Origin of the sequence: Curtobacterium sp. MCBD17_032 (genome assembly GCF_003234855.1) — a bacterium.
Taxonomy (GTDB): domain Bacteria; phylum Actinomycetota; class Actinomycetes; order Actinomycetales; family Microbacteriaceae; genus Curtobacterium.
This window is the reverse complement of record NZ_QKTO01000017.1, coordinates 1-56,292: the sequence shown is the minus strand read 5'-3', so window position 1 is coordinate 56,292 and position 56,292 is coordinate 1. Positions and strand designations below refer to the sequence as shown.

Sequence of the window (56,292 nt, the reverse complement as noted above, 5' to 3'; positions counted from 1 at the left end):
CGGCCGAGGGGGACGCGGCGGGGGCGGACGGGGCGGCGGGGCCGGCGGTGGTCGCGGTCTTCGTCGCACCGGCGGTGCCCGCGGGGACGCGGAGGGTCTGGCCGGGGTAGATCACACTGCGCTGCGACAGCTCGTTCGCGGTGAGGAGCGCGGCGGTCGAGACGCCGACCTTGGCGGCGATGCCGGAGACGGTGTCACCCTGCTTGACGTGGTAGCTCGCCGTGGCGGACGCCTGCGAGGTCGTGGCGCCGACCGGGGTCGAAGCGAGGCGGAGGGTCTGTCCGGCGTGGATGATGGTGTTCCAGCCGAGGCCGTTGCGGACGAGGATCTCCTGCGCCGACAGCCCGTACCGGGCCGCGATGCCCGAGACGGTGTCGCCCTGCTGCACCGTGTACGTCGTGGGGGTCGCGCTGCGGGTGGCGGCGACGGTGGTCGCGACCGGCGTCGCGGGGCGGGCCACCGCGGTGCCGAACACCGGGCGGGCGCCGAGGTTCCGGTCGACCCGGACGTCGCGGTCCGCGTCGACGTGGCGCTTGCCGGTGTCGTCGTCGTGGCGCTGCTCGGCGTGCGCGATCGGCCCGGTGAGCCCGGCGGTCACGGCGATCGTGCCGGCCAGGACGATCGGCATCGTCGCGAAGCGCGCGGAGCGGATGCGGCGCGCTGCCTCGTCTGCGGTCGTGTCCCTGTCCACGGTCGTTCTCCTGTCTCCGCACGTCGTCGGCACGGGGTGGCTCTGGCGGCCGTGCGCGCACGGCACGCACAGGTGACCACACGCTGACATGCTGTGGATGCCAAGTCAACCAGAGAGTCGGGTGTTGCGGATGTGACTGGTGTGCCCGGACCGGAGCGCGCGGTTCGCCGGGACGACGTCAGCTGGCGTCAGGTGCTGTCCGAGCCCGTCCGGCTCTGGCACGATGGTCCCCGTGAGTGCCATCCTTCCCGGAGACGACGTCCTGTCCGAACGCTGGTTGACCGTGCCCGACCTGGTCGACCTGCTGGGCGTGAGCCCCGGCCGAGTCCACCGTCTGTTCGAGGAGCGCACGCTCCTGCCCGCCCGCGTCGACGGCGTGCTCCGGGTGCCCGTCGAGTTCCTGGACGGGACCGAGCCGCTCCCCGCACTGCGCGGCACGCTCATCGTCCTCGGCGACAACGGACTGACCGACGACGAGGCGGTGCGCTGGATGCTGACGCCCGACGACGCGATGGGGACGACACCAGTCGCAGCCCTCCGGGCGAACCGCAAGGCGGAAGTGCGTCGCGCCGCGCAGGCGCTCCTCTAGACGGGACCGTCCGACCGAGGTGATCGTCCGACCGCCAGGACGATCCGACCGACACGGCCGGTCCGACCGACCCGGCCGGCGGACCGACGCGACCTGTCGGCGCGGCCCGCTGCCCGTTCCGTCAGCGCGTCACACCCGGAGTCGCCGGTGCGTCGCCCCGGACCTGCCGGCGTGCGCCCGCGGACCGTCCGGTGCCGGGCCTCCCGTCGGTCCACCGCGCTCCGCGTGGGGCGCTCAGGCCGAGCGGTTGCTGACCGTGTCGGCGAGGGCCGCGAGCTGGTCGCGTGCCGAGGGGCTGAGCGGTGCGGCGTCGAGGGCGGCCTTGGCGCGCTGGACGTGCCGGTCGATCGACCGTTCCACTGCACCGACCGCGCCCGACTCGGTGAGCGTGGCGCGGAGCATCTGCACCTGGTCGTCGTCGAGGTCCGGGTCGCCGAGCAGCTCGTCGAGCAGTTGCCGTGCACCGACCGGCAGGGCCTTCCGGGCGGTGGCGACGAGGACGGTGCGCTTGCCCTCGCGGAGGTCGTCGCCGGCGGGCTTGCCGGTCACCTCGGGGTCCCCGAAGACACCGAGCATGTCGTCCCGCAGCTGGTAGGCGACGCCGAGGGGGAGGCCGAACGACCGCAGGCCGTCGAGCTGGTTCGCGCTCGCGCCGGCGATGAGCGCACCGATGAGCAGGGGGGCCTCCACCGAGTACTTCGCGGACTTGAAGACGATGACCCGTTGCGCGCGCACGAGCTGTTCGGCGTCGTCCACGGTCGGCCAGGCCGTCTCCTCGTGGATGTCGAGGTACTGCCCGGCGGTGACCTCGAGCCGCATGGCGTGGAACTCCTGGCGGACGATGCGTGCCCGGACCGGGTCGAGGAGGGCGAGGGCCTCGTCGAAGACGGCGTCGCTGAGCGAGAGCAGCAGGTCCCCGAGCAGGAGCGCGGCGTTCGTGCCGTAGAGCGCCCGGTCGCCGACCCAGCCGGACTCGGCGTGCAGTGACTCGTACCGACGGTGCGCTGCCGGACGTCCGCGGCGGGTGTCCGATCGGTCCATGATGTCGTCGTGCACGAGGGCGGCGGCGTGGAAGACCTCGAGCGCGGCAGCGGCGGTGACGACGGCTTCGGCGGTGGTCTGGCGGGACCCCTCGGACAGCGGGTCGAACGACCCACTCCGCCCGGCCACGGACTGCCAGCCCCAGTAGCAGAACAGGGCGCGGAACCGCTTGCCGCCGGCGAGCAGGTCACGCGCGAACGTGTCGAAGGGGAGCAGATCCGGACTGATCGCCGCGAGGCGGTCGCGCTGCTCGTCGAGAGCCCGATCGATCCGCGCCGAGACGAGGTCCACTAATCGCGTACTCTCAGCCACGGTCCTTACCTTAGTGGGTGGCCCGGTCGTAAGATCGATCCACCCCTTCCACCGCGTCGATCCCAAGAACAAGAGGGAACCAAGATGCCACTCTCGGAGCAAGAGCAGCGCCTCCTCGAAGAGATGGAGCGGAGCCTCTACCAGAACGACTCCGACTTCGTGGCGCGCGTCAGCCGCCGCCAGGGACGTCCGACGTACACCGCCATCACGATCGGCGTCCTCATCGGCCTCGCCGGCGTCGGGGTGATCGTGCTGGGCCTGGTCATCAAGCAGCCCCTGATCGGCGTGCTGGGGTTCGTGGTCATGCTCGGCGGGGTCCTCTTCGCCCTGCGCCCCGGCGGTCGTACCCCGACCGCACGCCCCACCCGGAGCGCGACCTCCGGTCCGGCGGCCCGCGGGTCGTCCCGTGCCGCACGCGGATCCTCCGGCGGGTCGTTCATCGACCGGATGAACGAGCGCTGGGACAAGCGCAACCAGCAGGACTAGCTCCTCCACATCCCTCCACGGGGTCGGCCTTCTCAGGCCGGCCCCGTTTTTCGTGCCCCCCGAGCGGCGTCCGGGCACTCGTCCCGTGGATTCCCCTCCACTCCGCTCCACCGGAGGCCGTCACCACCGGATCCGCGCGGATCCGGGGGCGAGGCGTGGGGCGGCGCGCGCCGGACACCCCCAGTAGGGGGTGCCGGGACGCCCGAGTGGGACGTTTGCACAGCGAAGTGGAGGGAAGTGGAGTACCGTGGAGGATGACGACGACGAGTGGAGCTGAGGGGAGGCCCCGACGTGCTGCTCGGTACCCATGCCCCGAAGCTCGACGAGAAGGGTCGCGTGATCCTCCCCGCCAAGTTCCGGGACGAGCTGTCCGGGGGACTCGTCATGACCCGTGGCCAGGAGCGGTGCGTGGTCGTCTTCAGCAGCCGGACGTTCGAGGAGATCCACGAGCGCATCCGGCAGGCCCCGATGACGTCCAAGCGCACCCGTGACTACATGCGCCTGTTCCTCTCCGGAGCGAGCGCGGAGCAGCCCGACAAGCAAAACCGCGTCACGATCCCGCAGAACCTCCGCGAGTACGCGGGGCTCGAGCGGGACCTGACGGTCATCGGCAGCGGTGACCGTGCCGAGATCTGGTCGACCAGCGCATGGGAGGCCTACTACGCCGAGGCCGAGGAGGCCTTCGCCGAGAACGACGAGGAGGTGATCCCGGGCATCTTCTGATCCGCGGATCGGGACTCCCAGCCGTGAAGCCCTGACACACCTTCCCCGGTGTCAGGTCGCATGGATGGGGATCCGGACCCGCGGCCCAGGAGAGCAGGGGCGCACATGAGCACACCCGCACACTTCCCGCACACCCCCGTCATGCTCGAGCGCATCGTCGACCTCTTCACCCCGACGCTCGAGGGGCCGGGCAAGGTCGTCGTCGACGCGACGCTCGGCATGGGCGGGCACTCGGCGGGGCTCCTCGAGCGCTTCCCCGAGCTGACCCTGGTCGGCCTCGACCGCGACACCGACGCGCTCGGCATCGCAGGGGACCGGCTTGCGCGCTTCGGCGACCGGGTGCACCTCGTGCACACGGTGTACGACGACCTGCCCGCGGCGCTCGACGGCCTCGGCATCGCCGAGGTCGACGGCGTCCTGTTCGACCTCGGCGTCTCGTCGCTCCAGCTCGACCGCGCCGAGCGCGGCTTCGCCTACAGCCAGGACGCCCCGCTCGACATGCGGATGGACCGGACGCAGGGCATCACCGCGGCCGAGGTCCTCGCCGAGTACGACGAGCGCGAACTCCGCCGGATCTTCCAGCGTTACGGCGAGGAGAAGCTCGCCGCCCGCTACGCGAAGGCGATCGTCGAACGGCGGGCGACCACGCCCTTCACGATGTCCGGTGACCTCGTCCAGGTGCTCCACGACGCGACTCCGGTCGCGATCCAGCGCCAGGGACACCCTGCGAAGCGGGTGTTCCAGGCGCTGCGGATCGAGGTCAACGCCGAGTTGAGCGTCCTCGAGCGCGCGATCCCCGCAGCGCTCGACCGCATCCGGGTCGGCGGCCGTCTGGTCGTCGAGTCCTACCAGTCGCTCGAGGACCGCATCGTCAAGCGGGCCCTCGTCGAGCGCACGACGTCGAGTGCACCGGCCGACCTGCCGGTGGAACTCCCCGAGCACGCGCCGACCTTCACCCTCGTCGTGAAGGGCGCGGAACAGGCCGACGAGGCCGAGCGCGCCGCCAACCCCCGAGCTACCCCCGTACGTCTGCGTGCGGCCGAGCGGATCCGGAAGTGACATGAGCACGAACCTCGCACTCGTCGACCCTGCCGTCGCCCCGTCGCGTGCCCCGCGCCCCGACCGTGACCGTCGCCCGGAGCTCGTCGAGGTCGCCCCGACCAGGGCGCAGCGGCGAGCCCGCCCGCGGGTCGCGTACGCCGTCGTGGCGATCGCGGCGCTCGGCGTCCTGCTCCTCGCCCAGCTGGGCATCAGCATGGCGCTCAGCCAGGGCGCCTACACGCTCAGCTCCCTGAAGAGCGAGCAGACCGGGCTGACGCGGACGCAGGCGTCGCTGTCCGAGGAGCTCAAGGTGCTCGAGTCGCCACAGAACCTGGCCCGGAACGCGCAGGCCCTCGGGATGATCGCCAACTCGACGCCCGTGTACCTCGACCCGAAGACCGGCACGGTGTACGGCACGCCGAAGCCCGCGACCCCGGAGGAAGCGACGGGGAACACCGCGAACCAGGTCCCGAACTCCCTGCTCGGTGACGTCCCGGTCGTGGCCCGGCCCGGGGACACCACGACGAGCAAGGAGACCGGCGCGTCGGACGCGGCACCGGCAGCCGGTGCCCCGGCAGCACCCGCGCCCGCGACGGACGCTGCGAACACCGACGCTGCGAACACCGGCGGGGCCAGCGCGTCGGACCAGGGTTCCGCGGCGTCGTCCGTAGAGTCCGACCCGAACCAGCTCCAGGCACCGACGACCCGGTGACCCACGGCTCAGCTCCATCCCGGAAAGGCCGCTCGTGACGAAGACCCTCCGCTACCGTCGGCTCCGCTACAGCGTCGTCATGATCGCCGTCATCGCGCTCGTGGCGGTGTTCGTCGTCCGCCTGGTCGACATCCAGGTCGTCCAGGCCGCGGAACTGACGAAGGCCGCCGAGTCGAAGCGCAGCATCCCGGTGACCCTGTACGGCACGCGCGGGTCCATCGTGGACCGGAACGGCACCGCACTGGCCGAGAGCGTCGTCCGGTACAACATCACGACGTCGCCCCGACTGGTGAAGGGGTTCGAGGGCAAGCTCGGCGGGAGCCGCGTCAAGGACGTCACGGTCGAGCAAGCGCTCACCGCGGTCGCACGGGCGTCGGGGGGCGACGTCGCGACGATGCAGAAGGCCATCGCCGCCGATCCGGGGTCGGACTTCGCGTACCTGGTCAAGGGCATCGACGTGAAGCACTACGAGGCAGTCCGGGCTCTGCAGATCCCCTGGCTCTACCCCGAGCAGCAGGCAGCGAGGTCGTACCCGACCGGCGCTGCCACGGGGAACGTCACCGGCTTCATGGGGACGGACGGCGCCCAGGCCGGGCTCGAACTCGCCTACCAGCAGTGCCTCGCCGGGACGAACGGCTCCGAGACGTACGAGCGCGGCGAGGACGGCGTGCAGCTCCCGGGCAGCACCGTCACGAAGAAGCCGGCGCAGGACGGCGGCACGCTCGTCACCACCATCGACAGCGACCTGCAGTACATGGCGTCGCAGGACATCGCCGACGCCGCACAGCAGCTCCGCGCGGAGTCCGCGACCGCGACGGTGGTCAACGCGAAGACGGGCGAGGTGCTCGCCGTCGCGGACTACCCGACGGTCGACCCGAACGACGTCGACGCGACGACCGACCCCGGCGCCTACGGTTCCCGGGCGCTGACCGCGTCGTACGAGCCCGGGTCGACGATCAAGGCCGCGATCGCCGCCGCGCTCATCGACAAGGGGCTCGCCAGCCCGACCACGCAGGTCGTGGTGCCGTACTCGAGGACGTTCCCCTGGGGCGGCACCATCCACGACTCGGAGTTCCACCCGACCGAGAACCTCACCCTCACCGGGATCCTGCGCGACTCCTCGAACGTCGGGATCACGGACCTCGGCGCGAAGATGTCGACCCAGCAGCGGTACGACGTGATGCGTGACTTCGGGCTCTTCGAGCCGGAGCCGGCCATCGACTACCCGGGTCAGCCGACGATGGACTACGGCGCGAGCCCGCAGTGGGACCAGCAGACCGACATCAACTCGATGTTCGGCCAGGGCATCGTCACGACCGCGATGCAGGTGTCGAGCGTCTACCAGACGCTCGCGAACGACGGCGTCCGGATCCCGCTGCACATGGTGAAGGGCTGCGAGACCGCCGACGGGAAGACGATCGACGCGCCCGACGTGCAGAGCAAGCGGGTGGTCTCCGAGCAGGCGGCGTCCCAGACGGTCGACATGCTGCAGAGCGTCGTCACCGGCGGCACGCTCGTCGGCATGAAGCCGATCTCCGGCTACAACATCGCGGCGAAGACCGGCACGGCCGAGGTCGCGGACGGCGCGAAGGGCTACGGCGCGGAGCGCGTGATCTCGGTGGCCGGAATGGCACCCGCCGAGGACCCCCAGTATGTTGTCACGGTGACGTTCACGAAGCCGCAGGCCACCAAGTGGTCCAGCGGAGCGGCTCCGGCGTTCCGCACACTCATGTCCCAGGTGCTCGAGAAGTACCGAGTCGCCCCCTCCACGACCGAGGCGCGGACCTACCCGTCCACCTGGTAGCGCACTGTCCACGTGGTGAGGAAGAAGGAGCACTTGTCAGCACGGATCCCCCCGGTCCTCCGGCCCGAACACCCGACCCCGCGGCCGGTCGCCGAACTCGCGAACGCCTTCGGGCTCCGCGTCGTCGGGTCGCTCGACGGCGTCGAGACGACCGGCGTCACCCTGAGCGCCGCCGAGGTGCAGCCGGGTGACCTGTTCGTCGGCGTGCACGGGGCGAACCGCCACGGTGCCGAGTTCGCCACGGACGCCGCCGCGCGCGGCGCCGTGGCCGTGCTCACCGACGCCGCCGGCGTCGCGACCGCCGAGGCCTCCGGGCTGCCGGTGCTCGAGGTCGAGGACCCCCGGGCCGCGCTCGGCGACGTCTCGGCGTGGGTCTACCGCACCGACCCCGACGAGGCCGAGCTGCCGCAGCTCTTCGCCGTCACCGGGACGAACGGCAAGACGAGCACCTCGTACATCCTCGAGGGCGTCCTCAAGCAGCTCGGCCTCGTCACCGGCCTGAGCTCGACCGCCGAACGGCACATCGGGTCGCTCAGCGTGACGAGCAGGCTCACCACGCCCGAGGCGAGCGAGATGCACGCGCTGCTCGCCCGGATGCGCGAGAGCGAGGTGCGCGCGGTGGCCGTCGAGGTCAGCGCCCAGGCCCTCAGCCGCCACCGGGTCGACGGCATCGTGTTCGACGTCGTCGCCTTCACGAACCTCAGCCACGACCACCTCGACGACTACGCCGACATGGAGGAGTACTTCCAGGCGAAGCTGCCGCTGTTCCAGCCGGAGCACGGCCGACGCGGGGTCGTCTCGCTCGACACCGACTGGGGCCACCGGGTCGTGCAGGACTCCCGCATCCCGGTGACGACCATCACCGTGCACCCGGACGTCGAGGCCGAGTGGCACGTCGACATCGTCGAGGCGCACGCGGCCTACACCGAGTTCCGCCTGACCGGACCGGAGGGTCGCGAGCTCACCACGCGCGTGCCGCTCATCGGCTGGCACATGGCCGCGAACGCCGCTCTGGCGATCGTCATGCTCGTCGAGGGCGGCTTCGAGCTCGGTGCCATCGCGCACGCGCTCGAGGCGAACCACCGCCGGTACCCGGACGAGACCGACGGCGCCGTGGTGAGCGCCATCGAGTGTTACCTGCCCGGCCGGACCGAGCGGGTCTCGGGCGACACCGGTCCGAGCGTCTACGTCGACTTCGGGCACAGCCCCGACGCGTTCCTCAACACGCTGGCGGCCGTCCGGCAGTTCACGCCCGGCAAGGTCGTCATGCTGTTCGGTGCCGACGGGGACCGCGACACCACGAAGCGCGCCGACATGGCCCGCGTCGCCGCGGAGGGGTCCGACATCCTCGTCGTGACCGACCACCACCCGCGCTTCGAGGACGCCGCCTCGATCCGGAAGACCCTGGTCGACGCCGCCCGCGCCGCCTACCCCGACCACGAGATCCACGAGGTGAGCCCGCCCGAGGCCGCGATCCGCGCCGCGGTCGCCCTCGTCGGCGACGGGGACTCGATCCTCTGGGCCGGCCCCGGTCACCAGGACTACCGCGACATCCAGGGCGTCCGGACGCCGTACTCGGCCCGGGACGAAGCCCGTGCCGCGCTCCGCGAAGCCGGCTGGGAACCGAACGCCGGTCCGACGGAGGACGCTCGATGATCGCGCTCACCCTCGCCGAGATCGCCGCCGCGGTCGACGGTGAGCTCGTCCACGGTGCCGCCGACACGACCGTCGACGGATCGGTCGAGACGGACTCGCGCCTCGTCACGGCGGGCAGCGTCTTCTTCGCCCTGCTCGGCGAGGAGACCGACGGGCACCGGTTCGTCCCGGCCGCGGCCGACGCCGGAGCGGCCCTCGTCGTCACCGAACGGGCCGTCGACCTGCCCGCGGGCGCCGCGACCGCACAGATCGTCGTCGCCGACGGCTACGCCGCGCTGGCCGCCCTCGCCCACGAGGTCGTCGCCCGCGTCCGTGCCGCCGGTGCCCTGCGCGTCGTCGGCATCACCGGCTCGAACGGCAAGACGAGCACGAAGAACATGCTCCGCACGATCCTGTCCCGCGTCGGCGAGACGGTCGCGCCCGAGGGCTCGTTCAACAACCACGTCGGCGCACCGGTCTCGATGCTCCGGATCACCGCCGACACCCGGTTCCTCGTGGTGGAGATGGGTGCGAGCGGCATCGGTCACATCGCGAAGCTCGTCCGCATCGCGGAGCCGGACGTCGGGGTCGTCCTCAAGGTCGGCCTCGCGCACGCCGGGGAGTTCGGCGGCATCGAGGCGACCGAGCGCGCGAAGTCGGAGATGGTCACCGACCTGCCGACCACCGCCACGGCCCTCCTCAACGTCGACGACGACCGCGTCGCGCGGATGCGCGGACGCACCGCCGCCCGGGTCGTGGGCTTCGGCACCTCCGCCGGTGCCGACTACCGGATCGGCGGCGTCACGACGGACCGCGACGGCACCCGCTTCACGCTGACCGCGCCTCCCGTCGATCGTGCGGACGCCCGGCCGGGAGGCCCGTCCAGCGACCCCGAGACCGTCGACGTCCGCCTCGCCATCCTCGGCGAGCACCACGCCATGAACGCCGCGGCCGCGCTGTCGGTCGCGCACCTCTGGGGCGTCCCGCTGTCCGAGGGCGCCGCGGCGCTCGCGTCGATGACGCGTGCCGAGCGCTGGCGGATGGAGCTCCTGCAGGGGCCGGACGGCGTCACCGTGATCAACGACGCGTACAACGCGTCGCCCGACTCGACGGCGGCCGCTCTGCGGACGCTCGCACAGGTCGCGCGCCCGGGGGAGCGCACGGTCGCCGTCCTCGGCGAGATGGCCGAGCTCGGCGAGTACTCCGTGGAGGAGCACGACCGGATCGGGCGACTCGTCGTGCGGCTCGGGATCGGACAGCTCGTGGTCGTCGGCCGCGGCGCGATGCCCCTCCACCAGGCCGCCACCCTCGAGGGGTCGTGGGACGGCGAGTCCGTGTTCATCGAGGACGTCGACGACGCCGTCCGTGCCCTCCAGGAGATCGTGCGTCCCGGTGACGTCGTCCTGGTCAAGTCCTCGAAGTCGGCCGGGCTGCGGTTCGTCGGCGACCGCCTCGGAGGTGTCCCCGAATGATCGCGCTCCTCGTCGCCGGCGCCGTGTCGCTGGTGTTCACACTGCTGCTCACGCCGCTGTTCATCAAGCTGTTCCACCGCCTCGGCTGGGGCCAGTTCATCCGTGACGACGGACCGCAGTCGCACCACACCAAGCGCGGCACCGCGACCATGGGCGGCATCGTCCTCATCCTCGGTGCGGTCATCGGGTACTTCGTCGGGCACCTGGCCGGGCGCGACCCCGTGACGCTGTCCGGCCTGCTCGTGCTCTTCCTCATGGTGGGGCTCGGCGTGGTCGGCTTCGTCGACGACTTCCTCAAGGTCCGCCGTCAACGCAGCCTCGGTCTCGGTGGTTGGGCGAAGGTCCTCGGGCAGGTCATCGTCGGTGTCGTCTTCGCGACGATCGCCCTGGTGGTCCCGACCGGCAGCGGCAAGCCGCCGGCGTCCACCATGATCTCCGCGATCCGTGACGTGCCGTGGCTCGACTTCATGGCGCTCGGCACGGTCATCGGGACGATCCTGTTCCTGGCATGGATCGTGCTGCTCACGGTGTCGACCTCGAACGGCGTCAACGTCGCCGACGGCCTCGACGGCCTCGCGACCGGGTCGAGCATCCTCGCGATCGGCTCGTACGTCATCATCGGCTTCTGGCAGTCGAACCAGATCTGTGGCGGTGCCCGGATCGACGAGAGCACCCGGCACGCCTGCTACACCGTGACGGACCCGCTCGACCTCGCCGTGGTCGCGGCCGCGGTCTGCGGTGGCCTCATCGGCTTCCTCTGGTACAACACCTCGCCGGCCCAGATCTTCCTCGGCGACACCGGGTCGCTCGGCCTCGGCGGGGCCCTCGCCGGGCTCGCCGTCCTCAGCCGCACCGAGCTCCTGCTCATCCTCATCGGCGGCCTGTTCTTCATCGTCACCGGCTCCGTCATCCTGCAGCGGGCCTACTTCAAGATCACGCACGGCAAGCGCATCTTCCGGATGAGCCCCCTGCACCACCACTTCGAGCTCAAGGGCTGGGCCGAGGTGACCGTCGTCGTCCGGTTCTGGATCATCGCGGGGCTCTGCGTCGCGGCCGGGGTCGGACTGTTCTACCTGGAATGGATCGCACGAGTCCAAATATGAGCGAACGCCTGAACGGTCTCGACAGCTGGTACTCCGAGGGTTGGAAGGGCCTGCGGGTCGCGGTGCTCGGCCTCGGTTCGACCGGGTTCTCGGTCGCTGACACCCTCGCGGAACTCGGCAGCGAGGTCGTCGTCTACTCGACCGACGCACCCACCGACAGCGTCGAGCTGCTCGACGTGATCGGTGTGCGGTTCGTGCAGACGCCCCTCGACACCGTCCCCGCGGCGCTGGCCGACCACGCCCCGGACCTGGTCGTCGTGTCGCCCGGTCTCCCGCCGCACAACCCGACCGTCGCGTGGTCCGTCGCGAACAGCACCGTGTGGGGAGACATCGAGCTCGCCTGGCGCGTGCGCGACAAGGTCGTGACGGGTCCGGTCGCCGCACCGTGGGTGACGATCACCGGCACGAACGGCAAGACCACGACGACCCAGCTGACGACGGCGATGTTCGCCGCCGGCGGGCTCCGGGCCGTCGCCTGCGGGAACATCGGGGTGCCGGTGCTCGACGTCGTGCGCGACCCGGAGGGCTTCGACGTGCTCGTCGTCGAGCTCTCCAGCCACCAGCTCCACTACATGCCGACGACCGGACCCGGCGCCGTGGTACCGCTCGCGTCGGCTTGCCTCAACATCGCCGACGACCACCTCGAGTGGCACGGCTCCGCGGCGGCCTACCGAGCGGCGAAGGCGAAGGTCTACGAGCGCACCGTGGTGGCGTGCGTCTACAACACGGCGGACGAGGTCACCCGGCACATGGTCGAGGAGGCCGACGTCGTCGAGGGCTGCCGCGCGGTCGGGTTCTCGCTCGGCGTGCCGGCACCCGGCGACGTCGGTGTCGTGGACGACGTGCTCTGCGACCGGGCCTTCACCGAGGACCGCCGCAACAGCGCGCTCGAGCTCGCGACGGCCGCGGACCTCGAGCTCGCCGGCCTGGACAGCCCGCACATGACCGCGAACGTGCTCGCCGCTGCCGCCCTCGCGCGTGCCGCGGCCGTGCAGCCGAGCGCCGTCCGCACCGCCGTGCAGGGCTTCCGCGCCGACCACCACCGCACGGAAGCCGTCGCGACCACCGACGGCATCGCCTGGGTCGACGACTCGAAGGCGACGAACCCGCACGCAGCGACGGCGTCCCTCTCCGCCTTCGACCCGGTCGTCTGGATCGTGGGCGGCCTGTTCAAGGGCGTGGACATCGACGGGCTCGTCGAGCGGTTCGGCCCCGCGGTGCGCGCCGTGGTCGTCATCGGGACGGACCGGTCACCGGTGCTCGAGGCATTCGCACGACACGCGCCCGCGGTCCCCGTGCTGCAGGTGGAAGCGACGGACACTGAGCAGGTCATGCCCGAGGCGGTCCGGCATGCCGCTTCGGTCGCGCGACCGGGCGACACGGTCCTCCTCGCCCCGGCGGCCGCGTCGTTCGACCAGTTCGGTTCCTACGCAGACCGGGGCGAGCGTTTCGCGGCTGCGGTCCACGAGCACCTGGGAGGCGACGCCGATGGCGACACCGACGGATCTGCCGACGAACGGCCGTAGCGCGCGCGCCCGCGCCGGTGCCGCGGGCGCCGCTGCCTCGGCCCGCGTCGGCTCCGGCGTGGACGACGCACGTCGCCGCTCGAACGGGGCCGTGGTCGCGGTGAAGAACGTGTTCGTGGCCGAGTCCACGACGTTCTACACGATCCTCGGCGTCACCCTCTTCCTCGTGGTGTTCGGTGTGGTGATGGTCCTGTCGTCGTCGAGCGTCGAGGAGTACCGCTACAAGCACGGCTTCTTCGGCGCCTTCGCGAAGCAGGGCCTGTACGCCCTCATCGGCGTCCCCCTCATGCTCGTCGTGAGCCGGTTCCCGGCGGAGTTCTGGCGGCGGTGGGCGATGCGCATCCTCGGTGCCGGGCTCGTCCTGCAGCTGCTCGTGTTCACCCCCATGGGCATCGACATCCAGGGCAACCGGAACTGGATCGGCCTCGGTGCGTTCACCGCGCAGCCGTCCGAACTCCTCAAGCTCGCGCTCGTGCTCGGCATCGGCGCCGTGCTCTTCCGCAAGCGGGAGAAGCTGCACGACTGGCGCGAGGTCTTCATCCCGGTCGGGCTCGCGACCGCGGTGTCCATCGGCCTGGTGCTCCTCGGTGGCGACCAGGGGACCGCGATGATCATGATGATCCTGGTCTTCGGCAGTCTCTTCGTCGGCGGGGCGCGGTTGCGACACCTCGCGGTCGGCGTCGTCGCGATCGCCGTGATGCTGCCGGTCGTCACCATGGCCTCGAGCTCCCGGCAGACGCGCATCAGCGCGTGGCTGTCGGGATGCACCGACTCGAACCAGGCCCAGGACCTGTGCTGGCAGCCCGTGCACGGGATGTGGGCGCTCGCCTCCGGCGGGGTGTTCGGCGTGGGGCTCGGCAACTCGAAGCTGAAGTGGTCGTGGTTGCCCGAGGCGGACAACGACTACATCTTCGCCATCGTCGGCGAGGAGCTCGGCCTGATCGGCGCCGTCGTCGTGCTCGCGCTGTTCGTTGTCCTCGCGATCGGCATGATCCGGGTCGTCCGGCTCTCGCCCGACCCCTTCGTCCGGACCGTCACCGGCGGTGTCCTGGCCTGGGTGATCGGGCAGGCGCTCGTCAACATCGCGGTCGTCCTCGGGCTGCTCCCGGTGCTCGGCGTCCCGCTCCCGCTCATCTCGGCCGGCGGATCGGCCCTCATCATGACCCTCGTCGCGATCGGCGTCGTGCTGTCCTTCGCCCGCGACCTCCCCGGCCGGACCGGATCCGGCGGCGGCGGCGGTCGGGGCAGTACCGCCGGTCGCACCACCGTCCCGGCACCCGGGACGCAGAACGGAGCCCTGCGGTGAGCCGCTTCCTCTTCGCCGGCGGCGGGACCGCCGGCCACGTCAACCCCCTGCTCGCGGTGGCCGACCGGTTGACGCAGCGGTCCCCGGAGGACGAGGTCCTGGTGCTCGGCACCGCGGAGGGCCTCGAGTCCCGACTCGTGCCGATGCGCGGGTACGAGCTCGTCACGATCCCGCGCCTGCCGTTCCCGCGCAGGCCGAACGCCGCCGCACTCCGCTTCCCCGGCGCGTTCTGGTCCGCCGTCCGCCGCACGGAGCGCATCATCCGGGAACGCGAGATCGCCGTCGTCCTCGGCGTCGGCGGGTACGCGGCCGCGCCGGCCTACGTCGCGGCGAAGCGCACCGGGACACCGATCGTCGTGCACGAGCAGAACGCGAAGCCCGGGCTCGCGAACCGGATGGCGGCGGTGCTGACCGAACACGTCGGCGTGACGTTCTCGAACACCCGGCTGCCGCACTCGCGGGTCGTCGGCATGCCGCTCCGCCGGGAGATCGAGCGCCTCGACCGTCGGGCCGAGCGCGCCGCCGGCTTCGCGGAGTTCGGGCTCGACCCGGACCGCCCCGTGCTGCTCGTGACCGGCGGGTCCTCGGGAGCGCGGAGCATCAACCGGACGGTGCACCAGGCCGCGGCCACGATCCTCGGCGCCGGGTGGCAGATCCTGCACGTCGTCGGCGGCGCGTCCGACATCGGTCCGAGCGACCTGGACGGGTACCACGTGCTGCCGTACTGCGACCGGATGGACCTGGCGTACGCCGCTGCCGACTTCGTGGTCTCGCGTTCCGGTGCCGGCATGGTCTGCGAACTCACCGCCGTCGGCCTGCCGAGCGTCCTCGTGCCGTACCCCGTCGGAAACGGCGAACAGCGCCACAACGCCCGGGACGTCGTCGCAGCCGGGGGAGCCCTGCTCGTCGACGACGCGGAATTCACCCCGGACTGGGTGACGTTGCAGCTCCTGACCGTCCTGGAGGACCGTGCGGGCATCGCGGCGATGGCGGTCCGGGCCGGGAGCGTCGGGCACCGCGACGGCGCGGACCGCATGACCGGGCTCGTGCTCGCCGCCGCAGCGGGACGCAGGGGGAGCAGCACCGGCCGCCCGAGCGACACCAGCACCACCAGCAGCACGGAGGAACCATGACCATCAAGCCGGACCTCACCCAGCCGATCCCGGACGACCTCGGCTCGGTGCACTTCGTCGGCATCGGCGGGTCCGGCATGAGCGGCATCGCCCGGATGTTCCTCGCCGCCGGTCACCGGGTCTCCGGGAGCGACTCCCGCGAGACCGCGACGACCGGCCGGATGCGGGAGCTCGGTGCCGACGTCCGCATCGGGCACGACGCCGCCAACCTCGGCGACGCCGACACCGTGGTCGTCACCAGCGCCCTCTGGCCCGACAACCCGGAGCTGCTCGAGGCGAAGCGCCGCGGGCTGCCGGTCCTGCACCGCTCGCAGGCCCTCGCCGCGCTGATCTCGTCGCACCGGCTGGTCGCGGTCGCCGGCGCGCACGGCAAGACGACCTCGACCGGGATGGTCGTCACGGCGCTCGTCGAGCTCGGGCTCGACCCGAGCTTCGTGAACGGCGGTGTCATCCAGTCCCTCGGCACGAGTTCGGCGCCGGGCAGCAGCGACCTGTTCGTCGTCGAGGCGGACGAGTCCGACGGGTCCTTCCTCCTCTACGACGTCGCGATCGCGCTCATCACGAACGTCGACCCCGACCACCTGGACCACTACGGCAGCGAGCAGGCGTTCATCGACGCCTTCGTCGAGTTCGCGGCGAAGGCCCGCGAGCGGGTCGTCGTGTCGAGCGATGACGCCGGAGCGGTGCGGGTGACTGCGGGCCTCCGGGCGCGCGAGGACGCCCCCGAGGTCGTCACCTTCGGCGAGGCCGAGGACGCGGACGTCCGGATCGAGCGCGTCGACGAGGGTGCCGGTGTCGGTGTGGACCTCCGCTGGGGTGGCGCCTCGTACCACCTGGCACTCCGGGTCCCCGGTCGCCACAACGCGGTGAACGCGGTCGGTGCGTTCGCCGTGCTCGTCGGCCTCGGCGTCGATCCGGCTGACGCGGTCCGGGGCATCGAGGCGTTCGGCGGCACCGAGCGTCGCTTCGAGCTGCACGGCGTCGAGCGCGGCGTGTCCGTGTACGACGACTACGCGCACCACCCGACGGAGGTCGCCGCGGCGCTCCGTGCCGCGCGCGACGTCGTCGGTACCGGCCGGATCATCGCGATCCACCAGCCGCACTTGTACTCGCGCACCCGGATGATGGCCGGCGAGTTCGCGAGCGTGTACGAGGAGCTCGCCGACCACACCGTCGTCCTCGACGTCTACGGCGCCCGCGAGGACCCGGAGCCCGGGGTGACCGGTGCGCTGGTGCAGGAGCGTTTCGCGGACCAGAGCCGCGTGGACTACCTGCCCGACTGGGCGGAGGCCTCGGCGCGTGCTGCCGCGGTGGCGCAGGACGGCGACATCGTGATGACGCTGAGCTGCGGCGACGTGTACCGGATCATCCCGCAGGTGCTCACCGCGCTGCAGACCGGACCCGGGGCCGCGGGCCGGTGAAGCGCCCCGAGGGCTTCGACGAGCACGCCGGGCCCGACGACCGCCGCACCGTGCCCGCCGCTCCTGCGGACGGCGCGCGGAAGGCGCCGCGTCCGTCCCGCGGGGCCGGGCTCCGCGCGGCGCTGGACGGCGCCCGGGAGGCCCGCCGCACCTCGCGCGCACCGGCTGCGGACGACCGCCTCGCGCGTGACAGCGGTCCCACCGGTGACGGAGTCGACGCGCACCTGACCGGCCTGCCGGACCTGCCGGAGGTCGACCTCACCGAGGACGAGCAGCCGACGGACGGCCCCGGCACGGCGACGGACGGACCGGGTGTCCCGGACGTCGCGACGCACCTGCCGTCGACCACCCCGATCGGTGCGCGCATCCGTGCTGCGGAGACCGCGCGCGAGGCTCGCGTCGCCCGCAAGCGCCGCCGCATGCTCGAGCGTGCCGAGGTCCGGCGCTTCACGCGGCGGAGCAGGCACCGACGCGCCGCGTGGATCGCGGCCGGCGGTGTCGTCGCCGTGCTCGTCGTGTCCGTGCTCGTCGCGGTGTACTCGCCGCTCATGGCCCTCCGCATAATCGAGGTGAAGGGCACGGACCGCGTCGACGCCGCGCAGGTCCGGGTGGCGCTGTCCGGGCAGATCGGCACGCCGCTGGCCCGGATCGACCTCGACGAGGTGCAGGAGCGGATCGCGGGCTTCCCGCTCATCGAGAGCTACGTGACCGAGGAGGAGCCGCCGCACACCCTGGTGGTGACGGTCACCGAGCGCACCCCGGTCGTGGCCGTGCAGTCCGGGAAGTCCTTCGACCTCGTCGACCCGGCTGGCATCGTCGTGCAGTCGACGACGAAGCGGCCCGCCGACCTGCCGCTGGCGGACATCGGCCGCACGAAGCTCGGGTCAGCGGTGTTCCGGACGATGACCGAGGTCGTCCTCGCGATGCCGGCGGACGTCCGCAAGCAGGTGTCGGGCATCGCCGCGTCGACGTCGGACGACGTCACCCTGGCCATGCGCGACGGGTCGAGCGTGGTCTGGGGGAGCCCGGACGAGTCGGCGGCGAAGGCCGAGTTGCTCGCCGCCCTCGTGGCGGACCACGCGGAGCGGTCGCCCGACGCGAAGGTCGAGTTCGACGTGTCGGCCCCGGACAACGGGATCATCCGACCGCGTTCCTGACGCTGGCGCACAAATGCGGAGCGTCATCGACGACACGCGGCGTGGCGGGTCGTCACCGACCCGACGGCACCCGTAGCGTCGGGGCCAGCACCATTCGTAGCAGCTAGAACTCTGAACTTCAAGCACAGGTTGAGGGTTTTGACCGGAGGCCGGACAGACGTGACCACGAACCACAACTACCTCGCCGTCATCAAGGTGGTCGGTGTCGGCGGCGGCGGTGTCAACGCCGTCAACCGCATGATCGAACTCGGCCTCCGCGGCGTCGAGTTCATCGCCATCAACACCGACGCGCAGGCGCTGCTCCTGAGCGACGCCGACGTGAAGCTCGACGTGGGTCGCGAGATCACGCGCGGTCTCGGCGCCGGTGCCGACCCCGAGGTCGGCCGCCGTGCCGCCGAGGACCACGCCGAGGAGATCGAGGAGGCCCTCGCGGGTGCCGACATGGTCTTCGTCACCGCCGGTGAGGGTGGTGGCACCGGCACCGGTGGCGCTCCCGTCGTCGCGCGCATCGCGAAGTCGATCGGCGCGCTCACCATCGGTGTCGTCACGAAGCCGTTCGGCTTCGAGGGCAAGCGTCGCCAGTCGCAGGCCGAGAACGGCGTCGCGAGCCTCAAGGACGAGGTCGACACGCTCATCGTCGTGCCGAACGACCGTCTGCTCGAGATCAGCGACCGCGGCATCTCCATGGTCGAGGCGTTCGCCACCGCCGACCAGGTCCTCCTCGCCGGCGTCCAGGGCATCACGGACCTCATCACGACCCCGGGTCTGATCAACCTCGACTTCGCCGACGTGAAGAGCGTCATGCAGGGCGCCGGCTCGGCGCTCATGGGCATCGGCTCCTCGCGGGGAGCCGACCGGGCGATCAAGGCGGCCGAACTCGCCGTCGCATCCCCGCTGCTCGAGGCCTCGATCGACGGTGCACACGGCGTGCTGCTCTCGATCCAGGGTGGCTCGAACCTCGGCATCTTCGAGATCAACGACGCCGCCCGCCTGGTGCAGGAGGCAGTCCACCCCGAGGCGAACATCATCTTCGGTGCGGTGATCGACGACACCCTCGGCGACGAGGTGCGCGTCACGGTCATCGCGGCCGGCTTCGACGGTGGCGAGCCCTCGCAGCAGCAGCACCAGGAGCGCCGTTCGAGCTACGTCGACCCCGACGCCGGCGCCACCGTGCCCGTCGCCACGGGCTCGTCGAACCGCATCGAGGACTCGGGCCACTCGACCCCGTCCTGGGCGTCGCAGGAGCACGAGCCGCCGGCGCAGCGCGCCGCCGACCCGGCCTTCGACGACGACGACGAACTCGACGTCCCCGACTTCCTGAAGTAACCGACCCCGTGGCAGGTGATCCGCGCCTCCCGTCCGTCGACCAGAGCGACGGACTGGAGGCGCGTCTCGCGTCCGTCCGCGGGTCGGTCGCGGACGCGGCGCGCGCCGCCGGGCGCTCGGTCGACGAGCTGACGCTCGTCGTGGTCACCAAGTACCACCCCGCGTCCCTGGTCCGCGAGCTCGCCGCGCTCGGCGTCACCGACGTGGGGGAGAACCGGCACCAGGAGGCGCAGGCCAAGGCGGCGGAGCTCGCCGACCTCGGTCTCACCTGGCACTTCATCGGGCAGTTGCAGTCGAAGAAGGCCCGACAGGCGCGACGGTACGCCGACGTCGTGCAGTCGCTCGACCGAGCGAGTGTCGTGGACGCCTTCGCGCCCACCGAGGCGGAGCCCGACCCCCGCGTGCTCGACGGCTTCGTCCAGGTGAACCTCACCGACGACCCCGGTCGCGGCGGTGTCGCTCCCGAGGGCGTCGACGCCCTGGTGGAACGCGTGTTGGCGACCGGGACGCTCCGGCTGCGCGGGGTGATGGCGGTGGCGCCGCTCGACGGAGAGCCCCGCGCCGCCTTCGCACGCCTGCGCGCGATCTCGGACCGCGTCCGCAGCATCGAGCCCGGCGCGACCGACATCTCGGCCGGCATGAGCGGCGACCACGCCGAGGCGGTCGCCGAGGGCGCGACACACCTGCGGATCGGGACCGCAATCACCGGGAAACGACCGGACGCGCCCTAGCCTCGACACAGGGCACCAACGAGCACGGACCCCCGGAGGAACCATGGCCAACCCCCTGAAGAAGACGATGGTCTACCTCGGCCTCGCCGACGAGGAACTCGAGTACGAGGACGAGCAGCAGACCGCGCCGACGCAGGCGCGTCAGTCGGTCGCCGCCCCGGCGGCGCAGCAGGACACGCCCGCAGCCGCTGCTCCCGCGGTGGCCGCGACGGCCGCCGCACCCGCCACGTCGGCTCCGGCCGCCGTCGCCGTGAAGCCCCCGCACACCTCCCAGCGCGGCGCGCAGGTCACCCCGCTCCGCCGCTCGCACACGACCGCACAGAAGGCGACCCCGGTCCAGGAAATGAACGAGATCCTCACCGTCCACCCGCGCGAGTACAAGGACGCCCAGTCCATCGCCGAGAGCTTCCGCGACGGCATCCCCGTGATCATCAACCTCTCGCAGATGACCGAGACGGACGCTCGTCGCATGATCGACTTCGCGAGCGGGCTGTCGCTCGGCCTGTACGGCAAGATCGAGCGCGTCACGAACAAGGTCTTCCTGCTGTCCCCCGCGCACATCGCAGTGAGCGGTGAGCCGGCTGAGGTAGAGTCCGACATCGAGGCGAACTTCTTCGCCCAGTCCTGAGCCGCCTGTGCGGGTCCGGGGTCCGACGGGCCCCGGACCCGCCCGGCACCCAGGCCCACCCGCCCAGTGACCGGGACGTACCGGTACCGGTCACACGAGACGAGCGAGCCGAACCGTGTTCATCTTCACGATCCTCTCCTTGGTCCTCACGCTCTACTTCTTCGTCATGTGGGGGCGTTTCATCCTGGACCTGGTCCAGTCGTTCAACCGCTCCTGGCGCCCGCAGCGCGTGCTGCTCGTCATCGCGGAGTTCGTCTACACGGTCACCGACCCGCCCATCAAGGCCGTCCGCCGCGTGCTCCCGCCGCTCCGACTCGGCCCGGTGATGCTCGACTTCGGCTGGACGATCGTGATGCTCGTCGTGATCATCCTGCGTGTCGTGGTCCAGTCCCTGGCCTACCGATTCGTCTGATCCCGATCGACCCGACACGCGCCACGCGGCGATCCGGAACGGTTCGGAGCCGCCCTCGGTGTACGGTGGTCGGGATCGATGCCCCGCTCTGGCGGGACATCCGCACCGGGACTCCCGCTGGTAGGTTCAGCTCGGACGGCCAGCAGGGCCCCGGTTCCACACGTTCAGCAGTTCTATTGAGGTGACGGCAATGGCTTTGACGCCGGAAGACGTAGTCAACAAGCGGTTCCAGCCGACCAAGTTCCGCGAGGGCTACGACCAGGACGAGGTCGACGACTTCCTCGACGAGATCGTGGCCGAGCTGCGTCGCCTGAACCAGGAGAACGAGGAGCTGCGCCAGCGCCTCCAGTCGGCCGACTCCGCGCCGTCGCTCGCCAAGGACGACGAGCCCGCGCCGGCACCGACGCCCGAGCCCGCGCCGGTCGCTGCCGCTCCGGAGCCCGCACCGGTGCCCGCCGCCGCGCCGACCACCACGGTCAACCCGGACGAGGACACCGAGGGCACCACGAACCTCCTCACCCTCGCTCGTCGCCTGCACGAAGAGCACGTGCGCGAAGGTGTCGAGAAGCGCGACGCCCTCATCGCCGAGGGGCAGGCGCAGGCCGCCCGCCTCGTCTCCGAGGCCGAGGCGAAGCAGCGCCAGATCATCGCCGACACCGAGAACCAGAACCGTCAGCGCGTCGCGGTGCTCGACCAGGAGCGCACGCAGCTCGAGGGCAAGATCGACGAGCTCCGCACGTTCGAGCGCGACTACCGTTCGCAGCTCAAGAGCTACATCCAGAGCCAGCTCGCCGAGCTCGACTCGTCGGCCAGCACCGAGCAGTCCGGCTTCTCGCCGGCCCCGGCCTCGGCGCAGGGCTTCGGCAACTGACGTTGGACCGAACCGTCCCACGAGCGAAGGCCAGTGCACGCGCGATCGCGGCACTGGCCTTCGCCGCTGTCGTGGTGCTGGCGTTCGACCAGGTCACGAAGGCGCTCGTCGTCGCGAACCTGCCCGAGGGTGTCGTCGTCCCGGTGGTCGGGGACGCCTTGCAGTTCCTGTCGGTCCGGAACCCGGGTGCCGCGTTCTCGTTCGCGGTCAACATGACGTGGGTGTTCTCCCTCATCTCGGCTGCGGTGGTGGTCGCGATCGTCGTGTACGCACGCCGGATCCGGTCGATGTGGTGGGCGCTCGTGCTCGGCATGCTCCTCGGGGGCGCCCTCGGCAACCTGACGGACCGGCTGTTCCGTGAGCCGGGCTTCGGTCGTGGGCACGTCGTCGACTTCATCTCGACGCCGTGGATGATGCCCGCGATCTACAACGTGGCGGACTCGTTCATCTGCATCAGCATGGTGGTGTTCGTGCTGCTCGTGGTGTTCGGGGTCAACCTCGACGGGACCCGCTCCGTGTCCGAGAAGCAGCAAGCGCGCCGTGCAGCCGCGGCGCAGGCCGAGGATGCCGACGCGTCGGACGCTGGGCGGGCCTCCCGGACGGACCACGACGGCACGCGGCACGACCCTCGACCGCACGACGCCCTCGGGCACGACGCGACGTGACGCGGTCAGCATGAGCGAGTCCCGCAGTCTGCCCGTCCCCGACGGGCTCGCCGGTGAGCGTGTCGACACCGCCATCGCGAAGCTCCTCGGGTTCAGCCGCTCCTTCGCCGCGGACGTCGTCGCTGCCGGTGGTGTCCGGGTCGACGGCGTCGTCGTCGACAAGTCCGACCGGCTGCACGCCGACACCTGGCTCGAGGTGGAGTGGCAGCCGAAGGAGCCGCCGCGCATCGTCCCCGCGGTCGTGCCGGACATGACCGTCGTGCACGACGACGAGGACATCGTCGTCGTCGACAAGCCGATCGGGGTCGCCGCCCACCCGTCGCCCGGTTGGGACGGGCCGACGGTGCCCGGCGGCCTCGCCGCCGCCGGCTTCACCATCGCGACCTCCGGTGCCGCCGAACGGGCGGGCATCGTGCACCGGCTCGACGTCGGCACGTCGGGCCTCATGGTGGTCGCGAAGACCGAACTCGCGTACACGCACCTGAAGCGGGCGTTCAAGGACCGGACCGTCGAGAAGGTCTACCACGCGCTCGCGCAGGGGCACCCCGACCCGACGTCCGGCACGATCGACGCCCCGATCGGCCGGCACCCGTCGAGCGACTGGAAGTTCGCGGTGACCGCCGACGGCAAGCCGAGCGTGACGCACTACGAGACGCTCGAGGCGTTCCGGGCGGCGACCCTGCTCGAGGTGCACCTCGAGACCGGTCGCACGCACCAGATCCGCGTGCACATGGCCGCGACCCGGCACCCGCTCGTCGGGGACACCATGTACGGCGCCGACCCCGTGCTGGCGGCCGAGCTCGGCCTCACGCGGCAGTGGCTCGACGCGGTCCGGCTCGGGTTCGCGCACCCGCGCACGGGGGAGTGGGTGGAGTTCCGGGCGTCCTACCCGGACGACCTGCAGCAGGCGCTCGACCGGATCCGCGCGGCCTGAGGCGGGAGAACCGATCCGGCTGCGTCGGCGTCCGGAGCGACACGCTCGGGATCGTCACCGGTCGCGGTTAGGCTGTTCCCACCCCGCAGCAGACCGTACGAACCGGAGGTTCCGTGTCGGATTCCGACTCCTTCGTCCACCTGCACGTGCACAGCGAGTACTCGATGCTCGACGGTGCCGCCAGGCTCTCCGACCTCGTGGCGGAGACCGCCGCGCAGGGCATGCCGGCCGTGGCGGTGACCGACCACGGCAACATGTTCGGAGCGTTCGAGTTCTGGAAGACCGCGAAGGCCGGCGGCGTCAAGCCGATCATCGGGACCGAGGCGTACATCACGCCCCGCACCCACCGGTCGGACAAGACCCGTGTGCGATGGGGCGACGGTGGCGGCGACGACGTGTCGGGTGCCGGCTCGTACACGCACATGACGATGTTCGCCGAGAACACCACGGGCATGCACAACCTGTTCCGGTTGTCCTCGAAGGCGTCACTCGAGGGGTACTACTTCAAACCCCGCATGGACATCGAGCTCCTGCAGGAACACCACGAGGGTATCATCGCGACGACGGGGTGCCCGTCGGGGGAGATCCAGACGCGCCTGCGGCTCGGGCAGTACGACGAAGCCGTCCAGGCCGCCGCGGACTACCGCGACATCTTCGGCAAGGAGAACTACTTCGCCGAGGTCATGGACCACGGGCTCGAGATCGAGCGGCGGATCATGAGCGACCTCATCCGCCTGGCGAAGGACCTCGACATCCCGCTGGTCGGCACGAACGACCTGCACTACACGCACGCCCACGACGCGACCTCCCACGCGGCGCTGCTGTGCGTGCAGTCCGGCTCGACCCTGAACGACCCGAACCGCTTCAAGTTCGACGCGGACGAGTTCTACCTGAAGACGCCGGCGCAGATGCGGCACGTCTTCCGCGACAACCTCGAGGCCTGCGACAACACCCTGCTCATCGCGGAGCGCTGCAACGTCGAGTTCGACACCTCGGCGAACTACATGCCGAAGTTCCCCGTACCGGAGGGCGAGACCGAGCACTCCTGGTTCGAGAAGGAGGTGGCGAAGGGGCTCGAGTACCGGTACCCGGGCGGGATCCCGGCCGAGGTGCAGGAGCGCGCCGACTACGAGGTCGGCATCATCAACCAGATGGGATTCCCGGGCTACTTCCTGGTGGTCGCCGACTTCATCAACTGGTCGAAGAACAACGGCATCCGCGTCGGCCCAGGTCGTGGATCCGGCGCCGGGTCGATGGTCGCGTACGCCATGCGGATCACCGACCTCGACCCCATCCGGCACGGGCTCATCTTCGAGCGGTTCCTCAACCCCGACCGCGTCTCGATGCCCGACTTCGACGTCGACTTCGACGACCGGCGCCGCGGTGAGGCGATCAAGTACGTCACCGAGAAGTACGGGTCGGAGCGCGTCGCGCAGATCGTCACGTACGGCACCATCAAGGCGAAGCAGGCGCTCAAGGACTCGTCGCGGGTGCTCGGTTTCCCGTTCGGCATGGGCGAGAAGCTCACGAAGGCGATGCCGCCGCCCGTGATGGGCAAGGACATCCCGCTCACCGGGATCTTCGACAAGGACCACCCGCGGTACAAGGAGGCCGTCGACGTCCGCACCGTCGTCGAGACCGACCCCGAGGCCAAGACGGTGTTCGACACCGCGCTCGGGCTCGAGGGGCTGAAGCGGCAGTGGGGCGTGCACGCCGCCGGCGTCATCATGTCGAGCGACCCGCTGATCGACATCATCCCGATCATGAAGCGGGAGCAGGACGGCCAGATCGTCACGCAGTTCGACTACCCGGCAGCGGAGTCGCTCGGCCTGATCAAGATGGACTTCCTGGGGCTCCGCAACCTCACGATCATCAGCGACGCCCTCGACAACATCAAGACGAACCGCGGGATCGACCTCGACCTCGAGACCATGGGGCTCGAGGACCCCGAGGCGTACGCACTCCTGCAACGGGGCGACACCCTCGGCGTGTTCCAGCTCGACGGCGGACCCATGCGCGGACTGCTCCGCCTCATGAAGCCGGACAACTTCGAGGACATCTCCGCGCTCATCGCCCTGTACCGACCGGGGCCCATGGGCGCGAACTCGCACACGAACTACGCGCTGCGCAAGAACGGTGAGCAGGCCATCACCCCGATCCACCCCGAGCTCGAGGAGCCCCTGGCGGAGATCCTCGGCGGGACCTACGGCCTGATCATCTACCAGGAGCAGGTCATGGCCATCGCGCAGAAGGTCGCCGGGTTCTCCCTCGGCCAGGCGGACATCCTCCGCCGCGCGATGGGCAAGAAGAAGAAGTCCGAGCTGGACAAGCAGTACGCCGGGTTCCAGCAGGGCATGAAGGACAACGGGTACTCCGACGCGGCGATCGGGACGCTGTGGGACATCCTGCTGCCCTTCTCCGACTACGCGTTCAACAAGGCGCACTCGGCGGCGTACGGCGTGGTGTCGTTCTGGACCGCCTACCTCAAGGCCCACTACCCGGCCGAGTACATGGCCGCGCTGCTGACGAGCGTCGGGGACGCGCGGGACAAGCTCGCGCTCTACCTGAACGAGTGCCGCCGGATGGGCATCCGGGTGATGCCGCCGGACGTGAACGAATCCATCGGGTTCTTCGCCGCCGTCGGGGACGACATCCGTTTCGGCATGGGCGCCATCCGCAACGTCGGGTTCAACGTCGTCGACGACATCGTCCAGGCGCGCACCGAGAAGGGCGCCTTCGAGTCCTTCCACGACTTCCTCCGCAAGATCCCGATCTCGTCGGCGAACAAGCGCACGGTCGAGTCGCTCATCAAGGCGGGCGCGTTCGACGGGTTCGGCGACAGCCGCCGTGCCCTCGTCGAGATCCACGAGGGTGCGGTCGAGGCCGCGGTGAAGGTGAAGCGTGACGAGGCCCACGGCAACGTCGGGTTCGACTTCGACTCGCTCTTCGCCGAGGTCGCGGAGGAACAGCCGGCCTCGCTCACGGTGTCGCAGGTGCCCGAGCGGCCGGAGTGGTCCAAGCGCGACAAGCTGGCGTTCGAGCGGGACATGCTCGGGCTCTACGTGTCGGACCACCCGCTCGCCGGCCTCGAGATCGAACTCGCCAAGCACCAGTCGATCACCATCGCCGACCTGCTCGGAGCGGACGACTCGGTGGAGGGCGAGACCGTCACGGTCGCCGGGCTCCTGACGAGCGTGCAGCACCGCGTGGCGAAGACGAGCGGCAACCCGTACGGGATCGTCGACATCGAGGACTTCGGCGGGCAGATCGGCGTCATGTTCCTCGGCAAGACGTACCAGGAGTTCGGCCCGTCGCTCGTCCCCGATTCGATCGTCGTCCTGCGCGGCCGCGTGAACGTCCGCGACGACGGCAAGGCCCTGCACGCGGTGAGCATGTTCCAGCCGAACGTCGGCGACGCGATGGGATCGGGGCCGTTGACGCTGTCCCTGCCCGAGCGGCAGGCGACGACGCAGACGGTGACCGAGCTGGCCGCCGTGCTCGGACGGCACCAGGGCGAGACCGAGGTGCGGCTGAAGCTCCTCAAGGACGACGTCGCCCGCACGTTCGAGCTGCCCTTCCCGGTCAACCTGACGCCGGACCTGTTCGGCGAGCTGAAGAGCCTGCTCGGACCGCGCTGCCTGGTCTGACCGGAGCCGTCACCACGCGGTGACCGAGCACCGCCGACGGTCTCCGACTGCCAGCGGTGCTCGGTACGCTGGGTGCCTCATGATGCAGCGAATCGACCTCCGCGGCGGGCTGCCGCCCCGCGCCGAACTCCTCCGTCTCATGCCGCGCGCCGCCGGTGACGTCAGCAGCGCCACGGCGGCCGCGAAGGACCTGGTGGACGCCGTCCGCGAGCACGGAGCGGCCGCGCTGCACGAGCAGGCCGAGCGCTTCGACGGGGGAGCGCCGGAGCACGTCCGGGTCCCGGCCGCCGAGATCGCCGCGGCCGTCGCGGGCCTGGCCCCCGAGCTCCGGGTGGCCCTGGACGAGGCGATCCGTCGGGTCCGGGCAGCGAGCGCCGCACAGGTGCCGGTCGGCTCCGTCACCACGCTCGCCGACGGAGCCGAGGTGCACCAGCGCTGGCAGCCCATGCGTCGCGTCGGTCTCTACGTGCCCGGCGGCAAGGCCGTCTACCCGTCGAGCGTCGTGATGAACGTCGTCCCCGCGCAGGTCGCCGGCGTCGGGTCCATCGCCCTCGTCTCCCCGCCGCAGCGCGACCACGGGGGACGCGTGCACCCGACGATCCTCGCCGCGGCCGGACTGCTCGGCGTGGACGAGGTCTACGCGATGGGCGGCGCAGGCGCCGTCGGCGCGCTGGCGTACGGCGTGCCGGAGATCGGTCTCGACCCGGTCGACCTGGTCACCGGCCCGGGCAACAACTACGTCGCCGCGGCGAAGCGCCTGGTCCGGGGCGTCGTCGGCATCGACTCGGAAGCCGGCGCGTCCGAGATCCTCGTGATCGCCGACGACACGGCCGACCCCGGGTACGTGGCAGCCGACCTCATCAGCCAGGCCGAGCACGACGAGCAGGCCGGCAGCGTGCTCGTGACCACGTCGGCCGCGTTCGCCGACGCCGTGGAGGCTGCCATCCCGGAACGCACGGCGGTACTCGGGACGGCCACGCGCCTCCAGGCCGCCCTGGACGGCCCGCAGTCGGCGATCGTCCTGGTGGACTCCCTGGCCGACGCCGCGACCGTCAGCAACGCCTACGGGCCGGAGCACCTCGAGATCCAGACCGCGGACGACGACGCCGTGCTCGCCGACATCGACGCGGCCGGTGCGGTGTTCGTCGGGCCGCACGCCCCCGTCAGCCTCGGCGACTACCTGGCCGGGTCGAACCACGTCCTGCCGACCGGCGGACAGGCGCGGTTCGGCTCCGGGCTCGCCGCCTCGACGTTCCTCCGACCACAGCAGGTGGTGCGCTACACCGCGCAGGCCCTCGCCGAGGTGGCGCCGCACATCGTCGCGCTCTCGACCGAGGAACAGCTGCCGGCGCACGGTGCGGCCGTGGCGGAACGGACGAACCGGTAGCCTGGGGGCGCCATGTTCTGCCCCTTCTGCCGCCACCCGGACTCCCGCGTCGTCGACTCCCGGACGAGCGACGACGGAACCTCCATCCGACGACGCCGTCAGTGTCCGAACTGCGGGCGGCGCTTCTCGACGACCGAGACCGCGTCGCTCAGCGTCGTCAAGCGCAACGGCGTCCTCGAACCGTTCAGCCGCGAGAAGATCATCTCCGGCGTGCGGAAGGCCTGCCAGGGACGACCGGTGACCGACTCCGACCTCGCGGTGCTGGCGCAGCGGGTCGAGGAGATCGTGCGCTCCTCCGGTGCCAGCCAGATCGAGGCGAACGACATCGGCCTCGCGATCCTCAGTCCGCTCCGGGAACTCGACGAGGTCGCCTACCTCCGCTACGCGAGCGTCTACCAGGCGTTCGACTCGCTCGAGGACTTCGAGGACGCGATCGGCCAGCTCCGGATCGACCACCACGGTGGCCCCCGCGAGCCCCGCGGATCCGACCGCACCACGGACGGCGCCAGCGCGTGAGCGGCGTCGAGGCGCTCGTCCGCGCCGGGTACGGCGTCGTGTTCCGGACCGTGTTCGCGAAGATGGACCCCGAACGGGCGCACCACCTGGCGTTCGCCGTCATCCGGCTGCTGCCGAAGGTGCCCTTCGTCGCGGGCGCCGTCGAGCGGTACGCCCGGCCGTCCGCCGGGGACGGCATCACCACGATGGGCATCCACTTCCCGTCACGGTTCGGCATGGCCGCCGGGTTCGACAAGGACGCTCGCGCGATCTCCGGCCTCGGCGTGCTCGGGTTCGGGCACGTCGAGGTCGGCACCGTCACCGCGCGGCCGCAGCCGGGCAACGACCGCCCGCGGCTCTTCCGGCTCATCGCCGACCGCGCGCTCGTCAACCGGATGGGCTTCAACAACCACGGCGCCGTGAAGGCAGCCGGGCGTCTCGAGCGGGCGCGCCGCAACCCGGGCCGTCCGGTCATCGGCGTCAACATCGGCAAGAGCCGGGTGGTGTCCGTGGAGGACGCCGTCGACGACTACCTCGAGTCGACGCGTCTGCTCGCTCCGTTCGCCGACTACCTGGCCGTCAACGTGAGCTCGCCGAACACGCCGGGGCTCCGCGGCCTGCAGGAGATCGACCACCTCCGCCCGCTGCTCGCCGCCGTGCACGAGGCGGCCGACCGGACACCGGTGCTCGTCAAGATCGCGCCGGACCTGACGGACGAGCAGATCGACACCATCGCCGGTCTCGCGGTCGAGCTCGGTCTGGCCGGGGTGATCGCGACGAACACCACCGTCGAGCGTGGCGGGCTGACCACCCCGGAGGCCGACGTCCAGGCGATGGGCGCCGGCGGGCTGTCCGGTGCGCCGCTCGGGGAGCGCTCGTTGGCGGTCCTGCGCCGCGTCCGTGCTGCCGTGCCCGCGGGGTTCTGCGTGATCGCGGTCGGTGGGGTCACGACCGAGGCCGACGTCCAGGCCCGGATCGAAGCGGGTGCGACGCTCGTGCAGGGCTACACGGCGTTCCTGTACGAGGGGCCGACCTGGGCGATGCGGATCAACCGGCTCCGCCGACGGCGGTTGCGCCGGGCCTGACCGCGGCCGAGGCGACGGGGGACGCCGTCCGGAGCGTGACGCCGCGTCGCTGGCGAGACGCCTGGATCTCATCAGGGCGCCGTCGCTTCCGGCGGCGTTCCGCCGGCTGCGGGGCGTCTCACGGCTGACACGGCGTCGCGGTGCCTCGTGCGGCCGGCGTGGCGTCCCGCTCCGCAGCACCGGCCGGGAGGCGCCCGCCGGGCTGGCACCGCGCCTCCCGTCCGGCGTGGCGTGCGCTGCCGTCGGTCGACGAGCGTGCCGCTGCGTCCCCTCGACGACGAAAGCGCCGCCGACCCGGAGGTCGACGGCGCTCGCCCGGCGGACGCCGGTGGCACGGCCTCGATCAGAGCGTCGGGTACTGCCCGCGCTTCACCTGCGGCTTCGGCAGACGGAGGAACCGCAGCTGCCATCCCCGCGTCAGGATGTAGAGGAAGTTGCCGCGCTGGAAGGTCTGGCCGGCGGCGGTGAACCGGCGACGCAGCATGAACCAGATCACGGTGCAGTCGAGGACGAACAGCAGCACGAACGCCCAGATGAACAACAGTGAGTACGACGCCGCGGGCGTCTGCGCCGCGACGAAGCCGACGATCAGGAACAGCACGAGGACCGGCATCATGACCTCGCCGACGTTCCAGCGGGCGTCGATGAAGTCGCGGATGAAGCGCCGCTGCTCGCCGCGGTCCTTCGCCGGGAGGTAGCGCTCCTCGCCGTTCGCCATGCCGACCCGCGCACGCTCGCGCTCGCTGTTCAGGCGCGCCCGGGCGGCCTTCTTGTCGGCCGGGGAGTTGCCCACGATCGGGCGGCGGTTCGCGGCCTCCCGCTCCCGCCGTGACGGCGTGGGCCGACCCTTGCCGTGCGCGACGAGGTCGTCGTCACCGGGGTTCACGGTCACGTTGGTCTTGGGGGCTGCCTTCGCCACGGTGGTTCCTAACGGCGGTCTGCGGGCTGGTCGTCCTCTAGATTACCGGCCATGACCGACACCGAGAAGCACAGCCCCGACGCCGGGTCGCCGGCACCCGCGACCGACCCCGCACTGCTGGAGGCGCTGCGCGAGCACGTGCACGGCGCGCTGCCCACGACGATCGCCGACCTGTCGGCCCTGGTGCGGATCCCCTCGGTGTCCTGGTCCGCGTTCGACGCAGCCCACGTGCAGCGGAGCGCCGAAGCGGTGGCCGACCTCGTGCGCTCCACGGGGGTGTTCGACGAGGTCCGCATCGTCCGCTCCGCCGTCGAGGGCGACACCCCGACCGACACCACCGACGCAGACACCGAGCTCGGGCAGCCGGCGGTGCTCGCGGTGCGGCCGGCCCGGAACGGCGCGCCGACCGTCATGCTCTACGCGCACCACGACGTGCAGCCGCAGGGCGACGACGCGCTCTGGGACACGCCGCCGTTCGAACCGACGCTCCGCGGGGACCGCCTGTACGGGCGCGGCGCTTCGGACGACAAGGCCGGCGTGATGACCCACGTCGCCGCCCTCCGCGCCGTGCACGCGCAGTTCGGGGACGACCTGGACGTCGGGATCGTGCTCTTCGTCGAGGGCGAGGAGGAGTTCGGCTCACGCTCGTTCCGCACCTTCCTGCGCGAGCAGCGCGACCACCTCGCCGCCGACGTCATCGTCGTGGCGGACAGCGACAACTGGTCGACCGAGGTGCCGGCGATCACCGTCTCGCTGCGCGGCAACACGACGTTCAGGTTGACGGTCACGACCCTCGAACACGCGAGCCACAGCGGCATGTACGGGGGAGCGGCGCCGGACGCGATGATGCCGATGGTGCGGCTCCTCGCCTCGTTGCACGACGACGACGGGGCGGTCGGGGTCGCGGGTCTCCGTGCTCACGACGCGCCGGTGCCCGAGCGCTCCGAGGATGACTTCGCGGCCGAGGCCGCCCTCGTCGAGGGCGCACGGCCGGTCGGCAGCGGGCCCGTGCTGTCCCGGATGTGGTTCCAGCCGTCGATCACCGTGACGGGCCTCGACGTCCCGAGCGTGGCCAACGCGTCCAACACGCTGCTGCCCACCGTCTCCGCCCGCGTGTCCGTGCGGGTCGCGCCGGGTCAGGCGGCCGCCGATGCGTTCGCCGCCGTGGAGGCCCACCTGCGCAGCCGTGTCCCCTTCGGTGCGCGGATGGACATCACCGAGGTCGACACCGGCGACGGCTTCCTCGTCGACACGTCCGGCTGGGCGGTCCGGGAGGCCCGCACCGCCATGTCCGAGGGCTGGGGTGCCGAGCCGGTGGAGCAGGGCATCGGCGGCTCCATCCCGTTCGTGTCGGACCTGGCCGCCGAGTTCCCGGACGCCCAGATCCTGGTCACCGGCGTCGAGGACCCGGACACCCGTGCCCACAGCCCGAACGAGTCGCAGCACCTCGGCGTGCTGCACCGCGCCGTCCTGTCCGAGGCCGTGCTGCTCGCCCGCCTGCAGGGTCGCGCGTGACACGGGTCCTCCACAGGTCCTGGATCCGGGTCCCGTCGGTCGGGGCGCGTAGAATCGACGCGACGGCCGGTGAAGGTCACCGCCGACGAGGGAGACGCCGATGAGCGACACCATCACGACCGAAGCAGCGACCGACGCCACGTCGCACGGTGTGCTGCTGAGCGACGCGGCTTCGGCGAAGGTCGCCAGCCTGCTCGAGCAGGAGGGCCGCGACGACCTGCGCCTGCGCCTCGCCGTCCAGCCAGGCGGCTGCTCGGGCCTGATCTACCAGCTGTACTTCGACGAGCGGCTCCTCGACGGTGACGCCACGGCGGAGTTCGACGGGGTCGAGGTCGTCGTCGACAAGATGAGCGTGCCCTACCTCGACGGTGCGACGATCGACTTCGAGGACACGATCCAGAAGCAGGGCTTCACCATCGACAACCCGAACGCGCAGGGCAGCTGCGCGTGCGGTGACAGCTTCCACTGATCGCCCGACGATCCGACACGCGAACGGGGAGTGACCGACACGGTCACTCCCCGTTCGCGTTCCCCCGCGGATCCCCGGACCTCGGTGACCAGGGGAAACCGCGCGCTCCGGTCCTCGTTCCGTCCACAACGCGTGTCGGGTGTGCGCTCGGTGTCGACGGCTGCGAGTAGGCTAGGAGTGTTCCAACCAAGCTGGGAGCCACCCATGTGCCGGCCTCGTGCCGACCGCGGTGCTCGTCGACGGGATCCTCGTCGTCACCGGTCGTCCACCGACCGGATCCGGCCCACGTCTTTCCGAGAGGTAACAGTGCGTTCGAATCGCCGTATACGTTGGGCGGCCGTCCCGGTGGCCGTCGGTCTGGTCATCGCACTGGCTGGCTGCTCGCAGCAGCAGCTGAACGGATGGCTCCCCGGCACGGAGGAGACGAAGGACGTCACGAACCACACGAGCCGCATCGTCGGCCTGTGGACGACGAGCTGGATCGTCCTCCTGGCCGTCGGTCTGATCGTGTGGGGCCTCGTCATCTGGGCCGCGATCGTCTACCGCCGTCGGAAGGGCCAGACCGGCCTGCCCGTGCAGATGCGGTACAACATGCCGCTCGAGATCTTCTACACGCTCGTGCCGCTCATCCTCGTGCTCGGCTTCTTCGCCTTCACCGCGAAGGACCAGGAAGCGATCGAGAAGCCGTTCGCGCAGCCGGACGCCACGGTGCACGTCTACGGCAAGCGCTGGGGCTGGGACTTCAACTACATCGACCAGAAGAACCCGAACGACAGCGTCTACTACCAGGGCATCCAGGCCCAGGAAGAAGAGAACGGCGGCGGGGCGATCGACGAGTCGCTGCTCCCGACGCTGTACCTGCCGGTCGGCAAGAAGGTCGAGATCGAGCTCAGCTCGCGCGACGTCAACCACTCGTTCTGGGTCATCGACTTCCTCTACAAGAAGGACATGCTCCCGGGCAAGACGAACTACGAGTACTTCATCCCGGAGAAGGAAGGCACCTTCCAGGGCAAGTGCGCCGAGCTGTGCGGTGAGTACCACTCGCTCATGCTCTTCCAGGTGAAGGTCGTGTCCCAGGCGGAGTACGACGACTACCTCCAGTCCCTCGCGGACGAGGGCAACGTCGGCCTGCTCGGCAACGAGTACGACACCAACACGAACCAGCCGAACAACGAGGCGCCTGCCGAGGCGTCGAGCGACAAGAAGTAAGGGCGCGTCTCAATGACAACGTCATTCGTCGGCCAGGCGACCACCAGGCCTTCGACGCCGGACTTCCAGGCATCGAAGGTCGGCCGCAAGGGCAACATCATCGTCCGGTGGGCCACGTCCACCGACCACAAGACGATCGGGTACATGTACCTGATCACCTCGTTCCTCTACTTCCTGCTCGCCGGCATCATGGCGCTCGTCATCCGTGCGCAGCTGTTCGAGCCGGGGCTCCAGGTCGTGCCGACGAAGGAGCAGTACAACCAGCTCTTCACGATGCACGGCACGATCATGCTGCTGATGTTCGCGACGCCGCTGTTCTCGGGCTTCGCGAACGCGATCATGCCGCTGCAGATCGGTGCACCGGACGTGGCGTTCCCGCGTCTGAACGGCCTGGCCTTCTGGATGTACTTCTTCGGCAGCGCGATCGCCGTCGGTGGCTTCCTCACGCCGCAGGGAGCGGCGTCGTTCGGGTGGTTCGCGTACGCGCCGTTGAGTGACACGACGTTCACCCCAGGGTTGGGCGGGACGTTGTGGGTCTTCGGTCTCGGCATGACCGGCTTCTCGACGATCCTCGGTGCGGTGAACTTCATCACCACGATCATCACGATGCGTGCGCCGGGCATGACGATGTTCCGCATGTCGATCTTCACCTGGAACGTCCTCGTGACGAGCCTCCTCGTGCTGATGGCCTTCCCGGTCCTCGCCGCCGCGCTGTTCGGCCTCGGTCTCGACCGCGTGTTCGACGCGCAGATCTTCAACCCGGCGAACGGTGGAGCACTGCTCTGGCAGCACCTGTTCTGGTTCTTCGGGCACCCCGAGGTGTACATCATCGCGCTGCCGTTCTTCGGCATCGTCTCCGAGGTCTTCCCGGTCTTCAGCCGCAAGCCGATCTTCGGGTACAAGACCCTCGTGTACGCGACCATCACGATCGCGGCCCTGTCGATCACGGTGTGGGCGCACCACATGTACGTCACCGGTGGCGTCCTGCTGCCGTGGTTCTCGCTCATGACGATGCTCATCGCGGTCCCCACCGGCGTGAAGATCTTCAACTGGGTCGGCACCATGTGGCGCGGTTCGGTGACGTTCGAGACGCCGATCCTCTGGGCGATCGGCTTCCTCGTCACCTTCACCTTCGGTGGCCTCACCGGTGTGATCCTGGCCTCGCCGCCGCTCGACTTCCACGTGTCCGACTCGTACTTCGTCGTCGCCCACTTCCACTACGTCGTCTTCGGCACCGTCGTCTTCGCGATGTTCTCCGGCTTCTACTTCTGGTGGCCGAAGTTCACCGGGCAGATGCTCAACGAGCGTCTCGGCAAGATCCACTTCTGGCTGCTCTTCGTCGGGTTCCACACGACGTTCCTCATCCAGCACTGGCTCGGTGTCGTGGGCATGCCCCGTCGCTACGCCACCTACCTGCCGGACGACAACTTCACCTGGATGAACCAGGTCTCGACGGTCGGCTCGATGATCCTCGGCATCTCCTTCCTGCCGTTCATCTTCAACGTCTACGTCACGGCGCGGAACGCGCCGAAGGTCGCCGTCAACGACCCGTGGGGCTACGGCCGCTCGCTCGAGTGGGCGACCTCCTGCCCGCCGCCTCGGCACAACTTCACGTCGATCCCGCGCATCCGATCCGAATCCCCGGCGTTCGACCTGAACCACCCGGAAGCCGGCGTGCCGGTCGGTGTGGGACCCGCGAAGGACGCTCCCGACGCTCCGACCTACGACGCCGCGAAGGGCGAGGTGAAGTAACACGCCATGCGCGCCAACACCAATCTGTTCTGGATCCTGTTCGTCTTCTTCGTGATCGCGGACGCCGCGTACACGATCTGGTCGATCATCTACTACGGCAACATCGAGTGGGTCGGCACCCTGTCGATCGGCCTGACCGGGATCATGTCGGCGTTCATCGCCTTCTACCTGGGCCGCGTCATGTCGGCGCAGGGCGGGGTGCTGCCGGAAGACCGTCAGGACGCGAACATCGAAGACGGCGACGCCGAGCTCGGGCACTTCAGCCCGTGGTCGTGGTGGCCGATCTTCCTCGCCGCCGCCATCGCGGTCTGCTTCCTCGGTGTCGCGGCCGGTCTCTGGATCGTGCCGATCGGGCTCGCGCTCGTCGCGATCACCCTCGTCGGCTGGGTCTACGAGTACTACCGCGGAAACTTCGGGCACTGACCCCACCTCACGCGCTTCGGGCGGCACCATCTCGGTGCCGCCCGAACTGCGTCCGGGGTGAGCCGGGCCTCCCCACGACCGGCCGACACCCCGCTCATCCACATCACCCCCTCTTCGACAACGGTCCGGGAATCACCCGGGCACGATGGGTCTTGGGCACTGAGGACCGCATGCTCGCGGCCTGAGGTCCAGAGGACCGTCCACAAGCGAAAGGAGTCACCTCAGGTGACCGACAAGCGCACCCTCATCATCTTCGGCGCGACGGGCGACCTCGCCTCCCGTCTCCTCCTGCCCGGTCTCGGCACGTTCCTCCAGAGCGGCCGGTCCGTCCCGGTGCAGCTCATCGGTACGGGTCGCAGTGCCCGCAGCGCGGAGCAGTGGAAGGACGTCGTCACGAAGTCGTTCGCGTCGCAGGACGTGACGGGCCCCGAGGTCGACGCGACCATCGAGTCGACGCAGTTCATCCAGGGCGACCCGACCGACCCGGAGCACCTGAAGGCGCTGCTCGCCGCGGCCGACGCCGAGCCGATCCTCTACTTCGCCCTCCCGCCGCAGATCGCTTCGGACATCTGCGAGGCGCTGCAGCACGTCGAGCTCCCCGAGGGCACCACCCTCGCGTTCGAGAAGCCGTTCGGCACCGACGTCGCGTCGGCGGAGGCACTCAACAAGACCGTGCTCGAGCTCGTGCCGGAGGAGCGGGTCCACCGCACCGACCACTTCCTCGGTCGCACGACGGTCCTCAACATCATCGGCCTGCGCTTCGCGAACCGCCTGTTCGAGCCCATCTGGAACGCCGACAACATCGAGAAGGTCGACGTCTTCTACGACGAGACGCTGGGTCTCGAGAACCGCGCGCAGTACTACGACGAGGCCGGCGCGCTCGTCGACATGATCCAGTCGCACCTGCTGCAGATCCTCGCCCTCGTGACGATGGACGCCCCCGCCGCGATCGACTCGGTGGAGTTCCGGTCCTCGCTGGCCCGCGTGCTCCGCTCGACCCGTCTGAAGGGCGACGACGCCACCACCGCCTCGCGCCGTGCCGTCTACACCGCCGGCACGATCGACGGCAAGGACCTCCCCTCCTACCAGGACGAGGACGGCGTGGACGCGTCCCGCGAGACCGAGACGCTCGCCGAGATCGAGGTCGAGGTCGACACCGCCCGCTGGGCAGGCGTCCCCTTCACCCTGCGGTCCGGCAAGGCCCTCGGAGCCAGCCGCAAGGAGGTGCTCATCACCTTCAAGCCGGTCACCCGCCTCCCCTCCGGCCTGTCCGGGCGCCCGAAGGCCGACACGCTGCGCATCGTCCTCAACCCGGACGAGATCGAGCTGTCGGTGTCGGCGAACGGTGGCGGCAACCCGTTCGAGATGGGCCAGGTCACCCTGTCCTCGTCCTTCGACGACGGTGAGCTCACGCCCTACGGCGAGGTGCTCAACGGCATCTTCCACGACGACCCGCTGCTCTCGATCCGCGGCGACGTGGCCGAGCGCTGCTGGGAGATCGTCGAGCCGGTCGTCTCGGCGTGGAAGTCGGGCGCGGTCCCGCTCGAGGAGTACCGGGCGGGTTCGCGCGGCCCGGCCGAGTGGGTGAGCTCGTCCTGACGGCCAGCACCACGGCATGACGGGAGGCCCGGTACCGATCGGTACCGGGCCTCCCGTCTGTTCCGCGCCAGCCGTGCCGAGCCGGACCGGGCCCCGATCGCCGGGCAGGGGAGCGGAAGGCGGTCTCCGATCGTGCGTCGTCGCGGTTCCACGTCACGCCGCGCGCTGCCGTTCCGGTTCCGGAACTCCGCGATCCCGGCCGCCGAGGTTCCGTGGTCGCGGGACCCGCGTGAGCCGACAGGCGGCCATGTCGGCACCGCCGGCACGCCCGCCCCACCGCCTCAGGCGGGGCGACCGGCTCGCTCGCCGGCGCCGGTGACGCTCGCCGTGCCGCCGCTGCGCCGGGCTCTGCGCGTCCGGTGCCCGGCGTCCGCACCCTGCGCACGCGCGATCGCGTCCGCCGCCGTCACGAGCGTCAGGTGCGACAGCGCCTGCGGGGTGTTGCCGATGTGGTGTCCGGTGGCCACGTCGACCTCCTCGGAGAGCATGCCGACGTCGTTCGCGTACCCGACGAGCACGTCCATGAGCCGTTCGGCGTCGGCCAGCCGTCCCGACCCGGCGTACTGCTCGACGAGCCAGAACGAGCACGCCAGGAACGGGTGTTCCGCCCCGCTCAGTCCGTCGAAGCCCGAGGAGGTCCGGTACCGCAGGACGAGGCCGTCCTCGCCGACGCGCAGGTCCTCCTCGATCGCCGCGACGGTGCCGAGCATCCGCGGGTCGTCCGGGCGGCAGTACCCGATCTGCGGCAGGACGAGCAGGCTCGCGTCCACCTCGTCGGTATCGTAGTGCTGCCGGTAGGACCCGCGGTCGGCGTTCCAGGCGTGCTCCTCGATCTCGGCACGGACCTGGTCGCGCAGGGACCGCCAGCGTTCGACCGGTCCCTCGAGCCCGAACTCCTCGCAGGCGGCGACCCCGCGGTCGAAGGCCGCCCAGATCATCGCGCGGGAGTGCGTGAAGTGCCGGCGGGGTCCGCGCATCTCCCAGATGCCGTTGTCCGCGTCCTGCCAGTGCTCCTCGACGTGTGCGAGGAGGGCCCGTTGCAGCGACCACGAGGCACCGCTCTCCTCGACGCCGAGCTCGCGCGCGTCATGGAGCGCGGACAGCACCTCGCCGAACACGTCGCCCTGGTACTGCGTGTACGCGCCGTTGCCGACGCGCACCGGGGTCGATCCGGCGTAGCCCGCCAGGTGCTCGAGGGTCCGTTCCGGCAGCTCGCGCTCACCGGCGATGCCGTACATGATCTGGACGTCGTCCGGGTCGCCGGCGATCGCGCGGAGCAACCAGCCGCGCCAGTCCGCGGCTTCGTCCCGGTAGCCGTGCGCGATGAGGGACGCGAGCGCCATCGACGCGTCGCGGAGCCAGACGAACCGGTAGTCCCAGTTGCGTTCGCCGCCGGGGTCCTCCGGGAGGCTCGTGGTCGCGGCCGCCACGACGCCGCCGGTCTCGGCGTGGGTCATCGCGCGCAGGTACATGAGCGACTTCCGGACCGCGGACGCGTACGGCCCCTCGGCGCGCGTCCGGGAGGTCCAGTCGTGCCACCAGGCGCGCGTCCGGTGCAGCGCGTCGTCGACGTCGAACGGCTCCGGGGGTTCGCGGTGCGACGGGAACCAGGTCAGGGTCGTGTCGAGGACGTCGCCGTCGTGGACCGTGGTCGTGACGACGTGCCGGTGGTCGTCCGCGCGGAACCGGGGCCCACGGACCACGACCGCGTCCGGACCGGCCGTGGCGACGAGGACGGGCTCCTCGTCGTCGCCGACCTGGCGGATCCAGGGGAGGACGTCCCCGTAGCCGAACCGGATGCGGAGCACCTGCTGGACCTCGACGGTGCCGGTGAGCCCGCGTACCCGGCGCACGATCGAGGCACGGTGCTCGTCGACCGGCATGAAGTCCGTCACCTCGACGACGCCGGTCGGGGTCGTCCACACCGTCGAGAGCACGAGGGAGTCGCCGTCGTGTCGTCGGACCGGCGTGGCGGTGCCGTCGGTGGGGCGGAGCGACCACTGCCCGTCGTGCTCGTCGCCGAGCAGTGCGGCGAAGGTGGACGCGCTGTCGAACCGGGGGAGGCACGCCCAGTCGACGTCCCCGTCCCGCGTCACGAGAGCAGCGGTGTGGCAGTCCCCGATGAGGGCGTGGTCCTCGATGCGCTGAGCCATGTGGTCGATCGAACCACCCGACCCCCGAGCGGAGCTGCGCTGAAGGTGCGTTCAGATGACGACCGGCAGGAACTCGGGCGACGGTCGACCGTCCGATCGGCCGGACGACGGACGCGGTCAGTCGACGTCGGCGATCCCGACGCGACCGAGTTCGGTCCACAGGCCGGCCCCGTCCGGTGCGTACACCCAGGGCTTCGTCGAGTCGCGCATCCGCTCCTGCGCTCGGGAACGACCGCCGGCGAGGACGGCCTCGCTCGTGGAGAGCTGCCGGATAGCGACCGCGGCGACGTTGTCCGGGTGCTCGCGGACGAACTCGCCGTACAGCTGCTCGTCGTGCTGGCCGTCGTCGCCGATCAGCAGCCACTGCACGTCCGGGAAGTCCCGGGCGAGACGCCGGAGGTTGTCCTGCTTGTGCTGCTGCCCGCTGCGGAAGAAGCGGTCGTGGGTCGGCCCCCAGTCGGTGAGCAGGAGCGTCCCGGACGGGTACATGTTCCGGGAGAGGAACCGCCCGAGGGTCGGCGCGACGTTCCAGGCACCGGTGGACAGGTACACCGTCGGCGCGCCCGGGTGCTGTGCGAGGACGCGTTCGTACAGGACCGACATCCCGGGGACCGGGCGACGGGCGTGCTCGGTCAGCACGAAGGAGTTCCAGGCCGCGAGCATCGGGCGGGGGAGGCTCGTCACCATGACGGTGTCGTCGATGTCCGAGAGCAGGCCGAAGCGGGTGTCCGGGTGCACCACGAAGACGTCGGCGTCGACGTCGCGCATGCCGCCGGCGGACAGGCGGATCTTCTGCCAGCCCGGCTCGAGGTCGATCGGCACGATCGTGTCGACCACGCCGCCGCGGTCGCTCGTCACGGTGTGCGTCGAGCCACCAGCCGTGATGGTGACCTCGGCGTGGTCGACGGCGACGCTCGTGAAGCTGCGCCACCCGCGGACCCCGGAGTACGACACGTCCGACGCCAGACCCCGGCGGGTGAGGAGCACCCGGCAGAGTACGCGGACCCACCCCGGCGCTCCGTACCCCGTGTACGGGATCACCGTCGGCACCTGACCGCGCTTCCGGGCGTGCTGCTCACGGAACTCCTGCACGGCGTCCTCGATCCGCGCGGCCCGGTGCAGGATCGGCTCGGGGATCGCCGTCTCCCACTGCTGGATGCCCCACGGAGCCTGCTCGCGACGGTCGTGCTCCCGTTCCACGGACCGGGCGTCCCGCTGTGGGGAAGTGCTGGTGTCCCGGGGCGCAGAGGGGTCCGGAGGAGTCGTCTCGGGCATGGCGTCATCATCCCATGCAGGGGTGTCCAGGAGCCCCGCCAGCGCCCGACACCCCGGGAATCGCAGCCAAGACCAAGGCGGTCTCTGTCAGAGTTGCCGTCTCAGTCAACAGCCGCGGTCATCGCGAGAAGGAGAACACGTGCTCGTCACCGAGGTTCCGAACGCTCTGCCAGGGGGATCATCACTGCTCAGGAACGAGCCGGTCCAGGCACGCAGCTCGGCCCGCCTCGCAGGTCTGCTCGACGCCGCAGCGGCGGTGATCGACGAGATCGGGTTCGAGCGCCTGACGACCGCGATGGTCGCCGAGCGTGCCGGCGCGTCCATCGGGACGGTCTACCGGTACTTCCCGGACCGGATCGCCGTGGTCGAGGCGCTCGCGATCCGCTGCACGCAGCGCCTCGCCGCCCGGTTCGTCGACACGCTCGACGCGTCCGGTGCCACGACCTGGCAGGAGGGCTGCGACGCGCTCATCGAGATGACCGCCGAGATGTACCGCACCGAGCCGGGCTTCCGGGCCATCCGCTTCGCGGACATCGACACCACCTCCGGGGACGAGGACGCCGACCGGCTGGCCGCCCTCGGCGGGGCCGTCGGTGTCGTCATGCGCGAACGCTTCGACCTGCCGCAGTCCGAGGCCCTCAGCCGGGCCTGGATCGTGCTCGCCGAGTCGGCGCACGCCGTCCTGGCGCGCGCGCACGTCGACCGTGACAACCCGGACACCGCCCTCATCGACGCGTACCGCGCGATGAGCCGGCCGTACCTGGAGTCGGTGATCCGAGCCTCCTGACCGGTCACGCCCGCCGGTCGCATGCCGGACCGAACCGCGACGCCCGTCCCTCCGAACAGGAGGGGCGGGCGTCGGTGCGTGCGGACCCTGTCCGGACTGCGCGGGAACACCCCCGATGTCCATCAGGCGTCATGCGCCGACACGAGCGGACCGGTATGGGCTCCGACCTGTACTGTCTCCGGAGTCGGGCTACCTCCACCAAGAAGGGCACCCATGATCGAGTTCCGCTCGGTGCGCAAGACCTACCCGGACGGTACGAACGCCGTCGAGTCGTTCGACCTCGTGATCCCCTCGCGGACCACGACGGTGTTCGTCGGATCGAGCGGATGCGGCAAGACCACGCTGCTCCGGATGATCAACCGGATGATCGACCCCACGGCGGGCTCCGTCGAGATCGACGGCGAGGACATCGCCGGCGTCGACCCCGTGCAGCTCCGGCGGCGGATCGGCTACGTCATGCAGAACGCCGGACTGCTGCCGCACCGTAAGGTCGCGGACAACATCGCGACCGTGCCGCTCCTGACCGGGGTGTCGAAGTCGGACGCCCGGGCGCGCGCCCTGGAGCTCATGGACACCGTCGGCCTCGACCGCTCCCTCGCGGACCGCTACCCGTCGCAGCTCTCCGGCGGCCAGCAGCAGCGTGTCGGTGTGGCGCGCGGACTGGCCGTCGACCCGAACATCCTCCTCATGGACGAGCCGTTCGGAGCCGTCGACCCGCTCGTCCGGACCGACCTGCAGGACGAGCTGATCCGACTCCAGCGGGAGCTCGGCAAGACGGTCGTCTTCGTGACCCACGACATCGACGAGGCGTTCAAGCTCGGCGACCAGGTCGTCATCCTGAAGAAGGGCGGCGAGATCGCCCAGCTCGGTACCCCGGCGGAGATCCTGTCCGCACCGGCCGACGACTTCGTCGCCGGCTTCATCGGTGCCGGGCGGGGACGCCGCTCGCTCCGGGTCGAACAGACCCCGACCGGTCCGATCGTCGTGGACGGGGACGGCCGTGCCGCGGGCGTCCTGACCGGTCCCACGGGCGTCGTCGACGCCGCTGCCGCTGTCCGCTCCGAGGCCGGGACGCCCGCCAGCGTCCCGGGTGCTGCGGCGCAGGGTGGGAGCACCCGGTGAAGTGGGTGCTGGCGAACCTCGACACGATCGGGGACGCCACGCTGGCGCACCTGGCCATCGCCCTGCCGCCGATCGTCATCGCGTTCCTGCTGTCGATCCCGATCGGCTGGCTGGTCGTCCGACTCCGTCGTCCCGGCGCACGTCGGCTGAGCAGCGGGCTCGGCGGTGGCATCGTCACCGTCGCCGGCCTGCTCTACGCCGTGCCGTCGCTCCCGCTGTTCATCGCGCTGCCCGGCATCATCGGCACCGGACTGCAGGACCCGGTCAACGTCGTGGTCGGGCTGACGCTGTACGGCCTCGCGCTCATGGTGCGGTCGACCGTGGACGGCCTCGGCTCGGTCGACCCGGACACGGCGTCGGCGGCGACGGCGATGGGCTACTCGGGCGTGCAGCGCTTCTTCCGCGTCGACCTGCCGCTGGCCGGTCCGGTCCTGCTCGCCGGCCTCCGGGTCGTGTCGGTGTCCACCATCTCGCTCACGACCGTCGGCGCGGTCCTCGGCATCCCGAGCCTGGGGTCGCTGTTCACCGACGGCATCGGGCGGAACATCCCGGAGGAGATCCTGGCGGGCATCGTCATGGTCCTCGTCCTCGCATTCGCGATCGACGGGCTGCTCGTGCTGCTCGGACGGATCGTGATGCCGTGGACACGCGCGTCGGTGCCGTCGAAGCGGGCCGTCCGGCGCGTGCTGCAGACCGCGGAGGTCTCGTCGTGATCATCGGACAGGCCTTCGCCTGGGTCCTCGACCCCGCCAACCACCCCGGCCCGAACGGCATCCCCGTCCGGCTCTGGGAACACGTGTGGATCTCGCTCGTCGCCGTGGTCGTCGCCTCGGTGATCGCCGTGCCGGTGGGGTACCTGATCGGGCACACCGGCAGGGCCCGCGGGTTCGCGATCGCGCTCTCCGGCGGGATCCGCGCGCTGCCCACCCTCGGTGTGCTGACGCTGTTCGGTCTGCTGCTCGGCGTGAACCTGCAGGCGCCGCTGCTCGCGCTCGTCATCCTCGCCGTCCCGTCGGTGCTCGCCGGGGCGTACGCGGGCATCGAGTCGGTCGACCCGGTCACCGTCGACGCCGCACGGGCGCAGGGGATGACCGGGTGGCAGGTCCTGACGAAGGTCGAGATCCCCCTCGGTCTCCCACTGCTCATCGGCGGCATCCGTGCGGCCGTGCTGCAGGTCGTCGCGACGGCCACCCTCGCCGCCTACGTCGGTGCCGGTGGCCTCGGTGGCTACGTCTTCCTCGGGCTCAAGACCCAGGACTACGCCATGATGCTCGGCGCCTCCGTCCTCGTGATCGTCCTGGCGATCGCGTTCGAAGTCGTCTTCGCCGTGCTGCAGCGGGCGGTGGTGCCCGCGGGCGTCGCCGAGCGTGCGGCACGGCGGCGCTCGGGATCGCGTGAGCGGCCCCGCAAACCCATCCCGGAAGGAACCCCCTCGTGATCACAGCACCCAAGCTCCGCGCCGGCGTCGCCGCCGCGGTCGCGCTCGGCGTGGCAGCGGCACTCGCCGGCTGCTCGTCCAGCAGCCCGCTCGACAGCGGCTCCAGCGCCCCGTCCGACTCGAAGACCATCGTCATCGGGTCGCAGGCCTACTACTCGAACGAGATCATCGCCGAGCTCTACGCGCAGGTCCTCGAGAAGGACGGCTACACGGTCGAGCGGAACTACCAGATCGGTCAGCGCGAGGTCTACCTGCCGCAGCTGCAGAAGGGCGCGATCGACGTCATGCCGGAGTACAGCGGCAACCTGCTGCAGTACTACGACAAGGACTCGACCGCGAAGAGCGAGTCGGACATCGCCGACGAGCTCGAGTCGGCCCTGCCGGACGGCATCCGCGCGCTCGACGCCGCCGAGGCCACCGACCAGGACAGCTACACCGTCACGAAGGAGTTCTCCGAGGAGAACGACGTGACGAGCCTGGCCGACCTGAAGAACGTCGAGGAGAAGCTGACCGTCGGCGCGAACTCGGAGAACCAGACGCGGCCGTACGGTCCGAAGGGGCTCAAGTCCGTGTACGGCGTCGACGTCGCGTCGAAGGCGATCGAGGACTCGGGCGGAGCGCTGACGGTGAAGGCGCTCAAGGACGGCACCGTCCAGCTCGCCGACATCTACACCGCGGACCCGAGCATCAAGGCGAACGACTTCGTCACGCTCGAGGACCCGGAGAACCTCATCGTGCCGCAGAACGTCACCCCGGTCGTGTCCGACAAGGTCGACGAGAAGGCGGCCGACGCGATCGACGAGGTGAGCGAGGTCCTGACGACCGAAGCGCTCATCGACCTGAACACGAAGAGCACGGTCGACAAGGAGAAGTCCTCGGACATCGCCAAGGAGTTCCTGACGGAGAAGGGTCTCCTCTAGGAGGCGCATCCTCGTTCTCGAAGACAGGCGTCGGGCCTCCAGCCCGGCGCCTGTCGGCGTTCCCGGGAGGGGTGACGACGGGCACAGCTGTTCCGCACGGATGTGCCCCCGCGAGGACATGTGTTCCGCACGGTTGTGCCGTGCAGGAGCCGTGCACATACGTGCAGGCGGAGCCTCTACAACTTGTCGAAGTGGGGCGTCCAGCAGTACCGTCGAAGGGTCCCGACGACGTGACGGCAACGAGCAGAACCCCTTCCACAGGAAGCATCTCAACGTGCACGAACAGCGCGCGGCGATCCCGACGGGCCCGGCCGCATGAACGACCTCCTCGACCCGCTCCTCCTGTCGCGGTGGCAGTTCGGTCTGACGACGATCTACCACTTCCTCTTCGTCCCGCTGACGATCGGCATGGCGGTCGTCGTCGCGGTGTTCCAGACCGCCTGGGTCCGGACCGGTCGCGCGCACTACCTGCAGCTCACCCGCTTCTTCGGGCGGATCTTCCTCATCAACTTCGCGATGGGTGTCGTCACCGGCATCGTGCAGGAGTTCCAGTTCGGCATGAACTGGTCGGACTACTCGCGGTTCGTCGGCGACGTCTTCGGCGCGCCGCTCGCGCTCGAGGGCATCCTGGCCTTCTTCTTCGAGGCGGCCTTCATCGGCATCTGGATCTTCGGCTGGGACCGTCTGCCGAAGAAGCTCCACCTCGCGAGCATCTGGTGCGTCAGTGCGGGCACGATCATGTCGGCCTACTTCATCATCGCCGCGAACGCGTTCATGCAGCACCCGGTCGGCTACGCGCTCAACGAGGCGAAGGGCCGCGCGGAGCTCACCGACATCTGGGCCGTCCTCGGCAACAAGGTCGCCCTCGCGGCCTTCCCGCACACGGTCTTCGCGTGCTTCATGGTCGCCGCCGGCGTGATCATCTCGGTCGCCGCGTACCACCTGTCGCGCAACCAGAACCTCGAGACGATGATGCCGGCGCTCAAGTTCGGACTCTGGACGATGGTCGCGGCCGGCGCGCTCACGGTGCTCACCGGGGACCAGCTCGGCCTGACGATGGTCGAGACGCAGCCGATGAAGATGGCCGCGGCCGAGGCGCTGTACGACACCGCGACCGGCAAGGACGCCTCGTTCTCGGTCTTCACCCTCGGGACCCCCGACGGCGTCCGCGAGCTGTTCTCGATCCGGATCCCGTACCTGCTGTCCTTCCTGTCGACGCACACGTTCAGCGGCACCGTCGAGGGCATCAACGACCTGCAGGCGCAGTACACGCAGGTGTACGGCCCCGGCGACTACAAGCCGGTCATCTGGGTGACCTACTGGTCCTTCCGCTGGATGATCGCCCTCGGCGTCGGTGCCGTGCTGGTCTCGCTGGCCGGGCTCTGGCTCACCCGGAAGGGGCGCTTCCCGCAGCAGCGCTGGATGTGGCGCATCGCGATCTGGGCGGTCCCGCTGCCGATGGCCGCGATGATCGTCGGCTGGGTCTTCACCGAGATGGGCCGCCAGCCGTGGCTCGTGTTCGGGCTGCTGCGGACTGCGGACGGCGTCTCCCCGAACGTGACCGGTCTCGAGGTCCTCATCTCGCTCGTCGTCTTCACACTCATCTACGGGTCCCTCGCGGTCGTCGAGTTCCGCCTCATCAAGAAGGTCGCCCAGGAGGGCCCGGCCGCTCCGGCCGAGGTCGACGAGGAGACGGGCGAGGTCACGCACGAAGTGACGGTGTACTAGGAATGGAAGCTGCCTGAGATGGACCTGCCTGTCATCTGGTTCGCGATCGTCGGACTGTTCTTCGTCGGGTACTTCGTGCTCGACGGGTTCGACTTCGGCGTCGGGATGTCCCTGCCGTTCCTCGGTAAGGACGACACCGACCGCCGCGTGCTCATCAACACCATCGGCCCCGTCTGGGACCTCAACGAGACCTGGGTCATCGTCGCCGGTGCCTGCCTGTTCGCCGCGTTCCCCGAGTGGTACGCGACGATGTTCTCCGGCTTCTACCTGGCGCTGCTGCTCATCCTGGCCGCGCTCATCGCCCGCGGGGTCTCGTTCGAGTACCGGCACCAGGACAAGCACGTCGCGTGGAAGCGCCGCTTCGACCTCATGATCATCGTGGGCAGCGCGGTGCCGTCGTTCCTGTGGGGCGTCGCGTTCGGCAACGTCGTCCGGGGGATCCCGATGGACGCGGGACACAACTACACCGGCACGCTGTTCGACCTGCTCAACCCGTTCGCCCTGCTCACCGGTGCGGCCACGCTCCTGGTGTTCTTCACGCACGGCGTCGTCTTCGTCGCGCTGAAGACCGAGGGGGAGATGCGCGAGCGGGCGATCCGGCTGGCGAAGCGGTCCGGGGTCCTCACGATCGCCGTGGCCGCCGCGTTCCTCGTCACGATGGCGTTCGTCCGCGCCACGCCGGCGTCGCTCGTGCTGTCCGTCGTCGCCGCGGTCGCGCTGGTCGTCGCGGTGCTGTGCGCCGCACGCGGAAGGGAGGGGCGCGCCTTCACGCTCATGGCCGTCACGATCGCCGCGGTCGTCCTGGCCATGTTCACCGCGGTGTTCCCCGACGTCATGCCGGCGTCGAACGACCCGGCGAACAGCCTCACCGTCGCGAACGCCTCCTCCGGCGACTACACGTTGACCGTGATGAGCTGGGTCGCGGTGGTGTTCCTCCCGCTCGTGCTCGCCTACCAGGCGTGGACGTACTGGGTCTTCCGCAAGCGGGTCTCACGCGCCACCGTCGCGCAGGCCGCGCACTGACCAGGAGGCCCGGATGAAGCCACTCGACCCACGCCTGCTCCGGCTGTCCCGCACGGCGCGCGGCTTCGTGCTCGCCGCCGCCGGGACCGGTGCGGTGCGCACCGTCGCCACCATCGGGATCGCGTGGGGCATCGCCGCGGCGGTCACCCAGGTCGTCGACGCGGTGCGGGTCGGGCAGGTGCCGGGCACGTTCCCGGCCACACTCGCGCTCCTCGGCGCGGCGTTCCTGCTCCGGGCCGCCGCGGCGTGGGCCACCGACGACCTGGCCGCGCGGGCGGGAGCGCGCGTCAAGAGCGAACTCCGCACCGCCGTGCTCCGGCGCGCGGCCGACCGGGGCCCCGGGTGGCTCGCCGGTCGCTCGAGCGCCGGGTTCGCCACGACACTCGGTCCCGGTCTCGACGCCCTCGACGCGTACTTCGGCCGGTACCTGCCGCAGCTCGCGCTCACGGCGGTCGCGACCCCGGTCCTCCTGGTCGCGATCGCCCTCGGCGACCTGACGAGCGCCGTCGTCATCGTGTGCGCCATGCCGGTCATCCCGGTCTTCATGGTGCTCATCGGTCTCGCCACCCAGACGCTGCAGCGCCGGCAGGCGGACGCGCTCGCCCGGCTCGGTGGGGCCTTCACCGAGGCGGTCGAGGGCCTGGCGACCCTCAAGGTGTTCGGCCGTGCCCGCCGACAGACCGCACGGATCGGCCGGGTCACCGACGAGTACCGTCGCGGGACCCTGGGCGTGCTCCGGCTGTCGTTCGTCAGCGGGTTCGCGCTCGAACTCGCCGCCAGCCTGTCCATCGCGCTCGTCGCGGTGTCGATCGGCATCCGGCTCGTCGACGGCTCGCTCGGCCTCGGGGCGGCGATGTTCGTGCTCGTCCTCGCGCCCGAGGCGTTCGCCCCGATCCGGCAGGTCGGCGCCGACTTCCACGCGGCGCAGGACGGCGTCGAGGCCTCGCAGGCGGTCCTCGACGTGCTCGACGACGCCGAGCACGACGTGCGGGACGCGGCGGACACCGCGGCACCCGTGACACGGCCGGCCGACTCCGACGCGCTCGTCCTCCGCGGCGTGACCGTGCACCGGCCGGACGTCGTCATCGGCCCCGTCGACCTGACCGCCACTGCCGGCACCGTCGTCGCCCTGACCGGACCGAGCGGTTCCGGCAAGTCGAGCCTCCTCGCCGCACTCCGCGGGGTCCTCCCGCACGAGGGCACGGTCGTCGTCCCCGGCCCGGCCGACGTGCCCGTGCCGGACCGGACCACCTGGGTCGACCAGCGCCCGCGGCTCGTCCGCGGCTCCGTCGCGGAGAACGTGACCCTCTCCGCCACCGGGGACGACGCACAGGTGCGGACCGCGCTCCGTGCGGTGGGGCTGGGAGTGGGCCCGGGCCTCCCGGTCGGCTCCGGCGGTGCCGGACTGTCCGGCGGCCAGGCGCAGCGCGTCGCCGTGGCTCGCGGGCTGTACCGGGCAGCGGCGTCCGCGACGCCCCTGGTGCTGCTCGACGAACCGACGTCCGCGCTCGACGCCGAGGCCGAGGCGCTGGTGGTCGCCGCCGTGCGCCGACTGGCGGACGACGGCGCGGTCGTGGTGGTCGCGAGCCACCGTCCGGCGGTCGTCGCCGCGGCCGACGTCGTCGTGACCGTCACGTCCTCCGGTGCCGCCCCGGTCCGGTCCGCGACGGCGGTGTCCGCGTGAGCGTGCCCGGGACCGCCCGGGAGGCCCGTCCGGCGTCGGTCCTCCGGCTCGCGATGCCCCGTGGTCGCGGCTGGGCGAAGGCGGTCGCCGCCGGCACGCTCAGCGCGCTGTGCGCGGTCGCGCTCCTCGCCGCGAGCGGCTACCTCATCACCCGGGCCGCCGAGCACCCGCCGATCCTGTACCTCACACTCGTCATGGTCGGCGTCCGTGCCTTCGCGCTCGGTCGCGCCGTCCTCCGGTACGTCGACCGCCTGTCCGGCCACGACGCCTCGTTCCGGCAACTCGCCGTCGTGCGCACCGAGATGTACCGGCGACTCGCATCCATCGCGCCGGCCGGACTCGGGTCGTCCGGTCGAGGTGACCTCCTGACCCGGCTGGTCACGGACACCGATCGCCTGCAGGACCTGCCCATCCGGGTCGTCGGCCCCCTCGTCTCGGCCGGGGTCACGGCCCTGCTCTCCGTGGCGGCGGTCGCGTTCGTGTCCCCGCCGGCCGCCCTCGTGCTCCTGCTGGCGCTCGGCGTCGCCGCGCTCGTCGGCACGGTCGTCACGAGCGTCGTCGCGACCCGGTCGGACCGGGAGACCGCTGCGGACCGCGGGCACGTCGCCGACCTCGTCCTCGACACCGTGCGGACGCTCGACGTCTTCGCGGCGTACGGCACCCTCGAGCAACGGCTCGAGCACATCGCACGCCTGGACGACCGCGTCACGCGTGCCGTCCGTCGCCGCGGGGCCGTGGAGTCGCTCGTCGGTGCGCTCGTCGGGCTCGTCGGGGGTGCAGCCGTCCTCGGCGTCCTCGCCGTCGGTGCGCCCGCGGTGGTCTCAGGCGCCCTCGACGGGCCGCTCTGGGCGCTCGCGGTGTTCGTCCCGCTCGCCCTGTTCGAGGTCGTCGGTGTCGTGCCGCTGGCGGTCCTGACCCTGCGCCGGGTGCGCGCCGCCGCGCAGCGTGTCGAGCAGGTCGTGCCCGCCGAGCTGCCCGCCGGCCTGGTGCCGGAGCCGGACGCTGCGGCCCCCGCCGAGGAGCTCGCCGTGCCCGCGACCGTGACCGTCCGTGTCCGCGACCTCTCGGTCCGCTGGCCCGGTGCCGCGGCACCGGCGGTGGACGGGGTGTCGTTCGACCTGGAACCCGGCGAGGTCGTCGTGCTGCGCGGACCGAGCGGCTCGGGCAAGTCGACCCTCGTCGACGCGCTCGTCCGGTTCGTCGACCACACGGGCAGCTACACGCTGGACGGGGTGGAGGCGCGGGCGCTGCACCCCGACGCCGTCCGCGCCCGGGTGGGGCTCATCGAGCAGGACCCCTTCGTGTTCGACCAGTCGGTCCGCCAGAACCTGCTGTTCGCGCGCGAGACCGCCACCGACGACGAGTTGCTCGCGGTGCTCGACCGGGTCGGCCTCGGCGACTGGGTGGCCCGTCGCGGGGGACTCGACGCAGGGGTGGGGGAGCGCGGGACGCTCGTGTCCGGCGGGCAGGCGCACCGGCTGGCGCTCGCGCGGGCGCTCCTGCACGCCTTCCCGGTCCTCGTGCTCGACGAACCGACCGCCGACGTCGACCCCGACCTCGGTGACGCCGTCCTGCGTGACCTGGTGGGCACGGCCCGCGCAGCGGGGCGCACGCTCCTCGTCGTCTCGCACGTGCCGGTGCCGGCCGACCTCGTCGACCGGACCCTCCGGATGGCGGACGGACGCCTGCTCGCGGCGTGAGATCGACGGCGGACGCAGGAGGCGCCTCCCGGCTTGTATCGTTGTGGACCGTGACCATCGAGCAGCACGTCGAGGACCCGCACACCTACGACTTCCGGCGCATCCAGGAGAAGTGGCAGGCACGGTGGGACGAGCTCGGCCTCTTCACCGCCGACCCCGACGACAAGCGCCCGCGCAAGTACATCCTCGAGATGTTCCCGTACCCGTCCGGTGACCTGCACATGGGGCACGCCGAGAACTGGGCGCTCGGCGACTTCGTGGCGCGGTACTGGCGGCAGCAGGGGTTCAACGTGCTGCACCCGATCGGCTGGGACTCCTTCGGCCTGCCCGCCGAGAACGCGGCGATCAAGCGCGGCGTCGACCCGAAGGAGTGGACGTACGCGAACATCGCGCAGCAGAAGGCCTCCTTCAAGCGGTACGCGCCGTCCTTCGACTGGTCGACCGAGATCCACACCTCGGACCCCGAGTACTACAAGTGGAACCAGTGGCTGTTCCTCAAGATGTACGAGAAGGGCCTGGCGTACCGGAAGGACAGCTGGGTCAACTGGGACCCGGTGGACCAGACCGTCCTGGCGAACGAGCAGGTCCTGCCCGACGGCACCTCGGACCGCTCCGGCGCCGTCGTCGTCAAGAAGAAGCTGACGCAGTGGTACTTCAAGATCACGGACTACGCGGACCGGCTGCTCGACGACCTCAACCAGCTCGAGGGTCGCTGGCCGTCGAAGGTCATCGCGATGCAGCGGAACTGGATCGGTCGCTCGGTCGGCGCCGACGTCGACTTCGTGATCGAGGGACGCGACGAGCCCGTCACGGTCTTCACCACCCGTCCGGACACCATCCACGGCGTGACCTTCCTGGTCGTCGCGCCGGACTCCGACCTCGCCGCTGAGCTCGTCGCCGACCCGTCCGTCGACGACGCCACCCGAGCTGCGTTCCAGGAGTACCTCGTCGCCACGCAGAAGGCCTCGGACATCGACCGGCAGAACGCCGACCGTCCGAAGACCGGCGTGCCGCTCGGCCGGTCGGCGATCCACCCGCTCACCGGGGAGCGCCTGCCGCTCTGGGCTGCCGACTACGTCCTCGCCGACTACGGGCACGGAGCCGTCATGGCCGTCCCCGCGCACGACCAGCGCGACCTCGACTTCGCCCGCGCCTTCGACCTGCCCGTCAAGGTGGTCGTCGACACGAACGCCGCCGTGACCGGAGCGGTCCCCGTCATCCCGGAGGGAGCGACGCTCGACGACTTCGACGTCCCCACGCTCGACCCGGTCGCCACCGGGGAAGCCCTGACGGGCGCCGGTCGGATGGTCAACTCCGGGCCGCTCGACGGCATGAGCAAGCAGCACGCCATCACCGCGGCCATCAGCCTGCTCGAGGAGCGCGGCACCGGACGCGCCGCGAAGACCTACCGGCTGCGCGACTGGCTCATCTCCCGCCAGCGGTTCTGGGGCACCCCGATCCCGATCATCCACGGCGAGGACGGCACCCAGTACCCGGTACCCGAGGACCAGCTGCCGGTCGTCCTGCCGGACACCGAGGGCCTCGACCTCAAGCCGAAGGGCACCTCGCCCCTCGGCGGCGCGACCGACTGGGTGAACGTGCCGAACCCGGTCGACGGAACGCCCGCCAAGCGCGACCCCGACACGATGGACACGTTCGTCGACTCGTCGTGGTACTTCCTGCGCTTCCTGTCCCCGCAGGACGAGACGCAGGCGTTCGACCCGGCACTCGTCAACAAGTGGGCGCCGGTGGACCAGTACATCGGCGGTGTCGAGCACGCGATCCTGCACCTGCTCTACGCACGCTTCGTCACGAAGGTCCTGTTCGACCTCGGGTACCTCGACTTCACCGAGCCGTTCTCGGCGCTGCTCAACCAGGGCATGGTGCTCTCCGGCGGCTCGAAGATGTCGAAGTCGAAGGGCGGCGTCTCGCTCGGCGACGAGCTCGATGCGCACGGCGTCGACGCGATCCGCCTGGTGATGGGCTTCGCCGGACCGCCGGAGGACGACATCAACTGGGAGGACGTCTCGCCGGCGGCCTCCGCACGCTTCCTGGCGCGCGCCTACCGCATCGCCGTCGACGTCACCTCGACGCCCGACGCGGTCTGGTCCACGGGCGACCGGAGCGTCCGACAGGCGACGCACCGCTTCCTGGCGGACGCTCCGGGGCTGATGGAGTCGTTCAAGTTCAACGTCGTGATCGCACGACTCATGGACCTGGTGAACGTGACCCGCAAGGCGATCGACAGCGGACCCGGTGCCGCGGACCCCGCCGTGCGTGAAGCTGCGGAGACGATCGCCCTCGGGCTCAGCGTCTTCGCGCCGTACACGGGTGAGGAGATGTGGCAGACGCTGGGTTACGACTCCCCGGTCGCGACGTTCGGCTGGCGGAAGGCCGACCCGACGCTGCTCGTGCAGGAGACCCTGACCGCGGTCGTGCAGGTCAACGGCAAGGTGCGCGACTCGTTCGAGGTGTCGAAGTCGATCGAGGCGGACGAGCTCGAGCAGCTCGCCCGCTCGTCGCATGCGGTGCAGCGGTACATCGGGGACCGGGAGATCGTGAAGGTCATCGTGCGGGCGCCGAAGCTCGTGAACATCGCCATCAAGGGGTAGCGGTCGGGGCATGCCGTACGCCAGGAGTGCCCCCACCGCGTCCGGTGTCGTCGCCGTCGGTGACGGCACCGCGATCGCGTGGGAGGAGTCCGGCAACCCGGACGGCGTCCCGGCCCTCTGGTTGCACGGCGGCCCCGGAGGGTCGCTCGGCAGTGGGTGGTACCGGACGCACTTCGACCCGGCGAAGTACCGGATCATCGGCATCGACCAGCGCGGCAGCGGGAAGAGCCGGCCCCTCGTCGCCGACGCGCGGCACCTGTTGCACGAGCACACCACGCCACGCCTCATCGCCGACATCGAGGCCGTACGACAGCACCTCGGCGTCGAGACGTGGGTCGTGAGCGGGATCTCCTGGGGCACGACGCTCGCACTCGCCTACGCCGAAGCGCACCCGGACCGCGTCCGAGCACTCGCGCTCCTGGCCGTCACCACGACGAGCCGCGACGAGGTCGAGTGGATCACCGAGGGCGTCGGTCGCGTCTTCCCCGCGGAGTGGGACGAGTTCGAGCGGGCCAGTCGCCGTCGTCCGACCGAGCGCGTCGTGGACGCCTACGCACGCCGCCTGGCCGGGGACGATGCCGAGGACCGAGCCGCTGCGGCGCTGGCGTGGGACCGGTGGGAGAGCGTGCACGTCTCGCTCGATGACCCGACCATGCGGAGTCACGGCCACACGGAGCCAGCGCACCGCGAGGGGTTCGCCATGCTCGTCACGCACTACTGGAGCCAGGACGCGTTCCTCCCGGGCGACCGTGCGGTCCTCGCGCGACTCCACCTGATCCGTCACATCCCGGCGGCCCTGGTCCACGGGCGGCGGGACATCAGCGGGCCGGTCGTGACGGCCTGGCGCGTCCACCAGGCGCTCCCCGACAGCACCCTCACGGTCATCGAGGACGAAGGGCACGCCGGGCCTGCCGGGAGCGCAGCGCTCACCTCGGCCCTCGACCGGTTCTGCTGACGCCCGCGGTACTGGTCCTGTCCGCACGCTCGGTCGGGTTGCCCCGCCACGCGCCGCCCTCAGCACGACGCTCGACACGATCGCGATGGGACGACGATGCTGCGTCCGTCGCTCCGTCGCTCCGTCGCTCCGTCGCTCCGTCGTTCCGTCGTTCCGTCGTTCCGTCGTTCCGTCGTTCCGTCGTTCCGTCGTTCCGTCGTTCCGTCGCTCCGTCGACCCGCGTGGACGCCGGCCCTGACCCGGCGTAGGACCGTGTGTGCCCGGGGGACCAGGACGGGCGCTCGGGCCGCAGGTCCGTCTGAGCGTTCCCGGCGTGGGCGTCCCGCCGAGCACCTCCCTCCACTTCTGATCAGAGGCGGCGCTCGTCCACAGGTCGCCCTGCGCGGCCTGATCCGCGGACCGCGCTCCGTAGCGTTCCGGTATGTCCCGCTTCGCGCTCTCGCCCCGTGCCGCCCTGGTGCTCGTCGGCGTCGTGGTGCTGGTCGCGATCGGCGTGGTGTGGTCGGGCGGGGGCTCCGATGGCGCAGGCAGCGTCGGGACGGGCGTGACGGTGGTGTCGGGCGCGCCGACGGTGGCCGCGCCCGGCGGCGGCGGACGTGACGGTGCGGGTCCAGCCGGGGCTGCGCCGGAGCCGGACGTGCGAGCCTCGGGCCTGTCTCTTATACACATCTCCGAG

General features: G+C 70.9%; 48 protein-coding genes. 43 read left to right on the top strand and 5 right to left on the bottom strand.

Features of this window, described 5'->3' with window-relative positions; genetic code table 11:
- Positions 1–691, bottom strand: a 691-nt coding sequence (locus tag DEI91_RS15085) for a LysM peptidoglycan-binding domain-containing protein (protein ID WP_181439640.1), incomplete at its 3' end; no start/stop codon positions are given.
- Between the two features lie 232 nt (positions 692–923).
- Here DEI91_RS15085 and DEI91_RS15080 point away from each other — a divergent pair.
- Complete coding sequence (locus DEI91_RS15080; protein WP_258374458.1) at positions 924–1,280, top strand: Rv2175c family DNA-binding protein; 357 nt, start codon at positions 924–926, stop codon at positions 1,278–1,280.
- Between the two features lie 234 nt (positions 1,281–1,514).
- Here the strand turns inward: DEI91_RS15080 and DEI91_RS15070 are convergent, their stop codons facing one another.
- On the bottom strand, positions 1,515–2,633 hold the full coding sequence (locus DEI91_RS15070) for a polyprenyl synthetase family protein (RefSeq protein WP_111053074.1): 1,119 nt from the start codon (positions 2,631–2,633) through the stop codon (positions 1,515–1,517).
- Positions 2,634–2,717: 84 nt separating this feature from the next.
- Between DEI91_RS15070 and DEI91_RS15065 the strand changes: the two genes are divergently transcribed.
- The 24 genes from DEI91_RS15065 (at position 2,718) to DEI91_RS14950 (ending at position 30,333) form a co-directional block, all read left to right on the top strand.
- Entirely contained in the window at positions 2,718–3,119 is a 402-nt protein-coding gene (locus DEI91_RS15065; RefSeq protein WP_111053073.1) for a DUF3040 domain-containing protein, read from the top strand.
- A 291-nt stretch (positions 3,120–3,410) separates the two neighbouring features.
- Positions 3,411–3,842 (top strand): division/cell wall cluster transcriptional repressor MraZ, encoded by a 432-nt coding sequence (gene mraZ / locus DEI91_RS15060; RefSeq protein ID WP_111053072.1) that lies wholly within the window; start codon positions 3,411–3,413, stop codon positions 3,840–3,842.
- A gap of 105 nt (positions 3,843–3,947) precedes the next feature.
- The gene (gene rsmH, locus DEI91_RS15055) at positions 3,948–4,901 is read left to right on the top strand and encodes a 16S rRNA (cytosine(1402)-N(4))-methyltransferase RsmH (RefSeq protein ID WP_220038102.1); all 954 of its coding nucleotides are present in this window, start codon (positions 3,948–3,950) and stop codon (positions 4,899–4,901) included.
- Between the two features lies 1 nt (position 4,902).
- Entirely contained in the window at positions 4,903–5,595 is a 693-nt protein-coding gene (locus DEI91_RS15050) for a hypothetical protein (protein WP_111053070.1), read from the top strand.
- A gap of 34 nt (positions 5,596–5,629) precedes the next feature.
- The gene (locus tag DEI91_RS15045; RefSeq protein WP_111053069.1) at positions 5,630–7,399 is read left to right on the top strand and encodes a penicillin-binding protein 2; all 1,770 of its coding nucleotides are present in this window, start codon (positions 5,630–5,632) and stop codon (positions 7,397–7,399) included.
- A gap of 33 nt (positions 7,400–7,432) precedes the next feature.
- A complete protein-coding gene (locus DEI91_RS15040) occupies positions 7,433–9,055 on the top strand; it encodes a Mur ligase family protein (RefSeq protein ID WP_111053083.1) in 1,623 nt (540 codons plus the stop codon).
- Positions 9,052–10,506, top strand: coding sequence for a UDP-N-acetylmuramoyl-tripeptide--D-alanyl-D-alanine ligase (murF, locus tag DEI91_RS15035; protein ID WP_111053068.1), 1,455 nt, complete (start codon positions 9,052–9,054; stop codon positions 10,504–10,506). Before DEI91_RS15040 ends, murF begins: the two co-directional genes overlap by 4 nt.
- Positions 10,503–11,609 (top strand): phospho-N-acetylmuramoyl-pentapeptide-transferase, encoded by a 1,107-nt coding sequence (gene mraY / locus DEI91_RS15030; RefSeq protein ID WP_111053067.1) that lies wholly within the window; start codon positions 10,503–10,505, stop codon positions 11,607–11,609. The genes murF and mraY overlap by 4 nt, the downstream gene beginning before the upstream one ends.
- Positions 11,606–13,135: a UDP-N-acetylmuramoyl-L-alanine--D-glutamate ligase gene (gene murD / locus DEI91_RS15025; RefSeq protein ID WP_111053066.1), complete on the top strand. Its 1,530-nt coding sequence runs from the start codon at positions 11,606–11,608 to the stop codon at positions 13,133–13,135. The genes mraY and murD overlap by 4 nt, the downstream gene beginning before the upstream one ends.
- Positions 13,098–14,441 carry a putative lipid II flippase FtsW gene (gene ftsW / locus DEI91_RS15020; RefSeq protein WP_111053065.1) on the top strand — a complete coding sequence of 448 codons (1,344 nt, stop codon included), beginning with the start codon at positions 13,098–13,100 and terminating at the stop codon, positions 14,439–14,441. Before murD ends, ftsW begins: the two co-directional genes overlap by 38 nt.
- Positions 14,438–15,574 (top strand): undecaprenyldiphospho-muramoylpentapeptide beta-N-acetylglucosaminyltransferase, encoded by a 1,137-nt coding sequence (gene murG / locus DEI91_RS15015; RefSeq protein ID WP_111053064.1) that lies wholly within the window; start codon positions 14,438–14,440, stop codon positions 15,572–15,574. The genes ftsW and murG overlap by 4 nt, the downstream gene beginning before the upstream one ends.
- Entirely contained in the window at positions 15,571–16,995 is a 1,425-nt protein-coding gene (murC, locus tag DEI91_RS15010; protein WP_111053063.1) for a UDP-N-acetylmuramate--L-alanine ligase, read from the top strand. Before murG ends, murC begins: the two co-directional genes overlap by 4 nt.
- Complete coding sequence (locus tag DEI91_RS15005; protein WP_111053062.1) at positions 16,992–18,152, top strand: FtsQ-type POTRA domain-containing protein; 1,161 nt, start codon at positions 16,992–16,994, stop codon at positions 18,150–18,152. Before murC ends, DEI91_RS15005 begins: the two co-directional genes overlap by 4 nt.
- Positions 18,153–18,311: 159 nt before the next feature.
- On the top strand, positions 18,312–19,478 hold the full coding sequence (gene ftsZ, locus DEI91_RS15000) for a cell division protein FtsZ (protein ID WP_111053061.1): 1,167 nt from the start codon (positions 18,312–18,314) through the stop codon (positions 19,476–19,478).
- Between the two features lie 8 nt (positions 19,479–19,486).
- Entirely contained in the window at positions 19,487–20,209 is a 723-nt protein-coding gene (locus tag DEI91_RS14995; RefSeq protein WP_111053060.1) for a YggS family pyridoxal phosphate-dependent enzyme, read from the top strand.
- A 43-nt stretch (positions 20,210–20,252) separates the two neighbouring features.
- On the top strand, positions 20,253–20,837 hold the full coding sequence (locus tag DEI91_RS14990) for a cell division protein SepF (RefSeq protein ID WP_111053059.1): 585 nt from the start codon (positions 20,253–20,255) through the stop codon (positions 20,835–20,837).
- 115 nt (positions 20,838–20,952) lie between these two features.
- The gene (locus tag DEI91_RS14985) at positions 20,953–21,249 is read left to right on the top strand and encodes a YggT family protein (protein WP_258374457.1); all 297 of its coding nucleotides are present in this window, start codon (positions 20,953–20,955) and stop codon (positions 21,247–21,249) included.
- 190 nt (positions 21,250–21,439) lie between these two features.
- Positions 21,440–22,120, top strand: coding sequence for a DivIVA domain-containing protein (locus tag DEI91_RS14980; protein ID WP_111053058.1), 681 nt, complete (start codon positions 21,440–21,442; stop codon positions 22,118–22,120).
- A gap of 2 nt (positions 22,121–22,122) precedes the next feature.
- Complete coding sequence (gene lspA, locus DEI91_RS14975; RefSeq protein WP_258374456.1) at positions 22,123–22,785, top strand: signal peptidase II; 663 nt, start codon at positions 22,123–22,125, stop codon at positions 22,783–22,785.
- 10 nt (positions 22,786–22,795) lie between these two features.
- On the top strand, positions 22,796–23,719 hold the full coding sequence (locus DEI91_RS14970; RefSeq protein WP_111053081.1) for an RluA family pseudouridine synthase: 924 nt from the start codon (positions 22,796–22,798) through the stop codon (positions 23,717–23,719).
- Positions 23,720–23,883: 164 nt separating this feature from the next.
- Complete coding sequence (dnaE, locus tag DEI91_RS14965; RefSeq protein ID WP_375537696.1) at positions 23,884–27,366, top strand: DNA polymerase III subunit alpha; 3,483 nt, start codon at positions 23,884–23,886, stop codon at positions 27,364–27,366.
- Between the two features lie 79 nt (positions 27,367–27,445).
- Complete coding sequence (hisD, locus tag DEI91_RS14960) at positions 27,446–28,753, top strand: histidinol dehydrogenase (protein WP_111053055.1); 1,308 nt, start codon at positions 27,446–27,448, stop codon at positions 28,751–28,753.
- Positions 28,754–28,765: 12 nt separating this feature from the next.
- Positions 28,766–29,269: a transcriptional regulator NrdR gene (gene nrdR / locus DEI91_RS14955; protein WP_111053054.1), complete on the top strand. Its 504-nt coding sequence runs from the start codon at positions 28,766–28,768 to the stop codon at positions 29,267–29,269.
- A complete protein-coding gene (locus DEI91_RS14950; protein WP_111053053.1) occupies positions 29,266–30,333 on the top strand; it encodes a quinone-dependent dihydroorotate dehydrogenase in 1,068 nt (355 codons plus the stop codon). Before nrdR ends, DEI91_RS14950 begins: the two co-directional genes overlap by 4 nt.
- 343 nt (positions 30,334–30,676) lie before the next feature.
- Here the strand turns inward: DEI91_RS14950 and DEI91_RS14945 are convergent, their stop codons facing one another.
- The gene (locus DEI91_RS14945; protein WP_111053052.1) at positions 30,677–31,252 is read right to left on the bottom strand and encodes a DUF3043 domain-containing protein; all 576 of its coding nucleotides are present in this window, start codon (positions 31,250–31,252) and stop codon (positions 30,677–30,679) included.
- Between the two features lie 51 nt (positions 31,253–31,303).
- Between DEI91_RS14945 and DEI91_RS14940 the strand changes: the two genes are divergently transcribed.
- The 6 genes from DEI91_RS14940 to DEI91_RS14915 all read left to right on the top strand — a co-directional run bounded on the left by DEI91_RS14940 (position 31,304) and on the right by DEI91_RS14915 (position 38,219).
- Complete coding sequence (locus tag DEI91_RS14940; RefSeq protein WP_111053051.1) at positions 31,304–32,767, top strand: dipeptidase; 1,464 nt, start codon at positions 31,304–31,306, stop codon at positions 32,765–32,767.
- A 100-nt stretch (positions 32,768–32,867) separates the two neighbouring features.
- Positions 32,868–33,236, top strand: coding sequence for an iron-sulfur cluster assembly accessory protein (locus DEI91_RS14935; protein ID WP_111053050.1), 369 nt, complete (start codon positions 32,868–32,870; stop codon positions 33,234–33,236).
- A 306-nt stretch (positions 33,237–33,542) separates the two neighbouring features.
- Positions 33,543–34,445, top strand: a complete 903-nt coding sequence (gene coxB, locus DEI91_RS14930; RefSeq protein ID WP_181439639.1) for a cytochrome c oxidase subunit II — start codon at positions 33,543–33,545, stop codon at positions 34,443–34,445.
- A 12-nt stretch (positions 34,446–34,457) separates the two neighbouring features.
- Complete coding sequence (gene ctaD / locus DEI91_RS14925; protein WP_181439638.1) at positions 34,458–36,197, top strand: cytochrome c oxidase subunit I; 1,740 nt, start codon at positions 34,458–34,460, stop codon at positions 36,195–36,197.
- A 6-nt stretch (positions 36,198–36,203) separates the two neighbouring features.
- Complete coding sequence (locus DEI91_RS14920; protein WP_111053048.1) at positions 36,204–36,620, top strand: cytochrome c oxidase subunit 4; 417 nt, start codon at positions 36,204–36,206, stop codon at positions 36,618–36,620.
- A 225-nt stretch (positions 36,621–36,845) separates the two neighbouring features.
- A complete protein-coding gene (locus DEI91_RS14915) occupies positions 36,846–38,219 on the top strand; it encodes a glucose-6-phosphate dehydrogenase (RefSeq protein WP_111053047.1) in 1,374 nt (457 codons plus the stop codon).
- Between the two features lie 281 nt (positions 38,220–38,500).
- Here the strand turns inward: DEI91_RS14915 and DEI91_RS14910 are convergent, their stop codons facing one another.
- Positions 38,501–40,372 carry a glycoside hydrolase family 15 protein gene (locus DEI91_RS14910; protein ID WP_111053046.1) on the bottom strand — a complete coding sequence of 624 codons (1,872 nt, stop codon included), beginning with the start codon at positions 40,370–40,372 and terminating at the stop codon, positions 38,501–38,503.
- Between the two features lie 117 nt (positions 40,373–40,489).
- Positions 40,490–41,572: an App1 family protein gene (locus tag DEI91_RS14905; protein ID WP_258374455.1), complete on the bottom strand. Its 1,083-nt coding sequence runs from the start codon at positions 41,570–41,572 to the stop codon at positions 40,490–40,492.
- Between the two features lie 214 nt (positions 41,573–41,786).
- Between DEI91_RS14905 and DEI91_RS14900 the strand changes: the two genes are divergently transcribed.
- The 12 genes from DEI91_RS14900 to DEI91_RS14845 all read left to right on the top strand — a co-directional run.
- A complete protein-coding gene (locus tag DEI91_RS14900) occupies positions 41,787–42,434 on the top strand; it encodes a TetR/AcrR family transcriptional regulator (protein ID WP_181439637.1) in 648 nt (215 codons plus the stop codon).
- 213 nt (positions 42,435–42,647) lie between these two features.
- Positions 42,648–43,556, top strand: a complete 909-nt coding sequence (locus tag DEI91_RS14895) for an ABC transporter ATP-binding protein (protein WP_111053043.1) — start codon at positions 42,648–42,650, stop codon at positions 43,554–43,556.
- Entirely contained in the window at positions 43,553–44,269 is a 717-nt protein-coding gene (locus DEI91_RS14890; protein ID WP_111053042.1) for an ABC transporter permease, read from the top strand. Before DEI91_RS14895 ends, DEI91_RS14890 begins: the two co-directional genes overlap by 4 nt.
- Positions 44,266–44,994, top strand: coding sequence for an ABC transporter permease (locus DEI91_RS14885; RefSeq protein WP_111053079.1), 729 nt, complete (start codon positions 44,266–44,268; stop codon positions 44,992–44,994). Before DEI91_RS14890 ends, DEI91_RS14885 begins: the two co-directional genes overlap by 4 nt.
- A complete protein-coding gene (locus tag DEI91_RS14880) occupies positions 44,991–45,914 on the top strand; it encodes an ABC transporter substrate-binding protein (protein WP_111053041.1) in 924 nt (307 codons plus the stop codon). The genes DEI91_RS14885 and DEI91_RS14880 overlap by 4 nt, the downstream gene beginning before the upstream one ends.
- A 315-nt stretch (positions 45,915–46,229) precedes the next feature.
- Positions 46,230–47,642: a cytochrome ubiquinol oxidase subunit I gene (locus DEI91_RS14875; RefSeq protein WP_111053040.1), complete on the top strand. Its 1,413-nt coding sequence runs from the start codon at positions 46,230–46,232 to the stop codon at positions 47,640–47,642.
- 18 nt (positions 47,643–47,660) lie between these two features.
- Positions 47,661–48,665, top strand: a complete 1,005-nt coding sequence (gene cydB, locus DEI91_RS14870) for a cytochrome d ubiquinol oxidase subunit II (protein ID WP_111053039.1) — start codon at positions 47,661–47,663, stop codon at positions 48,663–48,665.
- A gap of 13 nt (positions 48,666–48,678) precedes the next feature.
- Positions 48,679–50,349, top strand: a complete 1,671-nt coding sequence (gene cydD / locus DEI91_RS14865) for a thiol reductant ABC exporter subunit CydD (protein WP_111053038.1) — start codon at positions 48,679–48,681, stop codon at positions 50,347–50,349.
- Complete coding sequence (gene cydC, locus DEI91_RS14860; protein WP_258374454.1) at positions 50,346–52,049, top strand: thiol reductant ABC exporter subunit CydC; 1,704 nt, start codon at positions 50,346–50,348, stop codon at positions 52,047–52,049. Before cydD ends, cydC begins: the two co-directional genes overlap by 4 nt.
- A gap of 50 nt (positions 52,050–52,099) precedes the next feature.
- The gene (leuS, locus tag DEI91_RS14855; protein ID WP_111053077.1) at positions 52,100–54,661 is read left to right on the top strand and encodes a leucine--tRNA ligase; all 2,562 of its coding nucleotides are present in this window, start codon (positions 52,100–52,102) and stop codon (positions 54,659–54,661) included.
- Between the two features lie 10 nt (positions 54,662–54,671).
- The gene (locus DEI91_RS14850; RefSeq protein ID WP_111053037.1) at positions 54,672–55,616 is read left to right on the top strand and encodes an alpha/beta fold hydrolase; all 945 of its coding nucleotides are present in this window, start codon (positions 54,672–54,674) and stop codon (positions 55,614–55,616) included.
- Between the two features lie 421 nt (positions 55,617–56,037).
- On the top strand, positions 56,038–56,292 hold a 255-nt coding region (locus tag DEI91_RS14845), incomplete at its 3' end, for a hypothetical protein (protein ID WP_220038101.1).

Coding starts and splice junctions, on each gene's coding strand:
- DEI91_RS15065 (WP_111053073.1), top strand. CDS start 2,718: ATGCCACTCTCGGAGCAAGAGCAGCGCCTCCTCGAAGAGATGGAGCGG.
- rsmH (WP_220038102.1), top strand. CDS start 3,948: ATGAGCACACCCGCACACTTCCCGCACACCCCCGTCATGCTCGAGCGC.
- DEI91_RS15050 (WP_111053070.1), top strand. CDS start 4,903: ATGAGCACGAACCTCGCACTCGTCGACCCTGCCGTCGCCCCGTCGCGT.
- murF (WP_111053068.1), top strand. CDS start 9,052: ATGATCGCGCTCACCCTCGCCGAGATCGCCGCCGCGGTCGACGGTGAG.
- mraY (WP_111053067.1), top strand. CDS start 10,503: ATGATCGCGCTCCTCGTCGCCGGCGCCGTGTCGCTGGTGTTCACACTG.
- murD (WP_111053066.1), top strand. CDS start 11,606: ATGAGCGAACGCCTGAACGGTCTCGACAGCTGGTACTCCGAGGGTTGG.
- ftsW (WP_111053065.1), top strand. CDS start 13,098: ATGGCGACACCGACGGATCTGCCGACGAACGGCCGTAGCGCGCGCGCC.
- murC (WP_111053063.1), top strand. CDS start 15,571: ATGACCATCAAGCCGGACCTCACCCAGCCGATCCCGGACGACCTCGGC.
- DEI91_RS14990 (WP_111053059.1), top strand. CDS start 20,253: ATGGCCAACCCCCTGAAGAAGACGATGGTCTACCTCGGCCTCGCCGAC.
- DEI91_RS14980 (WP_111053058.1), top strand. CDS start 21,440: ATGGCTTTGACGCCGGAAGACGTAGTCAACAAGCGGTTCCAGCCGACC.
- DEI91_RS14970 (WP_111053081.1), top strand. CDS start 22,796: ATGAGCGAGTCCCGCAGTCTGCCCGTCCCCGACGGGCTCGCCGGTGAG.
- dnaE (WP_375537696.1), top strand. CDS start 23,884: ATGCTCGACGGTGCCGCCAGGCTCTCCGACCTCGTGGCGGAGACCGCC.
- hisD (WP_111053055.1), top strand. CDS start 27,446: ATGATGCAGCGAATCGACCTCCGCGGCGGGCTGCCGCCCCGCGCCGAA.
- nrdR (WP_111053054.1), top strand. CDS start 28,766: ATGTTCTGCCCCTTCTGCCGCCACCCGGACTCCCGCGTCGTCGACTCC.
- DEI91_RS14940 (WP_111053051.1), top strand. CDS start 31,304: ATGACCGACACCGAGAAGCACAGCCCCGACGCCGGGTCGCCGGCACCC.
- DEI91_RS14935 (WP_111053050.1), top strand. CDS start 32,868: ATGAGCGACACCATCACGACCGAAGCAGCGACCGACGCCACGTCGCAC.
- ctaD (WP_181439638.1), top strand. CDS start 34,458: ATGACAACGTCATTCGTCGGCCAGGCGACCACCAGGCCTTCGACGCCG.
- DEI91_RS14920 (WP_111053048.1), top strand. CDS start 36,204: ATGCGCGCCAACACCAATCTGTTCTGGATCCTGTTCGTCTTCTTCGTG.
- DEI91_RS14910 (WP_111053046.1), bottom strand. CDS start 40,372: ATGGCTCAGCGCATCGAGGACCACGCCCTCATCGGGGACTGCCACACC.
- DEI91_RS14895 (WP_111053043.1), top strand. CDS start 42,648: ATGATCGAGTTCCGCTCGGTGCGCAAGACCTACCCGGACGGTACGAAC.
- DEI91_RS14875 (WP_111053040.1), top strand. CDS start 46,230: ATGAACGACCTCCTCGACCCGCTCCTCCTGTCGCGGTGGCAGTTCGGT.
- cydB (WP_111053039.1), top strand. CDS start 47,661: ATGGACCTGCCTGTCATCTGGTTCGCGATCGTCGGACTGTTCTTCGTC.
- cydD (WP_111053038.1), top strand. CDS start 48,679: ATGAAGCCACTCGACCCACGCCTGCTCCGGCTGTCCCGCACGGCGCGC.
- DEI91_RS14850 (WP_111053037.1), top strand. CDS start 54,672: ATGCCGTACGCCAGGAGTGCCCCCACCGCGTCCGGTGTCGTCGCCGTC.